The sequence below is a fragment of the Actinomyces respiraculi genome, from assembly GCF_014595995.2.
In the GTDB taxonomy this organism is placed as follows: domain Bacteria; phylum Actinomycetota; class Actinomycetes; order Actinomycetales; family Actinomycetaceae; genus Actinomyces; species Actinomyces respiraculi.
In genome coordinates this window covers 690,544-748,214 of sequence record NZ_CP063989.1, presented here as the reverse complement: position 1 = coordinate 748,214, position 57,671 = coordinate 690,544, and the positions used below count along the sequence as shown (strand labels likewise).

45 protein-coding genes, 2 pseudogenes and 1 CRISPR repeat array (1 of these 48 running past the window's edge) are annotated in these 57,671 nt (G+C 69.6%); of the genes and pseudogenes, 27 read left to right on the top strand and 20 right to left on the bottom strand.

Translation table 11 applies throughout. The features are described 5' to 3' along the window. The 4 genes from ID810_RS03075 to ID810_RS03060 all read right to left on the bottom strand — a co-directional run. Positions 1–2,590 carry the 5' portion of an ATP-dependent helicase gene (locus ID810_RS03075; protein ID WP_166855208.1) on the bottom strand. Its footprint begins 341 nt before the window's first position, so the window shows 2,590 of its 2,931 coding nt (coding positions 1–2,590); its start codon is at positions 2,588–2,590; its stop codon lies beyond the left edge, outside the window. A 299-nt stretch (positions 2,591–2,889) separates the two neighbouring features. Further along, the gene (locus ID810_RS03070) at positions 2,890–3,195 is read right to left on the bottom strand and encodes a nucleotidyltransferase family protein (RefSeq protein ID WP_166855209.1); all 306 of its coding nucleotides are present in this window, start codon (positions 3,193–3,195) and stop codon (positions 2,890–2,892) included. Between the two features lie 684 nt (positions 3,196–3,879). After that, positions 3,880–4,590: a DNA alkylation repair protein gene (locus tag ID810_RS03065; protein WP_166855210.1), complete on the bottom strand. Its 711-nt coding sequence runs from the start codon at positions 4,588–4,590 to the stop codon at positions 3,880–3,882. Positions 4,591–4,665: 75 nt separating this feature from the next. Beyond that, entirely contained in the window at positions 4,666–5,079 is a 414-nt protein-coding gene (locus tag ID810_RS03060) for a TfoX/Sxy family protein (protein ID WP_166855211.1), read from the bottom strand. A 136-nt stretch (positions 5,080–5,215) separates the two neighbouring features. On the opposite strand from ID810_RS03060, the gene ID810_RS03055 reads away from it, so the two are divergent. Then, positions 5,216–5,857: a DUF6597 domain-containing transcriptional factor gene (locus tag ID810_RS03055; RefSeq protein ID WP_195858799.1), complete on the top strand. Its 642-nt coding sequence runs from the start codon at positions 5,216–5,218 to the stop codon at positions 5,855–5,857. Positions 5,858–5,864: 7 nt separating this feature from the next. Here ID810_RS03055 and ID810_RS03050 read toward each other — a convergent pair whose 3' ends face one another. Further along, a complete protein-coding gene (locus tag ID810_RS03050; protein WP_235931575.1) occupies positions 5,865–6,113 on the bottom strand; it encodes a VOC family protein in 249 nt (82 codons plus the stop codon). 87 nt (positions 6,114–6,200) lie between these two features. Continuing rightward, positions 6,201–6,887, bottom strand: a complete 687-nt coding sequence (locus tag ID810_RS03045; protein ID WP_166855213.1) for a GntR family transcriptional regulator — start codon at positions 6,885–6,887, stop codon at positions 6,201–6,203. A 193-nt stretch (positions 6,888–7,080) separates the two neighbouring features. Here ID810_RS03045 and ID810_RS03040 point away from each other — a divergent pair, with 193 nt between their 5' ends. From ID810_RS03040 to ID810_RS03010, 7 genes are all read left to right on the top strand, one after another. After that, a complete protein-coding gene (locus ID810_RS03040; protein ID WP_166855214.1) occupies positions 7,081–8,085 on the top strand; it encodes an ROK family protein in 1,005 nt (334 codons plus the stop codon). After that, on the top strand, positions 8,082–9,437 hold the full coding sequence (locus ID810_RS03035) for a sugar porter family MFS transporter (protein ID WP_166855215.1): 1,356 nt from the start codon (positions 8,082–8,084) through the stop codon (positions 9,435–9,437). The genes ID810_RS03040 and ID810_RS03035 overlap by 4 nt, the downstream gene beginning before the upstream one ends. Beyond that, complete coding sequence (locus tag ID810_RS03030) at positions 9,434–10,234, top strand: alpha/beta fold hydrolase (RefSeq protein ID WP_166855216.1); 801 nt, start codon at positions 9,434–9,436, stop codon at positions 10,232–10,234. Before ID810_RS03035 ends, ID810_RS03030 begins: the two co-directional genes overlap by 4 nt. Then, on the top strand, positions 10,231–11,145 hold the full coding sequence (locus tag ID810_RS03025) for an alpha/beta hydrolase (RefSeq protein WP_166855217.1): 915 nt from the start codon (positions 10,231–10,233) through the stop codon (positions 11,143–11,145). The genes ID810_RS03030 and ID810_RS03025 overlap by 4 nt, the downstream gene beginning before the upstream one ends. 1,872 nt (positions 11,146–13,017) lie before the next feature. Continuing rightward, complete coding sequence (locus ID810_RS03020) at positions 13,018–13,251, top strand: ribbon-helix-helix domain-containing protein (protein WP_166855218.1); 234 nt, start codon at positions 13,018–13,020, stop codon at positions 13,249–13,251. A 4-nt stretch (positions 13,252–13,255) separates the two neighbouring features. Beyond that, positions 13,256–13,576 carry a type II toxin-antitoxin system PemK/MazF family toxin gene (locus tag ID810_RS03015; protein ID WP_166855219.1) on the top strand — a complete coding sequence of 107 codons (321 nt, stop codon included), beginning with the start codon at positions 13,256–13,258 and terminating at the stop codon, positions 13,574–13,576. Positions 13,577–13,657: 81 nt separating this feature from the next. Further along, positions 13,658–14,608: a fructosamine kinase family protein gene (locus ID810_RS03010; RefSeq protein ID WP_166855220.1), complete on the top strand. Its 951-nt coding sequence runs from the start codon at positions 13,658–13,660 to the stop codon at positions 14,606–14,608. A 291-nt stretch (positions 14,609–14,899) separates the two neighbouring features. On the opposite strand, the gene ID810_RS03005 is transcribed toward ID810_RS03010, so the two are convergent. Beyond that, positions 14,900–15,652 carry an NAD(P)H-binding protein gene (locus tag ID810_RS03005; protein ID WP_166855221.1) on the bottom strand — a complete coding sequence of 251 codons (753 nt, stop codon included), beginning with the start codon at positions 15,650–15,652 and terminating at the stop codon, positions 14,900–14,902. A 461-nt stretch (positions 15,653–16,113) separates the two neighbouring features. Here ID810_RS03005 and ID810_RS03000 point away from each other — a divergent pair, with 461 nt between their 5' ends. From ID810_RS03000 to ID810_RS02990, 4 genes and pseudogenes are all read left to right on the top strand, one after another. After that, entirely contained in the window at positions 16,114–16,398 is a 285-nt protein-coding gene (locus ID810_RS03000; protein WP_166855222.1) for an AbrB/MazE/SpoVT family DNA-binding domain-containing protein, read from the top strand. After that, positions 16,395–16,694: pseudogene (locus ID810_RS12370) on the top strand (ATP-binding cassette domain-containing protein); the annotation flags it as partial. The gene ID810_RS03000 and the pseudogene ID810_RS12370, both read left to right, overlap by 4 nt. A 148-nt stretch (positions 16,695–16,842) precedes the next feature. Further along, positions 16,843–17,391, top strand: a complete 549-nt coding sequence (locus tag ID810_RS12365) for a DrrA family ABC transporter ATP-binding protein (RefSeq protein ID WP_244960924.1) — start codon at positions 16,843–16,845, stop codon at positions 17,389–17,391. 1 nt (position 17,392) lies between these two features. Next, complete coding sequence (locus ID810_RS02990) at positions 17,393–18,139, top strand: ABC transporter permease (protein WP_166855223.1); 747 nt, start codon at positions 17,393–17,395, stop codon at positions 18,137–18,139. A gap of 77 nt (positions 18,140–18,216) precedes the next feature. Here the strand turns inward: ID810_RS02990 and ID810_RS02985 are convergent, their stop codons facing one another. Then, positions 18,217–18,516 (bottom strand): HepT-like ribonuclease domain-containing protein, encoded by a 300-nt coding sequence (locus ID810_RS02985; RefSeq protein ID WP_196781517.1) that lies wholly within the window; start codon positions 18,514–18,516, stop codon positions 18,217–18,219. Next, positions 18,513–18,830: a nucleotidyltransferase family protein gene (locus tag ID810_RS02980; RefSeq protein WP_166855224.1), complete on the bottom strand. Its 318-nt coding sequence runs from the start codon at positions 18,828–18,830 to the stop codon at positions 18,513–18,515. The genes ID810_RS02985 and ID810_RS02980 overlap by 4 nt, the downstream gene beginning before the upstream one ends. Before the next feature lie 204 nt (positions 18,831–19,034). Here ID810_RS02980 and ID810_RS02975 point away from each other — a divergent pair. Then, a pseudogene (locus ID810_RS02975) lies at positions 19,035–19,751 on the top strand (formylglycine-generating enzyme family protein). Here the strand turns inward: ID810_RS02975 and ID810_RS12775 are convergent. The 9 genes from ID810_RS12775 to ID810_RS02930 all read right to left on the bottom strand — a co-directional run bounded on the left by ID810_RS12775 (position 19,696) and on the right by ID810_RS02930 (position 28,974). After that, positions 19,696–19,881 carry a nucleotidyltransferase domain-containing protein gene (locus tag ID810_RS12775; RefSeq protein WP_166855366.1) on the bottom strand — a complete coding sequence of 62 codons (186 nt, stop codon included), beginning with the start codon at positions 19,879–19,881 and terminating at the stop codon, positions 19,696–19,698. The pseudogene ID810_RS02975 and the gene ID810_RS12775 overlap by 56 nt on opposite strands. A gap of 30 nt (positions 19,882–19,911) precedes the next feature. Continuing rightward, positions 19,912–20,796, bottom strand: coding sequence for a peptide chain release factor N(5)-glutamine methyltransferase (gene prmC / locus ID810_RS02965; protein ID WP_166855225.1), 885 nt, complete (start codon positions 20,794–20,796; stop codon positions 19,912–19,914). A gap of 6 nt (positions 20,797–20,802) precedes the next feature. Next, complete coding sequence (gene prfA / locus ID810_RS02960; RefSeq protein ID WP_166855226.1) at positions 20,803–21,891, bottom strand: peptide chain release factor 1; 1,089 nt, start codon at positions 21,889–21,891, stop codon at positions 20,803–20,805. Positions 21,892–22,085: 194 nt separating this feature from the next. Continuing rightward, on the bottom strand, positions 22,086–22,298 hold the full coding sequence (gene rpmE, locus ID810_RS02955; RefSeq protein ID WP_166855227.1) for a 50S ribosomal protein L31: 213 nt from the start codon (positions 22,296–22,298) through the stop codon (positions 22,086–22,088). A gap of 172 nt (positions 22,299–22,470) precedes the next feature. Continuing rightward, a complete protein-coding gene (gene rho / locus ID810_RS02950) occupies positions 22,471–24,465 on the bottom strand; it encodes a transcription termination factor Rho (RefSeq protein ID WP_166855228.1) in 1,995 nt (664 codons plus the stop codon). A gap of 243 nt (positions 24,466–24,708) precedes the next feature. Then, positions 24,709–25,443, bottom strand: a complete 735-nt coding sequence (locus ID810_RS02945; protein ID WP_166855229.1) for a CE1759 family FMN reductase — start codon at positions 25,441–25,443, stop codon at positions 24,709–24,711. Next, positions 25,440–26,624 carry a CE1758 family FMN-dependent luciferase-like monooxygenase gene (locus tag ID810_RS02940; RefSeq protein WP_235931576.1) on the bottom strand — a complete coding sequence of 395 codons (1,185 nt, stop codon included), beginning with the start codon at positions 26,622–26,624 and terminating at the stop codon, positions 25,440–25,442. Before ID810_RS02940 ends, ID810_RS02945 begins: the two co-directional genes overlap by 4 nt. A gap of 107 nt (positions 26,625–26,731) precedes the next feature. Further along, a complete protein-coding gene (gene thrB, locus ID810_RS02935; RefSeq protein WP_166855230.1) occupies positions 26,732–27,637 on the bottom strand; it encodes a homoserine kinase in 906 nt (301 codons plus the stop codon). Next, positions 27,634–28,974, bottom strand: a complete 1,341-nt coding sequence (locus ID810_RS02930) for a homoserine dehydrogenase (protein WP_166855231.1) — start codon at positions 28,972–28,974, stop codon at positions 27,634–27,636. The genes thrB and ID810_RS02930 overlap by 4 nt, the downstream gene beginning before the upstream one ends. A gap of 219 nt (positions 28,975–29,193) precedes the next feature. Between ID810_RS02930 and ID810_RS02925 the strand changes: the two genes are divergently transcribed. The 5 genes from ID810_RS02925 to ID810_RS02905 are packed head-to-tail and all read left to right on the top strand — an operon-like array spanning position 29,194 to position 36,095. Then, entirely contained in the window at positions 29,194–29,790 is a 597-nt protein-coding gene (locus ID810_RS02925) for an ECF transporter S component (protein WP_166855232.1), read from the top strand. Beyond that, the gene (locus ID810_RS02920; RefSeq protein WP_166855233.1) at positions 29,787–31,580 is read left to right on the top strand and encodes an ABC transporter ATP-binding protein; all 1,794 of its coding nucleotides are present in this window, start codon (positions 29,787–29,789) and stop codon (positions 31,578–31,580) included. The genes ID810_RS02925 and ID810_RS02920 overlap by 4 nt, the downstream gene beginning before the upstream one ends. Beyond that, positions 31,577–32,350 (top strand): energy-coupling factor transporter transmembrane component T, encoded by a 774-nt coding sequence (locus tag ID810_RS02915; protein ID WP_166855234.1) that lies wholly within the window; start codon positions 31,577–31,579, stop codon positions 32,348–32,350. Before ID810_RS02920 ends, ID810_RS02915 begins: the two co-directional genes overlap by 4 nt. Positions 32,351–32,391: 41 nt before the next feature. After that, positions 32,392–34,233 (top strand): ABC transporter ATP-binding protein, encoded by a 1,842-nt coding sequence (locus tag ID810_RS02910; protein WP_166855235.1) that lies wholly within the window; start codon positions 32,392–32,394, stop codon positions 34,231–34,233. Continuing rightward, complete coding sequence (locus ID810_RS02905; protein ID WP_235931578.1) at positions 34,230–36,095, top strand: ABC transporter ATP-binding protein; 1,866 nt, start codon at positions 34,230–34,232, stop codon at positions 36,093–36,095. The genes ID810_RS02910 and ID810_RS02905 overlap by 4 nt, the downstream gene beginning before the upstream one ends. 463 nt (positions 36,096–36,558) lie before the next feature. Here the strand turns inward: ID810_RS02905 and lysA are convergent, their stop codons facing one another. Next, the gene (lysA, locus tag ID810_RS02900; RefSeq protein WP_166855236.1) at positions 36,559–38,049 is read right to left on the bottom strand and encodes a diaminopimelate decarboxylase; all 1,491 of its coding nucleotides are present in this window, start codon (positions 38,047–38,049) and stop codon (positions 36,559–36,561) included. Next, positions 38,046–39,722: an arginine--tRNA ligase gene (gene argS / locus ID810_RS02895; protein WP_166855237.1), complete on the bottom strand. Its 1,677-nt coding sequence runs from the start codon at positions 39,720–39,722 to the stop codon at positions 38,046–38,048. The genes lysA and argS overlap by 4 nt, the downstream gene beginning before the upstream one ends. Before the next feature lie 627 nt (positions 39,723–40,349). Here argS and cas3 point away from each other — a divergent pair. The 9 genes from cas3 to ID810_RS12770 all read left to right on the top strand — a co-directional run bounded on the left by cas3 (position 40,350) and on the right by ID810_RS12770 (position 57,535). Then, positions 40,350–43,316, top strand: a complete 2,967-nt coding sequence (gene cas3 / locus ID810_RS02890; RefSeq protein ID WP_166855238.1) for a CRISPR-associated helicase Cas3' — start codon at positions 40,350–40,352, stop codon at positions 43,314–43,316. Continuing rightward, on the top strand, positions 43,313–44,977 hold the full coding sequence (gene casA / locus ID810_RS02885; RefSeq protein WP_166855239.1) for a type I-E CRISPR-associated protein Cse1/CasA: 1,665 nt from the start codon (positions 43,313–43,315) through the stop codon (positions 44,975–44,977). The genes cas3 and casA overlap by 4 nt, the downstream gene beginning before the upstream one ends. After that, a complete protein-coding gene (gene casB / locus ID810_RS02880; RefSeq protein WP_166855240.1) occupies positions 44,974–45,666 on the top strand; it encodes a type I-E CRISPR-associated protein Cse2/CasB in 693 nt (230 codons plus the stop codon). Before casA ends, casB begins: the two co-directional genes overlap by 4 nt. Before the next feature lie 2 nt (positions 45,667–45,668). Further along, entirely contained in the window at positions 45,669–46,799 is a 1,131-nt protein-coding gene (gene cas7e, locus ID810_RS02875) for a type I-E CRISPR-associated protein Cas7/Cse4/CasC (RefSeq protein WP_166855241.1), read from the top strand. Continuing rightward, on the top strand, positions 46,796–47,515 hold the full coding sequence (cas5e, locus tag ID810_RS02870; RefSeq protein ID WP_166855242.1) for a type I-E CRISPR-associated protein Cas5/CasD: 720 nt from the start codon (positions 46,796–46,798) through the stop codon (positions 47,513–47,515). The genes cas7e and cas5e overlap by 4 nt, the downstream gene beginning before the upstream one ends. Continuing rightward, entirely contained in the window at positions 47,506–48,186 is a 681-nt protein-coding gene (gene cas6e / locus ID810_RS02865; protein ID WP_166855243.1) for a type I-E CRISPR-associated protein Cas6/Cse3/CasE, read from the top strand. Before cas5e ends, cas6e begins: the two co-directional genes overlap by 10 nt. Positions 48,187–48,192: 6 nt before the next feature. Next, the gene (gene cas1e, locus ID810_RS02860; protein WP_166855244.1) at positions 48,193–49,128 is read left to right on the top strand and encodes a type I-E CRISPR-associated endonuclease Cas1e; all 936 of its coding nucleotides are present in this window, start codon (positions 48,193–48,195) and stop codon (positions 49,126–49,128) included. Continuing rightward, entirely contained in the window at positions 49,122–49,514 is a 393-nt protein-coding gene (cas2e, locus tag ID810_RS02855) for a type I-E CRISPR-associated endoribonuclease Cas2e (RefSeq protein ID WP_166855245.1), read from the top strand. The genes cas1e and cas2e overlap by 7 nt, the downstream gene beginning before the upstream one ends. Positions 49,515–49,570: 56 nt before the next feature. Further along, positions 49,571–56,084: a CRISPR direct-repeat array (repeat unit 28 nt; unit sequence GTGCCCCCCGCGTGAGCGGGGATGATCC). A 281-nt stretch (positions 56,085–56,365) separates the two neighbouring features. Next, on the top strand, positions 56,366–57,535 hold the full coding sequence (locus ID810_RS12770) for an IS110 family transposase (RefSeq protein ID WP_188232573.1): 1,170 nt from the start codon (positions 56,366–56,368) through the stop codon (positions 57,533–57,535). The last annotated feature ends 136 nt before the right edge of the window (positions 57,536–57,671 follow it).

Below are 57,671 nucleotides of genomic sequence, written 5' to 3'. Positions count from 1 at the left end.
CGGCGGGGGCGAAGTCGTCGTCGGAGTAGTCCGCCGAGGCGCTGCCCCGGCGGTAGGAGCCCAGCCCGGAGCCGAAGCCCCCCTCGTCCCATGAGGCGCCCCAACCGGTCCCGCCCCCGCGCAACGCGTCCATGGAGGAGGCCAGCCGCTTCCAGTCCATGACCTCGGAGGGGATCTCGGACAGGAACCTCGACTCCGGCATCGCCTGGGCGGCACCCCACGCGGAGCGCACCGCCGCCCGTGTGACATACAGGCGTCGGCGGGCGCGGGTGAGGGCCACGTAGGCCAGGCGCCGCTCCTCGGCGAGCTCGGTCTCCTCCACCAGGGAGCGCGCGTGCGGGAGGGTGCCGTCCTCCATACCGGTGACGAAGACGACCGGGAACTCCAGGCCCTTGGCGGTATGGACGGTCATGAGGGTCACCTGCCCCTGCTCGGCGGCCTGGCGGGCCTCATCGTCGGCCAGGTCCGCGGCGTCGGGCAGCTGGTCGGCGTCCGCCACGAGGCTGACCCGCTCGAGGAAGTCCGCCAGTGCGCCGTCGGGGTTGGCGGCTTGGAAGTCGGTGGCGACGGCGTGCAGCTCGGCCAGGTTCTCGATGCGGCTGGCGTCCTGCGGGTCATCGGAGGCACGCAGCTCGGCGAGGTAGCCGGAGGCGTCGAGGGCGGAGTCGAGCAGGTCGGCCACACCGTCGCCCGCGGCGAGCTGGTGGCGCAGGCCCGCGAGCAGCTCGTGGAAGCGGGTCACCTGCGTGCGCGCCCGGGTGGTCAGGCCCTCGACGGCGGGCGGCTCGGTGCCGGGGGCGTCAAGGTCTCCGGCACCGGCCCCGGACTCGGCCGGACGCGGCGCCCCGGCGGCGTCGGCCACCGCCCGCCCGAAGGAGACGCCGTGGCGGGCGGCGTGCTCGGCCAGGGCGGCCTCCGCCTTGTCCCCCAGGCCCCGCTTGGGGACGTTGAGGACACGGCGCACGCTCACGTCGTCGTCGGGATTGTCCACCGCACGCAGGTAGGCGATGGCGTCCTTGACCTCACGGCGGTCGTAGAAGCGGGTGCCGCCGACCACCTTGTAGGGCTGCCCGGAGCGCAGGAAGGCCTCCTCCAGGGCGCGCGACTGCGCGTTGGTGCGGTAGAAGACGGCGACGTCGCGGGGCCGCACGCCTTCCTCGTCGGCGAGGCGGTCGATCTCCTGGCTGATCCAGCGGGCCTCGTCGTGCTCGGAGTCGGCGACGTAGCCGGTGACGGGGGCTCCCGCGCCCAAGTCGGTGAACAGCTCCTTCTTGCGGCGGCCAGTGTTGTGGCTGATGACGGCGTTGGCGGCGTCGAGGATGTTCTGGGTCGAGCGGTAGTTCTGCTGGAGCAGGATCGTGCGGGCGCTGGGGTAGTCCTGCTCGAACTCCTCGATGTTGCGGATGGTGGCGCCGCGGAAGGCGTAGATCGACTGGTCGGAGTCGCCCACGACCGTCAGCTCGCCCTGGGCGAGCGGCGAGGAGGCGCCCGAAGTGCCGGGCCCGCCGATGAGCTCGCGCACGAGCACGTACTGGGCGTGGTTGGTGTCCTGGTACTCGTCGACCAGGACGTGGCGGAAGCGACGTCGGTACATCTCGGCGATGGCGGGCCGGGTCTGCAAGAGCTGGACCGTGCGCATGATGAGGTCGTCGAAGTCCAGGGCGTTGGCGGCGGCCAGGCGCGCCTGGTAGGTGCGGTAGACCTCCACGAGGTGGCGCTCGAGCGGGTTGGAGGTGACGGCGCGCTCGGCGAAGGCGGCGGGGGTGACGAGCTCGTTCTTGAGGTCGGAGATCCGGTGGGCGAAGGTCTTGGGGGTGAAGCGCTTGGAGTCGATGCCGAGTTCGCGCACGACGAGCGTGATGAGGCGCTGGGAGTCGGCGGCGTCGTAGATGGAGAAGGTGGAGCGCAGTCCCAGGGCGTCGTGCTCGCGGCGCAGGATGCGCACGCAGGCGGAGTGGAAGGTTGAGACCCACATGCGCTCGGCGGCCGGGCCGATGAGGGAGGCGACGCGTTCGCGCATCTCGGCGGCGGCCTTGTTGGTGAAGGTGATGGCCAGGATCTCGCCCGGGCGCGCACGGCCGGTGGCGAGTAGGTAGGCGATGCGGTGGGTGAGGACCCGCGTCTTGCCACTTCCAGCCCCGGCGAGGATGAGCAGGGGGGTTCCGGCGTGGGTGACGGCCGCGGCCTGGGGTCCGTTGAGGCCGCGGGTGAGGGCGGCGGGATCGCCGACGGCGAGGCCCCGCCCCCGGCCGAAGCCGCCTCCCGCAGGACCTGGGTCCGGCGCTCCTGCCTGGGCGCGCGCGGCGGCAGCCCTGGCCTGGGCGCGGGCGACGAGGGCGGCGGTCTCGGCCTGGCGCTCCTCCCAGGTGTCGGCAACGGAGTCGTGCTCCTCGGCGGAGGGGGGCTCGGCGTCGGACTCGTAACTGGGCTCAGCAGGGGCCTCGGTGTCAAGCAGGGAGTCGGCCCAGCCGTCGTCGGCGTCGAAGGAGACCGGGGCGAGGGCCGGCAGGGCGGCCTCGGCCGGGGGCGTGGCGCCGCCCTTCTGGCCGGGCATGGGCAGGGAGCCGAAGAGGGAGTCCATCGCGTTCATACTGCGTCCAGCCTACTGGCGCCCACCGACGCGTTTCACGGGCGGGTCTCGACGACGGTGCGCGCCCGATCGCCGTCGGCCCCGTCGCCGTCGGGACCAGCCGATCTGTCTGCCAGACCTTCGCCCCATCTGCCTAGTAGAACCTCGCCCGGTCCGCCGTCGCACCGCAGAAACCGCGAAATTCCACGAAACCACCCACATGGGAAACGTTCTCACTAGGGGTGCGTGACACGCACCCCGCTCGTAGCCCCACTCTCACCGGCTCAGTGCCTAGCGCCGACACCACAAGGTGTCGGGAGTCAGGCAGCATACAGCTCCTCTGCCGTCGCAAGAGCAGCCAAGTACGGGTTCCGCATCGATTCCGCGATCACCACGTCGACGGGTTTCCCCGTCAAGCGGGCAAGGCCGCCCAGGAATCCCAGGTCATCAGCGAGCCGGTCAGCGCGCCCCGGGAGGAAGTCAACGAGGAAGTCCAGATCGCTGCTCGCAGGATCGAAACGATCCGTCGTGGCCGAGCCGAACAGGTGCAACCGCGCAGCGCCATGCTCCTGGCAGGCTCGCGCGAGAAGCGGCGCGCTTGGAAGAGGCGTCTCAGGACTCAGCATGGCGTGAGTGTCTCATCTGCCTCCCGGCCCTAAGACACCACCGCGACACCACTCCCAGGTGTCAACGACGGTCGCAAGGGGGACCGCTTCTGGCGGCTGAAAAGGAAGTGTCTGGTGTGCCTGCTCGAGGTGGGTGGTCGGCCGGTGCGCGGCCGCAGAACCCCGCGAGTTCAAGCCCGTAGCCCTCGAACTCCGCGCTGGCGGGGGCGGGCCGGGGCGAGTGCTGGGCGGACATGTGCGAGGTGCCGGTGGTTTCCGCTGCGTGGGCACCCGCTCGCCCGTCCCCGGCTCCGCCCCGCTCGGCCTCCACCAAGAGGGGGCTTGCACGCTCATGTGACTGGTGTGATTCGACGAATTCGGACTTTTCGTTGCTATTCCGCCATTTGAGCCGTTTCGCCGAAAACGGCCTTTTTGGCTCCCATGTGCGTGGAGGTTGCCCATGCACATGGGAGCCGAAGCACTCGAAAACGCCACTCGAAAAAACCGCGGGATCCTGCGGATTGCGACAGATGTCGAAAAGCGTGAGCGTGCAAGCCCTACCGCACAGGCCCCCGTGGCAACCACCACCACGCTACGGGACACACCCGCGAGGACGCCGAGGTCCCGATCATGTCCGCCGCATGGACACCCGCCCCGCCGTCGGCCCTGCGACCACCCAGGACGAGATACGGTCGGCCGCCGATCTCACAGGTGCTTGACAGCCTCGCGGCGGCTGAGGGCGGACAGGCCCGGGTGGGTCTCGACGAAGGCGCGCACCCAGTTCCCGTCGGTGCGGGCGTAGTCGCGCAGCGCCCAGCCGATGGCCTTGCGGATGAAGAACTCCGGATCCTCCTGGTTGGCCTCGATGACGTCAGTCAGGAGGCCCAGGTCGGTGTGCCCCTTGTGCTGGAGCTGGCAGATAATCGCGCTACGTCGCACCCACAGGTCGGGGTCGGCGGCCCAGGCGCGCATACGGGCGGCCGCCGCAGGGTGGGCGCGCACCACAAGACCCACAGCGTGGGAGGTCTCGTCGACGAGGTCCCACCACTGCCCCGTGCGCAGCAGGTGCTCATAGAGCACGAGGGACTCCATGCGGGCGGCGTACGCGGCCGAGTGCTTGGAGCGGATGATCGCCAGGACGGCGAAGCGCTCCTCGCGGTGGGTGGCGTCGTCCCACAGGCGGCGCAGCGCGGCCTCCCAGGTGGCGGCCTCGCGCCAGAGATCCGCGTGGGCGGCGGCGGTCGTCGTCGCAAGCCTGCGGGTGGCGGGGACGCCGACGCCGTACATGTCCATCTCGGACTTGAGGTAGGCGCGCTGCTGTTCGGCGCGGGCCGGGTCCCCCGCGGCGGCCAAGGCCTCGCGGAGGTCACGAACGAGGGCCCTCATCGCTTCCTCGGCCTCACCTGTGGGAGTCATAGCGCAAGTGTCTCAGATCCGGCGGAACCTGGGAGCGCTCCATCCCGCCCGCCGCGTTCCGCGTCAGGCCAGAAGCTATGGCCGCTTGCGCTCGGAGCGCGAGGGAAGGGCAGCGGCGACGGCGGCGAGGAGGTCGCGCACGTCGTCAGGGCGCTCGCGCAGGAGCACCGGATCCAACAGCCAATGGTCCTTGGCCTCGGGATACGGTGGTGCCAGGCGGGCGGTTCCGTCGAAGCGGCCGTCAGCGCCCGACCTTTTGATGTAGATGCCGCCGTCCCCGACCATCCCCAGGGGCTTGTTATCGATGTAGACCATCCAGGCGCCGAACATGGCGCGCGCCCGAGCATCCAGGGGCTGGAGGGCCTCGAGGAGCTCCTCGACCAGGGCCTTATCAGCCGCTTTGGCGGCAGCCTTGGCCACGGCGTCGGACAGGACACGGCCATCGGCACGCGCAGCCCCGCCTGCACCTCGCTCCTGCGTGGCTGCCATGCTGGTTCCTCCTCTGAGCGGCTACCATTCAACGAAACCACGGTAGACGCACAGAGTCACGGCGGGCTTGGATGAAACGGACAGGTCCGCGCCCGGCGCCCCGCATGCGTGGACTGGCCTGTGCCACCATGGTGGCGTGCTCACCGAGACTTCCCTGGGGCCCGGGGCGGTCGTGTGGCGGTCCCAGAACGGAGCCCCCACGAAGGTCCCCGCCGATGGCTGTGTCGACCTCATCGCCGACAGCGGGGCCGTATGGATATGCGGTCCGCAGACCCGCTGGTTGCGCTCCTCGGCGACCGGCGATCAGGGGATGCTCGGCTTGAGGCTGTCCGCGGGCACGGCCCTGCGGCTCCTGCCGGACTGCCTGCCGGAATTGCGGGACCAGTCCCTCAGCTTGGACTCGGTCGTCAGCGGGCCTCCGAACCTGCGCGACCTCATGCTGAGGGCGTGGGGGTCGGCGGCACCGCACGCAGAGCTCGCTCCCCTACGACCAGCATTGGACGCCCCTGAGCCGTGGTCCCTCCTGGTATCGAGGGCAGCAGCTGCGGGACTGCGGGCCTCGGAGGCGGCGCGTCGCCTGGGCTGCTCCGACAGGACGCTGCGCCGTCGGATGCTGAGCACCTTCGGCTACGGCTATGCGACGCTGCTGCGTATCCGGCGAGCCGAGCGCGCCCGGGCGCTCATCACCGTCGGCACTGACCTGGCACGGGCGCGGCCGAGGCGGGCTATGCCGATCAGGCCCATATGTGCCGGGACTTCACGAGCCTGGTGGGCGTGAGCCCGCGTCAGTGGGAGGGCAGGACGGCGAAAAGGTCAACGGCGTTGCCGTCGGGGGTCAGCGCGGTGGCGTAGCGCTGTCCCCAGAAGGCGTCCCAGGGTTCAACAACTCCCTCGTAGCCGACGGCGGTGAGCCTGGAGTAGAGGTCATCGACCGCCTCAGGGCTCTCCTGGCGAAAGGCCAGGGCGATGCGGTGCCCACCCGTGGGTAGGGCGTAGTCGGGGTGGAAGGAGCGGATGACGTGAGCGGAAGGCACTGCTCGCGCTGACGAAGGCGTTGAGACCATGCGGGGGCATCTGCCACACGGTGGCCGGAGTGAATCGCACTCGTCCCGAATACGGGCTCAGATAGCAAGCTCATACATGTCGCCGCGATAGAGCGCCACTGTACGCTCAAGGTTGTGCCCGCCTGAGACCTGGGCGGTGACAACCGTCTGCAGACACGGCTCAGTGGGCTCCACCTCAAGCAGTTTCGCCTCGAACTCGTCTGGGAGCCGGGAGGACACGACGACGCCGGTGCGCTCAATCTCGAGCCGGTACTGCCGCTCAATCAACTCGTACAACGACCCAGTGAGGTCATATCCGAGAATCTGGGGCACAATAGCCGCATTGAGGACAGCAGACTCGAACCCGATGGGAATCCCGTCCCCCAGGCGCACGCGCCGCACCTCGACGACGAATCCCCCCTCACCGACGGCAAAGAAGTCGCCCTCAGCCTCATCAATAGGCGGCCGCAACGTTGCCGAGACGAGCCGACTACTTGCTCGACGCCCCGAGGCCTGCAGCGCCTCGGTGAACGAGGCGGACACGCGAGCCACCTTGGTCACGCGAGAACGCGCTACGAAGGTACCCCTCCCGGGCACCCCACGAAGCACGCCGCTCTCCGTGAGCATCTGCAGCGCGCGACGCACCGTCATCGTTGAGGCGTTGAAGCGTCGAGCCATCTCCTTCTCGGTGGGCAGACGAGCCCCGGGTCCAGCCTCGGCCGCCATCGCCGCGATGGCCTCACGAATAAGCTCGTACTTATGCACAACGCCCCCCCCCCCCGCACGTGATCGAGCCGTTCCCCTCCGCCCGTCATGGGTGTACCATACGCATCAATCACCCTATGGTTGGAGACTATACCATAGGGTGATCCGCACGGCCGCGGTGACAGGCCTGCCATACGGGAGATCTCGATCCCCCGACCTCGCTCGAAACTAGCTCAAAGGAGAGTGAAATTTCATGCAGTCCCCACCACATCGGGACGACGTCGCCACCCCGCACAACGTCGCGGCACTGGATATCGGCGGTACCAAGATCAACGCCGCACTGGTGCGCATCAGTGGTACCGACGCTGAGATCATTGAGTCAGCAACAACTCCAACTGTCACCTCCGACGGTAGCGACGGCGTTCTAGCTGCGGCCATCCAGGTGACCAAGGAGGTACTCGCGAGCCATCCGGACATCACGATTGAGGCCATTGGCATGTCGGCGGGTGGTGTCATCGATTCCGCCCGCGGCGTCGTCACTCACGCCACCGACACCATCCCGGGATGGAAAGGAGCCGACCTCGCTGCGGCTTTCGCTGCCGAGTTCTCCGTCCCCTTCCGCGCCCTGAACGACGCGCACGCGCACGGCTTGGGGGAGGCTCTCTTCGGGGCAGGCCGCGATTACCACTCAATGATGATGGTGGCCGTCGGCACCGGAATCGGCGGCAGTATCGTGACCAACGGGAGCCTCCTCCAGGGCTCTCATGGAGCCGCCGGCCATCTTGGACACATCGGCGTCAGCGAGGCAGAGGGTCTGGAGTGCACCTGCGGGCGCACCGGCCACATCGAGGCCTTGGCCTCCGGACCGGGGATTCTACGCCTTGCCAAGAAGCTGAACGCCAGCGATGCGGTCACGAAGGATGGCAGATGCCTGGCCCGAGCCGCAGGTGAGGGTGACGCTGCCGCTCAGGAAGCATACCGAACCGCCGGATTCGCGACAGGCAGAGTCATTGGCAGCCTACTCAACACGATCGACGTCGACCTTGTCACTCTTGCCGGCGGCGTCACCGAGGCATACAGCGGATGGCTTGACGCAGTCAAGCAAGGCGTGGCCCATGACGCCATGGATGTCGTCGCCAGCACCCCCATCGCCACCGCCACCCGAGGCTCACAGGCAGCGCTGCTCGGCGCTGCAGCTTTCGCCCTGAGCTCTCCCATGTCTGACATCATCACGGAAGTGAAGGACGTCCGACCATGACATCGTCTGGAACTCGCAACGGCCACGTCATCTGGGCCGCGTCCATTATCGCCCTGGGCGGTCTGCTCTTCGGCTACGACACCGGCGTCATCTCCGGAGCGCTTCCTGCCATGAGCGACTACTTCGGGCTAACACCCTTCACGTCCGGCGTCGTCGTCTCCTCTCTCACTGTAGGAGCCGCACTGGGGGCGATGTCCTCCGGTCGTCTGTCCGACAAGTTCGGTCGCCGTCCTGTCCTGCTGGCAGCCTCGGCCGTGTTCGTCATCGGTTCACTCATGGCCGCCTTCGCAGTATCAGTACCGATCATGGTTGTCTCTCGAGTCATCCTCGGGTTGGCGGTCGGATGCGCCTCCAACATCGTCCCCGTTTTCATCTCCGAGCTCGCCCCCGCACATCTACGAGGCGGACTGGTCGGCCTCAACCAGCTGATGATCGTTTCCGGTATCATGCTCGCCTTCCTGTCGAACTATGCTCTGACCGGTATCAATCAGGACTGGCGCTGGATGATCGGTCTGGCGGTCGTCCCCTCCGTCCTCCTGGGTATCGGAGTCCTCAGCCTGGCGGAGTCGCCGCGCTGGCTCGCCGTCAACGGCCGTAGTGACGAGGCCCGGCGGGTGCTGGAGAAGTACCGCACGCCGGAGGAGGTTAAGACAGAGCTGGACGATATTCGATCCACAGACGAGCCCACCCAGTCCGATGGGTGGACGGCACTGCTCGACCCCCGGCTGCGTCGCGTTCTCATCGCAGGAGTCGGGCTGCAGATCCTGGGCCAGCTCACCGGCGTCAACGCCGTGGTCTACTACGCCCCGTCGATCTTTGAGAGTGCTGGGCTCGGTTCCTCGTCAGCACTTCTCGCCACGGTCGGAATTGGGGTCATCAACATCATCTTCACCGTTATCGGCATGGGACTGGTCGACAAGGTCGGCCGCACCAAGCTGCTCGCGGCGGGTGCCGCAGGACAAGCGATCTGCCTGGCCGTCTTCGCCTTCCTGCTCATGGGTGGGACCACGTCCGGCACAACCTCCTTCATTGGCGTCGCCTGCATCTTCCTCTACATCGCTGCCGTCGCCGTCGGGTTGGATATCGTTGTCTTCATCATTCCGTCCGAGCTGTATCCGCTGCGGATCCGCGCCACGGCGATGAGTTTGACCACCGGAGTGAACTGGACACTGAGCTTCATCGTCTCGCTGACCTTCCTCAGCCTCTTCGACGCGTTCGGCGGAGCGGGCACGTTCGGGATCTATGCCGTGGCGACCGCGCTGCTGGCCGTCTTCGCCCTCAAGGTCATCCCTGAGACACGCGGTAAGACACTGGAGGACATCGAGCGCGAGTATGTAAGGAGCGAAGCATGAGGGAAGCAACTGGGATCGCTTGTATCCGCACTATGAGAGCCGGAGCGCCTCAACTGTTCCTCAGTCACGGCGTCACCGACAACGCGGCATCACTCGCAGCCGCGCACCGGCACTGGCGGAGCGACTACGATGTCACATCGATTGATGCACGTGGACACGGCGTCTCCTCCCACTTCAGCCCCGCAGAGCTGAGTGATCCGATCGAGGTCATGGTCGAGGATCTCATCACCATCCTTGAGGGCCGCCAGCACGATACTGCACTGATTCTCATCGGCCACTCGATGGGTGGTGCGGTTTCCGCTGCCGCCGCCGCTCGCCGTCCGGATCTCGTCGACGCACTCGTGCTGGAGGATCCTGCCTGGCTCTCCGAGAGTCAGAGGACCGCTTACAGCAACGATGCGCCAGCACTGGCCACTCGCATGGCATGGATCTCAGATCACCCTGGCGAGGCGCTGACCGAGAACCGGAAGAACTACCCGGCGTGGGACGTTGAGGAGTCCTGCGCATGGTTGCAAGGCAAGATCCAAGTGGATCGAGACTTCGTGAGCACCGGCATCGTCTCCCCCAGCACCTCCTGGGCGGAGACGGCATCGGCCCTGGCCACGCCTACACTTCTCGTCACGTCCGACGGCGACGACGTCCTCATCGGGCCTTCCGGGCTGGAGAAGGTTGAGGCGCTCGGCAACACCAAGATTCGTACGGCCGTGGTTCCTGGCGCGTCGCACTGCGTACGCCGCGACCAGTCCGAGGGCTTCTATGCGGTCTGTGACTCGTTCCTGAAGGAGGTGGCGTCGTGACTCTCGACCCTACCCGACTTATTGATCCTGAAGTGTCTACAGCGGCCGCGGACGTTCCGCCGCAGACCACCTGGGATCCACTGGCGATGCGTGCAGCCGGGGCAGCGATCCTCGATCACGAGACCCCGGTCCCTGATGGGCTTACCCGCACGATTGTCACTGTACCGAGCGACGGCGAGGAGCTCGAACTGAGGGTTCACGCCCCACAGCACGGCGCAAACGCCGTCATCCTGTCTATTCATGGTGGTGGTTTCGTCGCCGGCCAGGCCAAGTATGACGACGCATGGAACGCGACTCTGGCTTTGCGTACCGGCGCAACAGTCGTGAGCCCGAACTATCGACTCGCTCCGGAGTCTTCTTTTCCAACTCCTCTCGAGGACTGCGTTGCAGCCTGGACATGGGTCATCACGCAGTATCCTGAAGCGACGTGGATCGCTTACGGCGACTCAGCCGGAGGAAACCTGACCGCGGGACTAACTCTTCGTTGCCGAGACACGGACGCCTCTATGCCGGACCATGTGTTCCTCATTGAGCCGGTTCTCGACGACCGTCTCAATACGGCTTCGATGCGGAACGCCACCAGCACGGCCGTATGGGACCTGCCGAACGCAACGGCTTCATGGTCAGCATATCTTGGCGATCATGAGCCGACGTCTCATGCGGCTCCCGCCAGGGAGGCCGATCTCTCAGGGTTTCCGCCGACGTTCCTTCTCGCGAACCAGTGCGATCCCCTCATGGATGAGGATCTCGCTTTTGCCAGGGCTTTGACTGAGGCGAATGTCCCAACCGAGGCAGTTCTGCTTCCCGGGACCTGCCATGGAATCCTTGGTCTCAACGGACCAGGGGTTGCCGAGCGGGCACGGGAGCTGGTTCTCGGACGACTGGCTGATCTCATTGACGCCAGGACATGAGTGACATCATCTAAGCGCTCCACGGAGGTCCCATCGTCTCCTGCCAGGCGGCACAGGCCTTCCAGCGCGGAGCCCTGGCTGTCACTGCCGGTACGTCAATCACGCTCCCGAGGTCAATCACCGGATGGTTCTGCAACGGGACCGCGGGCCCCACCGGAACGGTGGGAACAGGTGATAGTCGAGGGCGTTGATACACCCTCACCTCGGCGACCCGGTGGGCCCGCCAACACTGTTGGCGGGCCCACCTTCCACCATCTGTCCACGCCAGTTCAATCTGGCTCCTTGTTGTGCCTCGGGTTTGGTGGGGGCAGTGAACGCACGGAAGGATCGCTGTTGTGCGTGGTACCTGGGAGGTAGCCCGAGGGGCTGCGTGGGCGGGCTGGCCGGATGGCCGTTCAGGCTCGTCGGGATCCTGAGCGGGCCAAGGGGGGGGGCGGTCAGAAGGATCGGCGAGGAGCTGGGCGTGCACCCCGGGGGGCGCTGCGCGCCTGGGCCTGGAGGGCCGGGATCGACGCAGGCTCCAGGGGCGGGGACCACCAGCGCGCGCGCCGAGCGGATCAGACAGCTGGAGGCTGAGAACCGTGGGCTGCGGCGGGCCAACGCCATCTTGAGCAGCGCGTCGGCTTCTTTCGCGGCGCAGCCAGGCCGCCCATCGCGCTGATGTGCAAGCACATCGACTCCCACAGGTCAGTTCGGGGTCGAGCCGATCTGCCAGGCGCCCACCAGCGCCGGCGTCAAGATCGCCCCGAGCACCTACTACGCGGCCAGGTCCCGCCCACCCATCAGCAAGGGAGCAGACGCGACCAGACCCTCAAGGCCGGGGATCACAAGGGTCCACGCCGAGAGCTACGCGGCCCTGGGCGCGCGCAAGACGCACGCTGTGGCGGGCCGGCCCCCCCGGGGTCGCCGCGCGCCACGGGGCGGGTCTCAGGGGCGACGCCGACGATGGCGATAGGCCAGGGGTGTCGCCGCGCGCCACGGGGCCGGTCACGTGGCCCGCTGCACCATCGAGCCGCCGTGCGCGCCATGGGCCTGCACTCCACCCGCCGCGCCAAGGTCGCCCACCACGACCCGCTCCGCGCCCAAGGAGCAGTGCCCCGCGGACCTGGTGGACCGCCGCTTCAGCGCGTCCAGACCCAACGAGCTGTGAGTGGCCGACACCACCTGTGCGCGCACCATGGACGGGTGGGTGGTGCGCCTGCCCTCGTCACCGACGTCTGCCCGCGCCGGATCATCGGCTGGCAGACCACCCGCCAGCCCGCAAGACCGACCTGGCCCTTAACGCCCAGAGGACAACCATCTAGCAGCGCCAGCGCGAGAGGGGCCGGCCGGACGGGCCTGGTCCACCACTTGCGGCCGCGCGGCGCAGCACCGCGCCCACCGGCTACGGCCAGGCCCTGAGCCAGGCCGACGCCGTGGCCCCGGTCGGCCCCAAAAGGGGCGACTCCTTACGCAGGCGCCCTGGCCCATGCCCTGAACCCACTGTCGCAAGGGCCGAGCCCATCCGCAACCGCGCCCCCCACCAACCAACCCCAACCGGCAACCGCCAGCGCCAGACAAACCAGCCCCCACCAAACCCGGAGCTTGACAACGCGGTGGCGTAGCGCTGTCCCCAGAAGGCGTCCCAGGGTTCAACAACTCCCTCGTAGTCGGCGGTGGTGAGCCTGGAGTAGAGGCCGTCGACCGCCTCAGGGCTCTCCTGGCGGAAGGCCAGGGCGATGCGGCCATCTCACGGGTGACGATCCCGATGAATCCCAGTGTCAGTGCCAGGGGCAGAACGCTACATGGGCGGGGCAGAGCTCATCTTGGATGGAACGGCCTGACGCGGGCAACTGCATCCCACCTTGGGATTCAGTCGGATAGACTCATGTCATGAGCACTCAGATTGCTGTCCGACTGCCTGAGGACCTCGTCGCATTCCTCGATGAGGTTGTCGCCCAGGGTGAGGCGCCGAGTCGAGCCGCCGCCGTCGCCCGGGCGCTCGAGCGCGAGCGCCGGGAGCGAGCCGCGGCCGAGGACGCGCGCATCCTCGCGGAGCTCGGCCCACAGGATGACCTGGACGACCTCGTCGAGTGGAACGCCAGAGCCACCCGTTTCGAGGACTGACCCCATGCGGGAGATCGTGCTGGCGCACCTTGATAAGACACGCCCGGTGCTGGTTCTCACCCGTGATCGCGCGCGCGACGCCATGACGAAGGTGTCCGTCGCCCCCATCACCAGCACCGTCAAGGGCCTCAGCAGCGAGCTGCCCCTCGGCGCGCGCAACGGGCTCGACCACGAGTGCGTCGCCTCAATGGACAACATCACGACGCTGCCGTCACGGTGCCTCGGGCGCACCATCGGTTTCCTCACCGTCGATCAGGAACCGGCGCTTGCCCGGGCCCTCATCCTCGCTTTCGATCTCGATATTCCCCTCACGGGCCGCACCTAACCTCAGGCCACGCCTGACCTGCGCGGGCAACCCGACGGACGTACCCACACCCGCACCCACACCCGTGCGAGGCTTGACCCCATGAGCAGCCGGTCCGACGCCGTCGTCCGCAAGCCCGACTCCTTCGCCGGGGCCACCCGCCTGGAGGCGCAGGGTCTGGAGTGGCTGGCCGAGGCCATGCCCGACGGCGGCGCGCACGTCGTGCCGGTGAGAGTCGGCGAGGGCTGGATCGAGGAGCCCCGTCTGAGCGCCGGGCGGGTGACACCCGGCGCGGCTCGGGCCTTCGGGCGGGCGCTGGCGGTCACGCACGCCGCCGGGGCGCCTGCCTTCGGGGCGGCCCCTCCCGGTTGGGACGGGCGCACCCGCATGGGGCGCTCCGACATTCGCCTGCGCCCGCACGCCCCCGAGGCACCGCGGGACGAGCCCCGCCCCTGGGGCGTGTTCTACGCCGAGGACCGCATCGCGCCCTACATCGGCCCGGGTCGGGACGACGGTTCACTCACCCGCAGCGAGGCCGGGCTCATCGAGCGGGTCTGTGCTCGTCTGGCCGACGGCGACTTCGATGCCCCGCAGCCCGCGCTCACCCGCCGCCGGGCCGAGCAGCGTGGGCAGCACATCGCCGTCGCCCGCACCCACGGGGACCTGTGGACCGGCAACGTCCTGTGGGTGCCGGCCGCCGAGGTGGCCTCCTGGGCGCCCGCCTCAGCGGGTCGTGGCCCGCAGGGCGAGCACGGCGCCGATGAACAGCCGGGTGCCCCCACAGGGCCGTGGACCGACGTCGACGTCGTCGGCGTGCTCATCGACCCGATGGCGCACGGCGCCCACGCCGAGACGGACCTGGCGGCGCTGGGGGTCTTCGGCCAGCGGCACCTGGAGCAGGTCTACGCCGGTTACGACGAGGTCTCCGCCCTGGCCGACGGCTGGCAGGAGAGGGTGGGGTTGCACCAGCTGCACATGCTCATGATCCACGTCTTCCTCTTCGGAGGCGGCTACGGCCCCCAAGCGGCCGCAATCGCACGCCGCTACGCCTGACGTCCAGTGCTGAGTGCCGGCGCCAGCGCTCAGCGCACGGCCCGCAGGTAGCGGTCCCGGACGGTGAGGTCGCGTCCCGTGGCGACCTCGCTGAAGCCGACGGCCAGCGCCGCCTCGCGCAGTGCCGGGTCGGGGGGGGGGACGGGTCTGGTTGATGTCGAACATGAGCTCCCGGCAACGTGCGTATTCGACCCGCACGATGTCGGTGTACTCCTGCTCGAACAGGTCTACATCGTCGCCGTCACGCAGACGGTCCCAGATGTCCTTATGCGGCATACGAGTGTTCCGCCGTCACTTGCCACGTCGGGCGAGGTCGTCCTGGACGCGCTGCGGCTCCTGGGCCAGCGGCACGTTGTTGGTGTCGAGCACGCCGTCGAGGCCGCCGACCTCGTCCGCGCGCGTCGCGGCGAACAGGGCCTCGAAGTCGGTGACGGGGGCTCCGGCCCTGCTGAAGATCTCCACGGTGCGGCGGGCGCCGGAGGGGTTGAGCGCTCCCTCCAGGAGCACCTGGGCGATGTGGCGCCGGTCGACTCCGGGCTGCCCGGTGACCAGGTCGCCCTGCCGCAGGTCGATCTGGTGGTCGGCGGGACCCTGGTAGTCGAACCAGCCGGGGCGCACGATTGTGTAGGGGTGGCCGGAGGCGCGCACGAGCCGCTCGGCGCGGCGCTTCCACTCCACGAACTCGTAGTTGCTGGCGCTGGCGCCGGCGGAGTGGCTTGTGTTCATCGCCGTCATGAGGCTGATGTGGGTGTCGCAGTCCCCGAGCGCCTCCAGCAGCGCCGGGATGACGGCGTAGAAGTTGTTCTCGCCGTCACTGTCGCCGCCGTGGGTGAGGATGACGGCGTCCACGTCCGCGACGAGCGGACGCAGCGCGTCGGCCTCGGCGGGCGCCGCCTCGACGATCTCGACGCCGTCAGGCAGGGATCGGCGCGCCCGCTGGGCGTTGCGGGTCTGGGCCTTGACGGTGTGGCCGCGTTGGAGGGCCTCGTCGACGACGACGCGTCCGACTTTTCCGGTTGATCCGATCACCAGGACAGTGGTCATGTGGCAGCTCCGTTCAGAAGGGTTCGGCTGGGTAGCGACGGCGGTACTGATCGATCACGCGGGTCAGCCGTCGTCCGCTGCGCAAGAAGTCTGCCCGGTGGCCGCGGAGTCAGCCAGGGCCCGCCGGTACCCCGATGCCAGGGCCGGTCGACGCGTCACCGTCTGAATGCGCTGGGGCAGTGGCCGGTACCCCGATGCCAGGGCCGGTCTGCTTCGGCGTGGCGACTCGGGCGAGGACGTGGAACTGACGTGCACTCCTGGTCGCCTGCTGGCACAGGACTGCGATCCCCCTGTCGGGCTGGGTACCAGGGCACTGCGCCAGGACGGGCGAGCACCCACCGGCGCCGTCGCCCACTCCTCACACCGCACTCGCTCGCACCTTCCCACATCCCGGCTTGTCACACCATATCCTCTTACGAATCCCACTAGTCTAACTTTTCTTACTCGCGTAACCTGTGGTCATGAGCACACCATCAGGACCACGGCCCGGTAAGTTCGCCGCCACCATCACACTCGGCCCCAAGGGCCAGATCGTCATCCCCAAGGCAGCCAGGGAACTGTGCGGGATCAAGCCCGGGGACAGCGTCCTCCTCCTGGCGGACGCCGAGCAGGGCATCGGCATCGTCCGTCAGGAGCTCTTCACGGAGTTCATCGCCACCGTTCTGAGCGGCGCCGCGCAGCCTCCGACAGCACCCACCAGTGCCCAGCCGTCAACCGCCTCGCACACCCCCGAGGATCAGCCATGAGCGCCGTCGTCTGCAAGGACGTCACCCAGCACTTCGGCGACCTGACCGCCCTGGACTCGGTCAGCCTGGAGGTCCGCACCGGAGAGATCCTTGGGATCATCGGACCCAACGGCGCCGGGAAGACCACCCTTCTCAGCCGGATCGAGGGACTGGCCAAGCCGACGTCGGGCAGCATTGAGGTCCTGGGCCTGAACCCAATCGCGGATGCCCACGCCCTGTCCCTGCGCACCGGTGTGCAGCTGCAGCAGGCCGCCCTGCCACCGCGGCTCAAGGTCGGGGAGGCGCTGGAGCTCTTCTCATCCTTCTACCCCCGCACCCAGCCGTGGCGTCCTCTACTGCAACGCCTGGGCATCGCCACCAAGGCGGCCTCAGTGGGCCTCGATGGGGGCGGCCGGGGCCTCGATACTGCAACGCCTGGGCATCGCCACCAAGGCGGCCTCCTACGTGGACAGGCTGTCCGGTGGGGAGCGCCAGCGGGTCTTCATCGCTCTGGCCCTGCTTCACGAGCCCGAGCTGGTGTTCCTCTACGAGCTGACCACGGCCCTGGACCCGCAGGCTCGCCTGGCCATGTGGGACGTCGTGCGCGACATCCGCGACGACAGCACCACGGTGGTCCTGACCACCCACTACATGGAGGAGGCTGAGGCACTGTGCGACCGTGTGGGCATTATCGACCACGGCCGTCTCATCGCCCTGGACACCGTCCCCGCCCTCATCTCCGCCCACGGCGGCCCCACCACCCTTCAGCTCGAACTGGCCCAGGAGGCGCCGGAGTCCCTGTCCGAGCTCGAGGGCGTGACCGAGGTCGAGCGGGGACACAGCGCCACCGGCGCACCCACCGCGACCGCGCGCGGGACCGGGGCCTTTGCCCAGAGGGCCCTGGAGCACCTGAGCAGCTGCGGCGTGACCGAGCACGCCATGTCCACCACCGCCCCGTCCCTGGAGGACGTCTTTCTGAACCTCACCGGCCGTACGATGCGAGAGGACCACTGAGATGCGCGCCTACAAGACCCTGACGGTCATGCTCATACGCTCGTCCCTGCGCGATCCGATCGGCCTGTTCTTCTCCATTGTCTTCGCACCCCTGCTGGTGGCGATCCTGGGTGCGGTCTTCGGCAACGACCCGATGCCGCAGTTCGGCAACCGGGGCTTCGTCGATGCGATCCTGCCGGCCTGCGTCGCCATGGTCATGGGCATGACCGGCTTCATACTGCTGCCGGTCAATCAGCTGCAGGCTCGTGAGTCCGGGGCCCTGGGCCGCCTGCGCGCCACGCCCCTGAGCCCGCAGACTCTTGTGGCCGCGGACCTGACCGTCAACGCGGTCATCTCTCTGGTCGGCGTCATCCTGGCCCTGCTGGTCGGCTCGCTCGGATTCGGCGCCACGCCGAGCGGCAGCGCGGTAGGCGTGCTGGGCGCTGTTGTCCTGGGACTGACCGCGTTCCTGACCCTGGGCTACGCGCTGGCCGCGATCTACCCCGGTCCCAAGGCGGCCAACGGAATCGGCAACGGCCTGTTCCTTACGTCGATCCTGACCTCCGGGGCCTTCATCCCCACGGCCGACGTTCCCGCGAGCCTGGAGCGGATCCAGAAGGCCTCGCCCTCCTATTACCTCTCTGAGCTGCTGCGCGGACAGTGGACCGGGCAGCCCTGGTCCCAGTACACGACGGCGGTCGCGGTGCTGATGGTCATGACCGTGGTCTGCGCTGCCCTGGGGGCACGCTTGTTCAAGTGGGGCGTGTAGCAGCGTGGAACGGCGGATGCCGACCGTTGACAGCAGCTCTACTCGTTGTCCAATTCGCAGGTAAGAATCCTGGCGAGCTATCGCAAATCTGTGTCCAGGACGTCGGCAAGCGTCGCTGCCTCCACGCGGAAATACTCGTGGACGACTATGTTGCGCATTCCCACGATCGCCGCCCAGTCGATCTCCGGATGACGTCCTGCGAGGTCAGCGGGCAGATGGTTGACCGCCTCTCCAATGACACCGATATTGCGCAGCACAGCATCCTGCGCCATGCCGGCGAGCGCGGCGTCGGTCGATAGCATCGACTCCTGGTAAGCCAGGCACCGGTCGATCGCGTCGAGAATGTCGCGCAGCCTGTCCGAGACTGACCTGCTCACAGCGCCACCGCCTCCGCCAGTGCTTCACGCGAGACCGCATCGCGGAGCACTACCGGGGCGAGGACATCGACCGGGCGCCCGAGCACGCGGCGCATTCCCTCGGTAAGACCAGCAATCCGCATAAGTGTGCGCCGATGAGGGTCCTCAAGGTCAACGAGGATGTCGATGTCCGACTGTGGACCGGCGTCGCCCCGCGCTACCGAGCCGAACAGCCGCGGGTTGGAGGCTCCGTAGCGGACGAGTAGTGCGTCTAGCTCATCGCGGTGGGCCGCCAGCATCTCACGCGCCTGAAGGCTCTCGGTCGTTGGAGTCATGGCCTTAGTGTCCCAAAGGAGCGACTGCTTGCCCATCACGAGTCATCAACTCTGTGTCGCAGTCCCACCGCGACTGACACCCATGCCTACCGCCGCCGCGCCGGACACTACTCGTCGGCGCCCCACATCGGCAGGGCACCGATATCGGGATCACTTCCAGGAGGCGAGCAGTAGGCTCCAATCGTGGGATACACGATAGGTGAGATGCGGCGCCTTCCCCAGGGAGCCGTTGAGCTCCACGATGCGCGTCGCGGCACCCGCCGCACTGTCACTCTGGAGTCCTTCGCCATCTCCTGCTCCGCACTTGTTTCAGACGGGGTTGACCGGCCAGTCAACAGCGTGACCTGGCTGGAAGCCATTCGACTGTGCAACCGATTGTCCGCCGCCCGTGGTCTGCGACCCGCATACGCCATCAACGATCAACAGGTGCACTGGAATGTGCGGGCGAACGGGTTCAGGCTACCGACCGAGGCCGAGTGGGAGTACGCATGCCGCGCAGGAACGATCGGCGTTCATTACGGAGACCTGCGGAAGATCGCGTGAACCTCGCTCGATAACGTCGACGAGCCGCAACCCGTGAGGCAGAAGCAACCCAACGCCTCCGGCATGTACGACATGCTCGGCAATGTGTGGGAGTGGTGCTGGGACTATCTTGACCCCGGCCGCTATGGCGACTACAGGGTTTTCCGCGGCGAAAGCTGGGCGGACCCTCCGTGGAGCGTCAGGGCTTCAGCGCGCCGGGGCAGTGCACCCGACGCCGTCGCCGACGGTACGGGGCTGAGGCTCGCGCAAGGCCCTGTCGGCACGAGTGGTGCGGATGAAGCGCAGGGATGGTCAGCGGACCAGGATCGTGCCAGGGCCTCCATCAGCGGTCCGTTACCCGCGGGTTGGACGCCGCTGCGCGCGCTGGCGGCCAGATGATTGACAGGACCAACGGCGGGAAGTGGATCTGACTATGTTCCGGCTGCCGGACATGAGCACTCTCAAGGTCAACGAGGATGTCGATGGCCGACTGTTGACCGGCATCGCCCCGCGCGACCGAGCCGAACAGCCGCGGGGTCGGAGGCGCCGAAGGGACGGTTCAAGCCCGTGAGGCTCGCTCGGTGACGGCCCGTAGGTAGCGGTCGCGACCGGCGAGGTCCTGGCCGGTGACCGCCTCGGTGAAGCCGGCACCGAGGGCGGCCGCCCGCAGCGCGGCCCCCTGCCCGGGGTCGTGTTCCATGACCAGCACGGCGCCGGGGCGCAGCAGGGCAGCGGCCCGCTCGACGACGGCGAGCGGCAGGCGCAAGCCGTCCGCTCCCCCGCCGTACAGGGCCAGGTCCGGGTCGTGCCCGGCCGTCTCGACGTCCTCCACCTCCCCGGCGGGCACGTACGGCGGGTTGGAGACGACCACATCAACTCGCCCGTCCAATTCGGCGAGCACGGCCGGGTCGGTGACGTCGCCGCGGATGATCTCCACCCGTCCCGGCGCCAGGTGCTCGCAGTTCTCCCGTGCCAGGGCGACCGCGGTGGTATCCGCCTCTACGGCCCACACGCGAGCGCCCGGCACCTCCAGGGCGACCGCGGCGGCGATGGCGCCCGAGCCGACGCACAGGTCCACGACCACGGGGGCACGCTCCTCCTCCGACGCCACCGCCCGGGCGGCCTCGATGGCGGCCCCGGCGACCACCTCGGTCTCGGGGCGGACGATGAACACTCCGGGCCTGCAGGCCAGCTCCAGTCCCCGGAACCACATCACGCCCAGGATGTGCTGCAGCGGCTCGCGGGCGGCACGACGCTCCACCAATTCCGCGTATGCGGCGGCAAAGCCCTCCGCGGCGCCGTCGGCGAGCAGGATCGGGCCGCCCAGCAGGTGCTCGGCCAGTAGCCGGGCGTCGACATCCGGCGAGGCGATCCCGGCGCGGGAAAGTCTTTTTGCCGCCTCACGCACCGTCCGCCGCAGCGCGTAGCGGTCCAACTCGGTCACAGTGGCTCACTGCTCGCCGGCGGCGGCCAGGCGCTCGGCCTCATCCATGGCGATCGCCGAGTCGATGACCGGGCCCAGGTCGCCGTCGAGCACGGCGTCGAGGTTGTAGGCCTTGTAGCCGGTGCGGTGGTCGGCGATGCGGTTCTCGGGGAAGTTGTAGGTGCGGATGCGCTCGGAGCGGTCGACCGTGCGCACCTGGGAGCGGCGCGTGGCCGCGGCCTCGGCCGCCTGGGCGGCAGCGCGTTCGGCAAGCAGCCGCGCCCGCAGCACGCGCATGGCCGCCTCCTTGTTCTGCAGCTGGGACTTCTCGTTCTGCATGGACACGACGATCCCGGTGGGCAGGTGGGTGATGCGCACGGCGGAGTCGGTGGTGTTCACGCTCTGACCGCCGGGCCCGGAGGAGCGGAACACGTCGATGCGCAGGTCGGCGGGGTCGATCTCCAGCTCGCCGGGGTCGTCGACCTCCGGCATCACCAGCACGCCGGCGGCGGAGGTGTGGATGCGGCCCTGGCTCTCGGTGACGGGGACGCGCTGGACGCGGTGGACACCGCCCTCGTACTTCAGGTGCGCCCACACGCCGTCCTGGGGCTCGACGGCGGTGCGCGTCTTGACGGCCAGGCGCACGTCCTTGTACCCGCCCAGGTCGGAGTCGGTGGCGCCCAGGACCTCGACCGCCCAACCCATGCGCTCGGCGTAGCGGGTGTACATGCGGGCCAGGTCGGCGGCGAACAGGGCGGACTCCTCGCCGCCCTCCCCGGCTTTGACCTCGATGATGACGTCGCGGGCGTCGTCGAGGTCGCGGGGGACGAGGACGTCGCGCAGGTGGTCGGCGGCCTCCGTCTCCGCGGCCTCGATGCCGGGCAGCTCGGCGGCGAAGTCGGGGTCCTCGGCGGCGAGTTCGGTGGCGTCGTCGAGGTCGGCGGCGGCCTGCTGCCAGGTGCGGTAGGCGGCAACGACGCGCCCGAGCTCGGCGTAGCGGCGGCTGAGCCGGCGCATGGTCCCGGGGTCGGAGGCGACGGCGGGGTTGGCCATCTCGGTCTCGATGCGGGCGTGCTCCTCGGTCATCGAGACAGCGGCGGAGAAGTCGTCGCTCATCGTTCTCCTGAAGGTTCGTCGTCACGTCGTGGGTCGAGACCCACCCAGTCTCGTCGGCGATAACACCAGTTCTCGCGGGGGATAACACCAGTTCTCGCGGGGGATAACACCAGTTCTCGCGGGAGGGGTGGGGACGCGACGACGCCGACGGCGGCTCCTCTCAGGGTGCCTTCCGTCGGCGTCGTGCGGGCTGCCTACTTCGCGCGCTTGCCGTAGCGGGCCTCGAAGCGGGCCACGCGGCCACCGGTGTCGAGAATCTTCTGCTTGCCCGTGTAGAACGGGTGGCAGGCGGAGCAGACGTCGACGCGGATCTCACCGGAGGTGACGGTGGAGCGGGTCTCGAAGGTGTTGCCGCAGGTGCACGTGACCGTGGTGGGCACGTAGTCGGGGTGAATCCCCTGCTTCATGGGTGTCTCCTAGCATTCAGAGGGCCCCGGGTCCCACGCCGGCGGGCGAGGGTGAACCGGAAACCAATCGGAGATTATGCCTGCGCGCCCGCCACTGCCACAACGGGCAGCGGCGGGCGCGAGCGTGAGACGCGACTCAGCTACCTGGCCGGGTTCTCCGAAGGAGAGAGGCTCATGCCAACTTGGCGTCGTCGTCGGCGTCGGCCAGGGAGGTGCCTTGCGGCGTCGTCTTGGAGATGACCATGAGGAACTCGGCGTTGGAGCTCGTTTCCTTGAGCTTGCCGATGACGAGCTCGAGGGCCGACTGCTGCTCGAGCCCGGCGAACAGGCGGCGCAGGCGCCACATGATCTTGAGCTGGGCGGGGTCGATGAGCAGCTCCTCGCGGCGGGTGGAGGAGGCGGCGACGTCGACGGCCGGGAAGATGCGCTTCTCGGCGAGCTGGCGCGACAGGCGCAGCTCCATGTTGCCGGTGCCCTTGAACTCCTCGAAGATGACCTCGTCCATCTTCGAGCCGGTCTCCACCAGGGCGGTGGCGAGGATGGTGAGCGACCCGCCGTTCTCGATGTTGCGGGCGGCACCGAAGAAGCGCTTGGGCGGGTAGAGGGCGCTGGCGTCCACACCACCGGAGAGGATGCGTCCCGACGCCGGCGCGGCCACGTTGTAGGCGCGGCCCAGGCGGGTGATGGAGTCGAGCAGGATGACGACGTCCTGGCCGAGCTCGACCAGGCGCTTGGCACGCTCGATGGCGAGCTCGGCGACGGTCGTGTGGTCGGAGGCCGGGCGGTCGAAAGTCGAGGCGATGACCTCGCCCTTGACGGTGCGCTGCATGTCCGTGACCTCCTCGGGGCGCTCGTCGACGAGCACGACCATGAGGTGGGCCTCGGGGTTGTTGACGCTGATGGCGTTGGCGATCTGCTGCAGCACGATCGTCTTGCCCGCCTTGGGCGGGGAGACGATGAGGCCGCGCTGGCCCTTGCCGATGGGGGCGACGAGGTCGATGACCCGGGGGGTCAGCGCCTTGGGGGTGGTCTCCAGGCGCAGCTGCTCCTGCGGGTAGAGCGGAACGAGCTTGGCGAACTCCGGTCGGCGCTTGGCTCGCTCGGGGTCCATGCCGTTGACGGCCTCGACGCTCACCAGCGGGTTGTACTTCTGACGGTTGGCGCGGTTCTGCCGGCGGCCGTTGCGTCCGCCCTGGCCGGAGCCGCCGGACTGGGAGGTCTCGCCGCCCTCACGGACCCAGCCGGTGACCGCGTCGCCCGCGCGCAGCCCGTTGTCCTTCATCTGCTGGCCGGAGACGTAGACGTCCTTGGCGCCGGGCAGGTAGCCGGAGGTGCGCAGGTAGGCGTGCTGGGCGTCGGCGACGTCGAGGATGCCGGCGACGGGGATGAGGACCTCCTCCTCGCGCGGGGCGCGCTGCTGGCCCTGCTGGCCGGCGGACTGACCCTCGCCCTGGAAGTCGCGGTCGCGTCCGCGGCGCTTGCGGCCACGACGGCGTCCGCTGCGGCCCTCATCGTCCCAGGAGTCGGAGTCGTCACGGCGCTGCTTGCGCTCGGCGGGCTCGACGGCCGGAGTGCCGGTGACGTCGGCGAGGTCGCGCATGAGCGCGGCCTTGGCGTCGATGTGGTCCTCGCTCAGCGCGGGGCGGTCGGCGCGCTCGTCGGGGGCGCCGGCGAGCGCCTGGACGCGACGACGGCGGGACAGGCGGTCCTGCGGGGCGCCGCGGTCCTCACGGGGGTCGCGCTCGTCGCGTCGCTGGTGTCGGCGCTCGCCCTGCTGGGCGGCGTCGCCGCCACGGCTGGAATCAGCAGTGCGACGGGCGCGCGCGCCCTGGGGGAAGTCGAGGTCAAGCTCGGCAGTGTGGGCGGGGGCACCAGCCGCGGCGGTGACGCGACGGCGGCGCGGGCGGGCCTCGCCGTCGGAGGCGGGCTGCTCGCTGCGCTCAGGGCGCTCAGCACGCTCAGGGCGCTCAGCACGCTCAGGGTGCTCAGCACGCTCTGCGCGCTCAGGGCGCTCGGCCGCCGGGGCGGATGCGCCGGCGTCGCGGATGGCGGTGATGAGCTCGCTCTTGCGCAGGCGGGAGGTGCCCTTAAGCCCCATGGAGGCGGCGAGCTTCTGCAGCTCGGCCAGACGCATCGTTGAGAGGGAGGCGTGGGAGGTCTCGGTCACGAGTGTCCTTCTATGTGCTGCCGGGAAGCGTCAGCGGACGCCGACGCAGTCCGGGATGCCGTCCGGTGACGGCATCGACGTGATGGGAAGGGACTCCCCGGAGGCATTCACGGGGGTCAGTCATGCAGCCCGTTCGGCTGCAGGCGGCGGTGCGGTGCGATCCGCAGGGCCGTTGGTGTCACTGTAGCAGCCAGTGGCACCCTGCTGGCACCCCAGGGCGGCGCCGACGGCGCGACAGCGCTGTCAGCGGCGGCGGCCCAGGAGGGAGTCCATGGGGGTGAAGTCGCTCATGGCGTCCACCGGCGCCTGGCGCGGGAAGCGGTCGATGTAGCCGGCCAGCTCCTCCCCCGCCCGGGCGATGCGCTCGGCCAGAGGCACGGTGCCGTCGCGGCCCGCACCACCCTCGCTCCAGGCGGCACCGAAGTCCTCACTGGCGGTGAAGACGGCGAGCGTCGTCGGCACGGCCTTGAGGTGGGCGAAGAGCGGGCGCATGGCGCTCTCGGTGACGAGCGAGTGGCGGGCGGTGCCCGCAGTGGCACCCATGAGGACGGGCGCTCCACGTAGGGTCCCGTCGGGCAGGATGTCGAAGAAGGACTTGAACAGGCCGGAGTAGGAGGCCTGGAAGACGGGGCTGACGGCGATGACGCCGTCGGCCTCTCCGAGCGCGTCGACGGCCTCGCGCAGGGCCCCGCTCATGGGCCCGCCAACGCTGGCCAGGGCGATGTCGGCGGCAAGCGGCCTGAGGGCAATGGGGGTGACCGTGGCCAGACGCGAGGCGCCCTCGAGGGCGGTGCGCGTGGCGGCGGCCAGGCGCTCGGCGAGCATCTGCGAGGTCGAGGGGGTCGACACGCCCGCGTGGAGAGTCACGAGGTGGGCGAAGCGCCCCATCTGGGTGTGGTCGTAGGCGTCGGCGCCGTCGGCGTAGGCGGGGGCGCTGACAGGCCCCGCGCTCGCCTCGGTCCGCGTGGTCTCGGTCATGCGTGGGCCTTCCGTCCGGTGAGCGGGTCGTAGGTGGCGGCGAGAGCAAAGGGCTCCTCGGCGGGCTGGGGCTCGCCGGTGAGGATGGCGCGGTGGCGCGGGTGGAGGGGCGCGTCGGGGACGACGGCGGGGCGCGCGGGGCCCTCGAGCTCGGCGCGCAGGGCGGGGACGACCTCGCTGCCCAGCAGCGCGATCTGGTTCAGGACCTCCTCGTGGGGCACGCCTCCCATGTCGAGGACGAAGGCCTGGCGCTGGTAGGGACCGACGATCTCGGTGTACCGCAAGTACTTCTCGACCACCTGCTCCGGGGTGCCGACGGCGAGGGGGGTGTGGGTGGTCATCTCCTCCAGGGAGGCCCCCTGGTAGACGTAGGTGTTGTGGAAGTAGGGCGCGTAGCGCTCGAGGGCCTCCTTCTCGGTGGAGGCCATGAAGAGCTGGCCGCCGAGGCCGACATAGGCCTGCTCGGCGGCGCCGTGCCCGTAGTGCTCGAAGCGCCGGCGGTAGAGCTCGACCATCTGCCTCACGTGGTCGGCGGGCCAGAAGATGTTGTTGTGGAAGAAGCCGTCGCCGTAGTAGGCGGCCTGCTCGGCGATCTGGGGGCTGCGGATGGAGCCGTGCCAGACGAAGGGCGCGGTGCCGTCCAGGGGCCTGGGCATGGAGGTGAAGTCGGTGAGCGGGGTGCGGAACTCGCCCTCCCAGTCGACGTTGGTGCGCTCCCACAGGGTGCGCAGCAGGTCGTAGTTCTCGACGGCGAGCTCGATGCCCTTGCGGATGTCCTTGCCGAACCAGGGGTAGACGGGGCCGGTGTTGCCGCGGCCCATCATGAGGTCGAGGCGCCCGTCGGCCAGGTGCTGGACGTAGGCGTACTCCTCGGCGAGGCCGACGGGGTCGTTGGTGGTGATGAGGGTGGTGGCCGTCGACAGCAGCAGGGTGGTGGTGCGGGCGGCGATGTGGCCGAGCAGGGCGGCGGGGCTGGAGGGGACGAAGGGCGGGTTGTGGTGCTCTCCGGTGGCGAAGAAGTCGAGGCCCGCCCGCTCAGCAGCCACGGCCATCTCGACCGTGCGGTGGATGCGCTCGTGCTCGCTCGGCGCGCGGCCGGTGGCGGGGTCGGGGGTGATGTCGCCGACGGTGAAGATGCCGAAGTGCATCTTGTGCGGGGTGGTGCGCTGCGCGGTATTCATCAGTCGCCTCTCTTTGCGGTGAGGCGACTATAGGCCAGTTCGATTGAAATGTGAACTACTTTGGTGTGAGGCCAGTCCTATGCCCAGCCCCCGCACAAGCCCGCCTCTTAGACGAGCACAGCCCCCTCCAGGTCAATGCCCGGGCGCAGCACGGTCCACCCGTGGCGCTGGAGGGTGAAGCGCGTCTCCTGCGACAGGTCGGCGAGCACGAGCACCGTCGGCCCCGCCCCCGAGATCACCGCCGGGTAGCCCTGCTCGCGCAGGGAGTCCATGACCGCCATCGAGTCCGGCAGGACGGAGCGCCGGTACTCCTGGTGCAGGCGGTCCTGCGTGCCCGCCATGAGCAGGTCGGGACGGCCCGCCAGGGCGAGCATGAGCACCGCCGCCCGCGAGGTGTTGAACAGCGCGTCCGCGCGTGGCACCGAATCCGGCAGGACCTTGCGGGCCTCCTCCGTGGACAGCCGCGTCCTCGACGGCGGCACGAGCAGGCTCACCGGCAAGGTGGCATCCACCGGCATCGGGGCGACGCGGGCCCTGCCGTCCTCCTCCGTCCAGGCGACGGTGGCGCCGCCGTAGACCGCGGGCGCCACATTGTCCGGGTGCCCCTCGAAGCCGGTGGCGAGCTGGAGGATGAGGTCGTCGTCCAGCAGCTCGGGATCGTTGATCAGTCCTCGGGCCAACATGAGCCCGGCGACGGCGGCGCACGCGGAGGAGCCCATTCCACCACCGTGGGGGATGCGGTTAACGCAGTGCACCTCGAAGCCCGCCTGGGGGGCTCCGACGGCGTCCAGCCCGGCACGCAGGGCCCGGACCACAAGGTTGGAGTCATCCGTAGGAACGACGCCGACGCCCACACCTTCGACGGTCACCACCGTCGGGCCGGTGACCGGCCGGACGCTGACCTCGTCGTAGTAGCGGAAGGCCATCCCGAAGGAGTCGAAGCCGGGCCCCATGTTCGCGGTGGTGGCGGGCACCCGCACCGCGGCGGACTCGTGCGACAGGCGGACGCTCACTCCCCCTCCACACGCTGGATCGAGACGACGGCGAGGACGCGCTCCTGGGAGCGCAGGGCCTCAACAGCGGCGTTGAGGCGCTTGACGGCAGCCGGGTGGGTGACGATGGTGACAACCGCCTGGTCCCCGCCGACGTAGGCGCTCTGGCGCACCGAGTCGATGGAGACGGCATTGGCGGCGAAGGCGGTGGCCACCGCGGCCAGCGAGCCCGGCTGGTCGTCCACGCGCAGCTGGATCTGGTAACGGGTGATGGCGGCCTCGGGGCCGAGCACCGGCAGGTCGGCGTAGGAGGACTCGCGCGGCGCCTGGCCTCCGTTGACGCGGTGCGCGGCAGCGGCCACGACGTCGGACAGGACGGCGGAGGCGGTGGGGGCACCACCGGCCCCCTTGCCGTAGAACATGAGCCGGCCGGCGGACTCGGCCTCGACGAGGACGGCGTTGAAGGCGCCGTGGACGCTGGCCAGCGGGTGGTCGGCGGGCACGAGCGCCGGGTGGACGCGCACGCTCACGCCCTCGGCCGCGTCGTCCAGGGCCACGCGCTGGGCGATGGCCAGCAGCTTGAGCTCGCAGCCTGAGGCGTGTGCCTCGCGGATGTCCTCGGCGGTGATGGAGCGGATGCCCTCGACGAGGACGTCGTCGATGCCGACGCGGGTGTGGAAGGCGAGGGAGGCGATAATGGCGGCCTTGGCGGCGGCGTCGAGGCCGTCGACGTCGGCGGTGGGGTCGGCCTCGGCGTAGCCGAGCTCCTGGGCGGTGGCCAGGGCATCCTCGAAGCTCAGCCCCTTCGTGCTCATCTCATCGAGGATGTAGTTGGTGGTGCCGTTGACGATGCCGAGAACGCTGGTGACGCGGTCGCCCGCCATGGACTCGCGCAGCGCGTAGACGACGGGGATGGCGCCGGCAACGGCCGCCTCGTAGTAGAAGTCGACGTCGGCGGCGGCAGCGGCGGCGTAGAGCTCGGGTCCGTGGGCGGCGATGAGGGCCTTGTTGCCGGTGATGACCGAGGCGCCGGCCCTGAAGGCCGCGAGGATGAGGGTGCGGGCGGGCTCGATTCCGCCGATGAGCTCGATGACGATGTCGTTGCTGGTGGCGACGGCGGTGGCGTCGTCGGTCAGCAGCTCGCGCGGCACAGCCGGGTCGCGGGGGGCCGCGAGGTCGCGCACGGCGATGCCGGTGACCTCCAGGCGGGCGCCGCTGCGGGCGGCGAACTCCTCCGCCTGCTCGCCCAGCAGGCGCACGACCTGCGTACCAACAGTTCCGGAGCCGAGGACGCCGACCTTGAGGACGGGACGTGAGGACGGGGAGGCGGGGGCTGCGGGCGGAGCCTGCTGGGTCATGGGACCACCTTGTTCTCGTGCGGCGGGCGGGGCGGGGTCAGCATAGACGGGGCCGCACGGGTGCCGCGCGGGCGTCCCGGCGCCACGGCGGGCCCTGTGGGGACAGCGCTTGACCACTACTGAGAACCGCTCTTATCTTAGGTGCGCCTATCCTGCGTCACGGGTGTCTCGACGTCGTTCATGCCACCCCGACCGACAACCCACCTACCCGAGGTCCCTATGAGCACCACTCCCGAAGCCCCGACCACCATCCGCACCTCCGCCCGCTCCGGGCTGCGCGACTCCGTCCTGGGCACCCGCAACCTCATGACGGTGGCCGCCCTCGGCGTCGTCGGCTCCCTGCTGGTCGTGCCCCTGACGTACCTGTCCATCATCGTCGCCGTCAACCCTCGCGGCATCCTCATCATGAGCGCCCTCATGGGCGCCTGGATGGTGCCGTACCTGCTGCCCGGCGTCCTGGTCAACAAGCCCGGGGCCTTCGTCATCTCCGGACTCGTCATGGGCATCATCTCGGCCTTCCTCACCCCGCAGGGCCCCGCCGCCATCCTCGGCAACATCATCGGCTCCCTCCTCGTCGGGATCCCCGTCGCCCTCTTCCTCTACCGGCGCTGGACCTGGTGGGTCTACCTGCTCTCCGGCGTCGTCTTCGGCGGCTTCAACGCCTCGATGTACTCGGCGGGCTTCCACATCGCCCTGACCACCCAGGAGACCATCATCGGCATCATCCTGGCGATCCTGTCCTGCTGGGCCGCCGTGGGCGTGTGCCTGCTGCTGCGCCGGGCCCTGGAGCGCACAGGGCTGGCCGTCTCCCGATGAGCGCCGCCGCCGTCGCCACCCTCCAGGACGCCGCCGTCCAGTACGCCCGCACCACCAGCTGGGTCCCCCAGGGCGCCACCCTCACCCTGCACCCGGGCACGACGACTCTTCTTCTGGGCCCCTCCGGCTGCGGCAAGTCCACCCTCGCCCGGCTCCTGCCCGGGCTCGTGCCCCACTGCCTGCCCTCGGCCTACCGCGGCTCGGTGCGGGTGGGCGGGCAGGAGGTCGCCGACGCCGAGGTCTCCCACCTGGCCGGCACCGTCGCCATCGTCATGCAGGACCCCGACGCCCAGGTCGTGACCACTCGCGTCCTGGACGAGGTGTGCTACGCCCTGGAGAACCTGTGCGTACCCGCCGCGGAGATCGAGCCGCGGGCCCTGCGCGCCCTGGCCGACGTCGGCCTGTCCGGCTTGGAGGCGACGAGTCCCTGGGAGCTGTCCGGCGGGCAGCGCCAGCGACTCGTGCTCGCCTGCGCGCTGGCCCAGGCACCGGCCCTGCTCATCCTGGACGAGCCCACCGCCAACCTCGACCCGGCCGCCACCACCGCCTTCTACCGGCTCCTGCCCCGCATCCAGGCCCACGGAGCGGCCGTCCTCGTCGTCGAGCACGACCTCGACGACGTCATCGAGCACGTCACCCACGTCATCGCCCTGGGTCCCAACGGCGACACCCTCGCGTACGGCCCCACCCGCCAGGTCCTCGCCCAGCACGGGCGCGCGGTCGCCCGCACCGGGGTGCGCCTGCCGTCGGCCACCCGCCTGGGCCACCGGCTCGAGGACGCCGGGCTCACCGCGCCCGTCGGCCCGGCTGGGGAGGACGGTGTTGACGGCGCCACCGTCCCGCTCACGCTGGCCGACGGCGCCCGCCTGCTGGCCTCGGCCCACCTGCCCCAGCCCCCACCGCGCCCGGCCGTCTCCGCGAGCTCGGCCACACCCCCCGGCCAACCCACCCCCTCAGACACGACCGGCCAAACCGGCCCGCCCACCCCCACTCCCCCGGCCCTGGAGGTCCGCGACCTCGACGTCCCACGCGGACGGCGGCGACGCCGTCGGACAGTCCTGAGCGGTATCAACCTCACTCTCGAACCCGGCCGGATCCTCGCCGTCACCGGGGCCAACGGCTCGGGCAAGACCACCCTCATGCGCGCCCTGGCCGGACTCGAGCCCTGGACCCGCGGCAGCGTCACGGTCGCCGGCCGCGAGCGCCGCCCGGGCGTGAGCGCAGAGGAGGTCACCCTCGTCACCCAGAACCCCGAGCACCAGCTCCTCGAGCGCACCGTGGCCGACGAGCTCGCCCACGGCCTGCGCCTGGCGGGCGCCGACGAGCAGGAGGTGCAGCGCTCGGTCAGCGAGCGCCTGGAGCGCTTCGGCCTGACCGACCACGCCGAGATCAGCCCCTTCCTGCTCTCCGGCGGCCAACAGAGGCGCCTGTCAGTGGCCTCGGTCCTGGGCCGGCGTCGGGACCTCATCTGCCTCGACGAGCCCACCTTCGGGCAGGACCACCACAGCTGCGACGCCCTCATGGCACTGCTGCGCTCCATCGCCGACGAGGGTACCGCCGTCGTGCTCACTACTCATGACATGGGACTCGTCGCCGAGCACGCCGACAGCGTTCTCGTCCTGTCCGACGGCAAGGTCCTGGCCCAGGGCGACCCCGAGGAGATCCTGGGTGAGGCCGACCTGCTTGAGCGCGCCGGCCTCACGCCCCCGCCACTGGCGCGCATGCGAGCGCTCGCCCTCGCGACGGGCGCATCCCTGCCCCCACTGACCCGGTGGGAGGACCTGCCGTGAACCCACACCCCACCGGCTTCGACCCGCTGTCGCCCTTCGCCGCCCTGGTGCCCCTCATGGTGGTCACCGCCCTCACGGCCACACCCCAGCTGCCGGTTCTCGTCCTGGCGGTGGGCACGCTCCTGCTCATCGTGGCGGACCTGCGCCGCGGCAGCCTCGCCGCGCTCATCGTCCTCACGATCGCGCTGCTCATCGGATCGTCCTTGGCGGCCAGCGCCCCCATTGAGCGGGTGGGCGCCTCCGAGACCGTGCTCGCCCTGGGGACCTTCGAGTTGCAGCGCAACCAGCTGCTCGCCGGTGTGCGCCTGGGCGCCAAGCTCGGCTCGGTCATGTCCCTGTGCGTGCTCACGGGCCTGCTCTCGCGCCCCGAGGACCTGCTACGCGCCCTGACCACCCACCTGCGCGTGCCCTACCGCGTCGCCTATGCGGGTGTCGCCGCCATCAGCTTCCGCCAGCGCCTGGCCGCCGAGTACCGGGCCGTCAAGGAGGCGCACGCCCTGCGCGGCACCCGCGCGCCCCTGCCGGTGCTGCGGCCCCTCGTGCGGGCGGTCACCGCCGGGCCGGCCGTGACCGCGGGGGCCGTGCGCCACGCCGAGCGGGTGGCGGCCTCCATGGATGCGCGCGGCTTCGGCGCCTACCGCGTGCGTACCGAGCGCCACCCGCCGCGCTGGCGCCGGCGCGACACCGTCCTCGTCCTGGCCGGCTGGGCCCTGGCCACCTGGCTGGCTCTGACCTTCGCCGACGGCGGCCTCGTGCTTCACGACATCTAGGACATCTAGCAGCCACCCGAACCCTGAACCCGGGAGACACCATGACCACCACCCGCGTCGACGACGTCACGCGCGCGCCCTCAGCCGAACCCCGTCCGCAGACACCGGGCGGTGGTGAGCCCGGTGAGCCCACCGCGCCGCCCATCACCCTGAGACGGGTCCTGGCCCCCGTCAGCGGCAAGATCGCCCTGACGGCACTGGCCGGCGTCATCGCCGCCGGCTTCTCCCTCCTGCCCGCCATCGCGGTCACCGCGCTGGCCGAGGGGGCCGTCGCCGGCACGCTCACACCGCGTGCCGCCTGGTTGTGGCTGGGCGCCGTCGTCGTCGGCCTGACCCTGGGGCATCTCATCGGGATGTCCTCCACCAGCTGGGCGCACATCGTCGAGAGTGCCTTCCGCACCGAGCTGCGCCTGACAATCGCCCGGCACCTGTCACGCCTGCCCCTGGGCTGGCACACCAATGAGTCCTCGGGGCGCACCAAGGTGCTCATCACCGAGGACACCACCGCCATCCACTCGCTCATCGCCCACTTCGGCACTGACCTGGGTGCGGCCGTGGGCGGGATCGTCCTGGGCTTCGCCTACCTGTTCACCCGTTCGTGGCAGCTGGCCACCGTCCTGCTGGTGTGGGTGGTTCTGCTCCTGGTCTTCACGGCGGCGGCGATGGCCCTGGCCCAGGGGACCGTCAACGAGGACTACCTCGAGGGGATGAAGAGGGTCGGCTCCTCCACGGTGGAGATGGTGGATGGCATCGCCACCGTCAAGGCTTTCGGCTTGGCCGGGACCGTCTTCCGCCGCTTCGACGACGCCCTTGACCAGTACACGGACGCCGCCTACCGCTACATGAAGGGACCCGGCAGGCCGATTGCCCTGCTCGGGGCCCTCGTCTCCCCCGCCGGGATGCTCGTGCCGGTCCTGCTCGCCGGGACGTGGCTGGCCGGGCTCGGGGTGCTGCGTCCCGTGGACCTCCTGCCCTTCCTCCTGGTGGGTCTCGGCCTGCCCAGCGGACTGCTCAACCTCCTCATGCTGGCCAACCAGGTGACGCTCGGTGTCGAGGCCGCCGGCCGGCTCGGCGCCCTCCTGTCTGAGCCGGTCCTGGCTGAGCCCGAGCAGCCCGCCCCGATCCGCCGGGACGCCGACGGCGGTGTGAGCGTCGAGCTGGATCACGTGTCCTTCCGCTACGGAGCTCGCGACGGTGAGGACCCCCTGCCCTTGGCCGTGGAGGACGTGAGCCTGCGCCTGGAGCCGGGCACCGTCACCGCCGTCGTTGGCCCCTCGGGCTCGGGCAAGAGCACCCTCGTGCGGCTCATCGCCCGGTTCTGGGACGTCGAGTCCGGCAGCGTGCGCATCGGCGGCACGGACGTGCGCGAGATCTCCAGCGCCGAGCTGCTGTCCCACCTGGGTCTGGTCCTTCAGGAGGGCGGGACCCTGGCGGACACCGTGCGCGCCAACATCGCCCTGGGACGCCCCGGCGCCACCGACGCCGAGGTGGAGGCCGCCGCCCGCGTCGCCCGGATCCATGAGCGGGTCCTGGCGCTGCCCGACGGCTACGACACGGTCCTGGGCTCCGAGGGCGCGCACCTGTCCGGCGGGGAGCGTCAGCGCATCGCCCTGGCCCGCGTGTTCCTCGCCGACACCCCCGTCCTCCTGCTGGACGAGGCCACCGCCCAGGCGGACGCCCACTCCGAGCGCGAGATCCAGCAGGCGCTGGCGAGGCTCGCGGCCGGGCGCACCGTCCTGGTCATCGCGCACCGCCTGTCCACGATCGTGGACGCCGACCAGGTCCTCGTCATGGACCACGGCCGCCTCGTTGAGCGCGGCACGCACACCGGGCTGCTCGCACAGGGCGGCCTCTATGCCAAGATGTGGAGGGCACAGCAGTGATCCGTCGTCTTCAGCGGTGCCTGGGCACCAGCAGCAACCTCGTGCCTCTTATGGTGGCCCACGTCATCGCGGGTGTGTGTCAGGGCGTGAGCCTCGTGCTCCTCGTGCCCTTCCTGCGCGCCTTCCTGGCGGGTGAGCCCAGCGGCGGGTGGCTGGCCGCCGTCGTCATCACCGCCCTGCTCGGGCTCACCATCTCCGGCGTGGCCACGGTGCGCTCCTACGCCGTCGCCTGTTACGACGTGTGTGGCAGCCTCGTGCGTACCCTGGGCCACCGGGTCCAGCAACTGCCCCTGGGGTGGTTCACCTCCGCCACCACCGGACAGGTCGCCACCGCCGTCTCACGCGACACGGCCAACTTGTCTCACCTGCCGTCCATCGCCTTGCCCCAGATCGCCTCCATGAGCGGCAGTGCGGCGGTCATCGGCGTCAGCGCCCTGTTCATGGAGTGGCGGATGGGGATTGCGCTCCTGCTGGCCCTGCCCGGCACCCTGCTCTGCCTGCGTTGGCTCAGGCGGGCGGTGCGCGGCGAGTTCGCCATCTCTCAGGCCGCCGCCGAGACGCTGGGGGCCCGCCTGCTGGAGTTCAGCCGGCTCCAGGCGGTCCTGCGCGCCACGGGCGCGGTCAGCAGCGGCGTCAGTGCGAAGGTGGCCGACGGCGTTGGCAGTAGTTCCAGCGTCGGCGGCAGTGAGGTGGCCGACGGCGCCAGCACGGGCGGCGGCGTCGGCAGTACTGGCGGCACGTGGGCGCCGCTGGAGGCGGCCCTGCGGGAGGACCACGTGGCGTCGGGCCGGGCCCAGAGCGCCAAGGGGCCGGCGGGGCAGGCCTTCCACACCTGGGTGGAGACCGGCATCGTCGCCAGCCTGACGGTGGGCCTGTACCTGCTGCTGGGAGGGGCCCTCGACCCGGCCGTCTTCATCACCCTGGCCCTCATGGTCATCCGCTTCGCCGAGCCGGTGGGCATGCTCGCCTTCTACGTCGACCCCCTGCACCAGTCCGACGTCGCCCTGGAGCGGATCGAGTCGATCCTTGACGCTCCCGCCCTGCCCGAGCCCGCGCAGGAGCGGGTGGCCTCACCCCGGCCAAGCGCAGACGGTGGGCTGGAGGTGAGCCTGGATCACGTGACCTTTGGCTACGTTCCGGGCCGTGACGTCATCCACGACGTCACCCTCACCTTCCCGGCCCGCTCGGTCACCGCCCTCGTGGGCCCCTCCGGCTCCGGCAAGTCGACGCTCACCCGGCTCGTGGCCCGCTTCTGGGACGTCTCGAGCGGGACGGTGCGCGTGGGCGGCGAGGACGTGCGCGACCTGCGTACGCAGGACCTCATGGAGCAGGTCTCGATGGTCTTCCAAGACGTCTACCTCTTCGACACCACCATTGAGGAGAACGTGCGCATCGGGCGCGCGGACGCCACCGACGAGGAGGTGCGGGCCGCGGCCGAGCGGGCGGGCCTGAGCGAGGTGGTTGAGCGTCTGCCGCACGGGTGGGCGACCCAGGTCGGCGAGGGCGGCTCCTCCCTGTCTGGCGGTGAGCGCCAGCGCGTGGCCATCGCCCGGGCCTTCCTCAAGGACGCGCCCGTGCTGCTGCTCGACGAGGTCACGAGCGCCCTGGACGGGGTGAGCGAGGCCGGGGTGACCCGGGCGATGGAGGAGCTGAGCCAGGGGCGCACGGTGCTCGTCATCGCGCACCGGCTGTCAACGATCCGCCGTGCGGACCGGATCGTCGTGCTCGTGGACGGGGCTGTTGAGGCCGTGGGCACGCACGACGAGCTCTACGAGGCGGGCGGCACGTACCGCAGCTTCTGGGACGACCAGAGCGCGGTGGACCGCTGGAGGCTCGTAGGCTCCGGGACGCCGGAGGCCTGACGGTCACGTCTTGCGGCGTGGTGTCGGTTCCCGCGGGGACTGCGCTGTCGGTGCTGCACGCTCACGCTCGGCGGTGCCCGGCGGAATCCGCGGAATCCTGCGGTTTTCAGGTTTGGTGTTCTCGAGTGCTTCGGCTCCCATGTGCGTGAGCAGGGCCCATGCACATGGGAGCCTCAGAGGCGGTTTTCGACTTCAGGGCAGAATCACCGAAATACCAACGAAAAGTCCGAGTCCACCAGATCACACCAGTCACATGAGCGTGCAACACCCACACTCATGGGTACTAGTACGCCCCCGGTACTACTGCCGATCTCGTGTCACTCATCCCTAGTTGTACTGACCGGGGCGCTGGGGCACCGTAGAAACCGCAGGATTCCGCGGAACCGCGAAAACGAGAAACGCTCTGACTAGGAGTGCGTGACACGCACCCCGCCGGTGTCCATGCGACCGGGCGGTGGAGGGGCTACTCGCCCTCGAGGGCGATGAGGTCCTCCACCGTCTCAGGGCGCAGGACCCAGCCCTGGCGCCCGTCACGCACCCAGGCAACACCGGGGCGGGTGAACATGTTGTAGTTGCTGGCCATGGAGCGCCCGTAGGCGCCCACCGCGGGCACCGCCAGCACGTCGCCGACCGCCAGGTCCCCGGGCAGGTCCACGTCGCGCACGACGACGTCGCCGCTCTCGCAGTGCTTGCCAACGACACGCGCCCGGGTGACGCCCACGGCGGGGTCCGGGCGGCGGTTGGCGACGAGCGCCGTGTAGGCGGCCTCGTACAGGGCGGGGCGGATGTTGTCACTCATGCCACCGTCGACGCTCACGTACAGGCGCGAGGCACCGGCGTCGAGGGCGACGCGCTTGAGCCCGGTGACCGTGTAGAGCATGACCGTGGACGGACCGGCGACGCTGCGGCCGGGCTCGATGGACACGTGCGGGATAGGGTCGCCGAGCTCGGTGCACAGCTCCCGTACAGTCTCGGCAAGGGTCTGGGCGACCGTGGCCGGGCTGGGGGCGACCGGGTCCGCCCCGGTGTAGGCGATGCCGTAGCCGCCACCCAGGTCCAGCTCATGGGCGAGGACGCCCATGTCGGCGGCAACCTCGTGGCGCAGGCGCAGGACGATGCGGGCGGCCTCCCGGAAGCCGGCCAGGTCCATGATCTGGGAGCCGATGTGGGAGTGCAGGCCGTGCAGCTCGAGCTCGGGTGCGGCGATGACCGCGTCGATCGCCTGCCGGGCGGTGCCGGTGTGGACGGACAGACCGAACTTCTGGTCCTCGTGGGCGGTGGCAATGAACTCGTGGCCACCGGCGTGCACGCCCGTGGTCAGGCGCACCATGACCCGCCCCCGCTCCTCGGGGCCGTAGACACCGCTGTTGCGCAGGTCGCGCACGGCCCGGGCGGCGAGGCCGACCTCCTCGAGGGAGTCCAGGACGAGGTGGCCGAGGCGGTGGATGAGGGCGACGGCGATCTCCGCCTGTGTCTTGCCGTTGCCGTGCAGGCCCAGACGGGTGGCGTGCGCGGTGGCGGCCTCGCCGTCGACGTCCTGAAGGGCGGCGAGGGAGACGGCGAGCTCGCCGCGGCTGGCGGTGTCGATGCCCATGCCCTCCTCAAGGACCCACCGGGCGATGGAGGTGGTGAGGAAGGCCTTGCCGGCGTAGAAGGCCTGGCCTCCGGCCATGCCGTAGCCGGGCCAGAACTCCTCGTGCATGGCGGCGGACCAGGAGGCGGCGCGCCCGCGCAGGTCCGCCTCGTCGAGGACGAAGACGGGGGTGGGGGCGTCGTTGAGCACCTGGGTGAGGTGGCGTCCGCCGAAGGTGAGGGCGCCGTCGGGGGCGCGCCGGACGGTGAAGGGCCACAGGTCGGGGCGCTCGTCGGGCTCGGGGGCGACGAGGCTGCCGAGAGGAGCCTCCCCGGACGGGACTGCGGGCTCGCCGTCGGGAGCCTGACCGGGGGCGCTCACATGCGCTCCGGAGCGCTCACGCCCAGCAGGGCCAGACCGTTGGCGAGCACCTGGGAGACGGCGTCGTTGAGCCACAGGCGGGCGACGTGACCGGCGTCGACGGGGTCGTCGCCACGCGGGGTCACGCGGGTGGCGGCGTACCAGGTGTGGTAGGCGCCGGCCAGCTCCTCGAGGTAGCGGGCGACCCGGTGCTGCTCGCGCATGCTCGCCGCCTGGGCGACGATGGCGGGGAACCGGGCGAGGGCGGCCAGCAGCGCGGAGTCGGCGGGGGTGTCGAGGGCGGCGGGCTCGAAGCCGGCCTCGCGGCTCACAGCGTGCTCGGCGGCGTTGCGGGCGACGTTGCGGGTGCGGGCGTGTGCGTACTGGACGTAGTAGACGGGGTTCTCGTTGGAGGCCGAGGACAGCAGGTCGAGGTCGATGTCGATCATCGAGTCCATGGAGGCGCGGGCGAGCGAGTAGCGGGCGGCGTCGACGCCGACGGCGCCCACCAGGTCCTCCAGGGTGACGATGGTGCCGGCGCGCTTGGACATGCGCACGGGCTCGCCGTCCTTGACGAGATTGACGAGCTGGCCGATGAGGATCTGCATGTTGACGCCGGGCTCGTCGCCGAAGGCGGCGCACATGGCCATCATGCGGCCGATGTAGCCGTGGTGGTCCGCGCCCAGCAGGTAGATGGCGCAGTCGGCGCCGCGCGAGCGCTTGTCCAGGTAGTAGGCGACGTCGGCGGCGAAGTAGGCGGCATTGCCGTCGGACTTGATGAGGACGCGGTCCTTGTCGTCGCCGAAGTCGGTGGTGCGCAGCCAGGTGGCGCCGTCACGCTCCTCGATCATGCCGCGTTCGCGCAGGCGCTCGATGGCGCGGGAGACGGCGCCCGAGGTGTGCAGGGAGTCCTCGTGGAAGAAGGTGTCGAAGTCGGAGCGGAAGGCGTGCAGCTCGGCCTTGACGGCGTCGAACATGAGGTCGACGCCGCGGGCGCGGAAGACCTCGGTGGCCTCGTCGTCGGGCAGCCCGGCCGGGGCGGGGCGGGAGGCCGCGAGCTCGTCGGCGGTGACGGTGGCGGCGATCTCGGCGATGTAGGAGCCGCCGTAGCCGTCCTCGGGGGTGTCCTCGCCGCGGGCGGCGGCGAGCAGGGACCGGGCGAAGCGGTCGATCTGGGTGCCGTGGTCGTTGAAGTAGTACTCGCGGGTGACCCGGGCGCCGCAGGCGGTGAGGATGCGGGCCAGGGAATCGCCGACGGCGGCCCAGCGGGCGCCGCCGAGGTGGACCGGGCCGGTGGGGTTGGCGGAGACGTACTCGAGGTTGACGCTCTGGCCCGCGAGGGAGTCGTTGCGCCCGTAGGCCTCGCCGGCCTGGACGATGGTGCGGGCCAGCTCGCCGGCGCTGGCGGCGTCGAGGCGGATGTTGAGGAAGCCGGGACCTGCGACCTCGACGGAGGCGACGCCGTCGAGAGCGGCCAGGCGGGGGTGCAGGAGCTCGGCCAGGGCGCGCGGGTTGGTGCCCGCCTTCTTGGCGAGCCGCATGGCCACGTTCGTGGCCCAGTCGCCGTGCTCGCGCGAGCGCGGGCGCTCGACCTTGGGCAGGGGCACCTCCTCGACGGGGAGGTTGAGGGTGCCGTCGCCGACGGCGGCGAGAAGGACGGTGCGGATCGCGTTGGCGAGCTCTTCGGGGGTCACGGGGCCAGGGTAGCGGAGGGGTGCGACACGTATTGGAGGCGTCCGGGGAGGGATGGTTGCAACGCAGGCCGGCACGCCTGCCGGTGAGGGGGCGCTTGTGCACCCCCTCACCGTCTTCTTCCCCGCTCGCGCGGGGTAGACGCGACACCGCGACAGCACACAGGGTCATCCCCGCTGACGCGAGGGGGTGCCGTACCAATCGGATCCCTTGAAGTCTATTGCGTGCGCCGCACCATCACCGTTACGATCATGCGCAGTTCAACGCTATCGACACCATGACATCACACGTTTCAATATCTCGTGCACTCCACACTGACTAGTAATCGAGGACAAGGAAGGAGGAGACATGCAACTTACCGAGATGATCCTGCAGCTCATCCAAACGCTCGTGGCACTGGCGACGCTTGCGATGAGCATCCTGAAGTCTTGAACCCTTATCGGCCATCTGGGGCTTGACAGCACATGCAGTCACTTCCAGGCCATCCGGCCGAAGCGCCTCCTGCACCCACTCTGAGTTCCAGACGAGTCACAACACCGTTCAAGACGACGAGACTGGTGCAACCGCCCGCACAGGTTCCCCCTCCCACGACATAATCGCCTCACCCACACCTCCAATGAAGGAGTCCCATGTCCATGTCCGGACGGGCAGTGTCAGTCTGGGCGAAGTCCGGCTACGACCCGGAACGGCGACGGTGGTTGCCACTGTGGCTGCACCTGCTCGACGCCGCGGCGGTCGCCGACCACCTCGCCCGCACCTGGTTGGCACCCACCATCAGCGACCTCATCGAGCGCGAGCTCGACGGCTCCAAGTCGGGTCTGTCCCCCACGGAAGAGTTCTGCCTCCTCGCGTCCTGGCTCGCAGGCGTCCACGACATCGGCAAGTGCACCCCGGCCTTCTCGGTGCAGGTACCCGGCCTCGATGACCAGATGAAGAAGGCCGGCCTCTCTCACGCGACAATCGACCCCAAGGAACGGTTGAAGGCCCCGCACGCCCTGGCGGGGCAGCAGGTCCTGCAGGACTGGCTCCTCGACTGCCACGGCTGGGGGATGGAGCCCGCCAAGGCGCTGGCTTCCGTCGTCGGCGCTCACCACGGCATCCCGCCGACGACCGGAGCACTCAAGGACCTCTACGGCCGTGAGCACCTGCTCGGTGAGGGCGTCTGGGAGGAGACCCGCGGCGAGCTGCTCGACCTCGTGACCGAGCGGACCGGTGCCGAGCCCCTCCTGCCCCACTGGTCTCGGCGGCGCTGGTCGCAGCCCTTCCTCGTCGAGCTGTCCGGCCTCGTCATCGTCGCCGACTGGATCGCCTCCTGCGAGGACTACTTCCACCTGCTTCCCCTCGACGACGACGGTCTCGCACTCCTCCCCGCGCCGGCCCACGCTGACCGGTGCGCGCAGGCCATCACCCGCCTGGAGATCCCGACGCCGTGGCGGCCCCGTGACGACGGCGACGACGCCGATGACCTGCTCACCTCACGCTTCGCCCTGCCCGAGGGCTCCCGCGCCACCGAGGTCCAAAGGCGCGCCGTCGAGGCCGCCCGCACAATGGACCTGCCGGGGCTGCTCATCGTCGAAGACTCCACAGGTGGGGGCAAGACCGAGGCTGCCAAGCTCGCTACTGAGATCCTCGCCGCCAGGACCGGTCGCTCGGGCGTGCTCTTCGCCCTGCCGACCCAGGCGACGACCGACGCGATGTTCCGCCGCAGCCTCAACTGGCTCGGGAGGATCGAGGACACCTACGCCTCCGACGGCGCCCCCTCGGCCTTCGCCGTCAACCTCCAGCACGGCCGTGCCCGTCTCAACGCCGAGGCGGGGCGGCTGCGCCGCAGGGGCTGGGAGATCCATGACCGGCTCCTCGGCGCCCTGGGCGGGGAGGACGGCGGGGACGTGGAGGGCCCGGGACTGCCGCGCCCGAGCGACGTCGGCCGGGACGAGGACGCGGCCCGCCTCCGCCGCACGACTACCGAGGAGGCCTCCCACCGTGCCGACGTGGCGATCCTCGCCTGGTTCAGCGGCCGGAAGAAGTCCATGCTCTCCGACTTCGTGGTGACGACCGTTGACCACCTGCTGTTCGGGGCGATGCGCTCCCCGCACCTGGCCATGCGCCACCTGGGGCTGTCACGCAAGGTCGTCATCGTGGACGAGGTGCACTCCTACTCCACGTACATGAACGTCTACCTGGACCGGGCGCTGACCTGGCTCGCCGCCTACGGTGTGCCCGTCGTCCTGCTGTCGGCGACGCTGTCCGAGGCACGCTGCTCAGCGATGGTGGATGCCTACCACAGGGGGCTGCGACTGGCCGCCGGAGAAAGCATCCCTACGACACCAGCCCCTCAGCCGGTTCACACACCCTTTCCCTGCCTCGTCACCACCGGCCGCGAACGCACCGAGGTCCTGCCCACGTCCTCGTCGGGACGCCGCTCCACGGTCCGGCTGGAGCGCCTGGGCAGGGATGACCTGCTGCGGTTGCTGCAGGAGCGGCTGGCCGACGGCGGTTGCGCGCTCATCGTGCGCAACACGGTGCGCCGGACCCAGGAGACCTACGAGCAGCTGCGCGAGGTATTCGGCGAGGAGGTAACCCTCAACCACGCGAGGTTCACCATCGCCGACCGCCAGGCCAAGGACGCGGATCTGCTGCGGCACTTCGGACCGCCCCGCTCCCGTCCTCAGCGGCCGCACCGGGCGGTCGTCGTCGCCACCCAGGTGGTCGAGCAGTCCCTCGACATCGACTTCGACCTGCTGGTCACGGACCTCGCCCCCATCGACCTTGTCATCCAGCGCCTGGGCCGCCTCCACCGTCACGAGCGTCCTCGGCCGGTGCGGTTGGAGGAGCCTGTCTGCTACGTGGACTGGCTGCCGTCGCGGCAGTCGACTCACCCGTCCCTGGAACCGGGCGCCAAGGCGATCTACGGGGAGGAGGACCTCCTGCGCAGCGCCGCTGCCCTCGACCAGGTGATCACGGGCAGCCGCACAGTGACCACGCCCGACGACGTCCGCGGGCTCATCGAGGCCGTGTACGGCAGCGAGGGAGTCATCCCGACGGTGTGGGAGGAGGCCCTCAACTCCGCCCATCGTGCCGCAGAGGAGAAGACGCGGGAGAAGCAGGACGCTGCACGGGGGTTCCTCCTCGAGGCGCCCCCACCGGCGGGCACCGAGACCTCTCTCGTGGGATGGCTGCACACGGCAGCCTCCGACAGCGAGGATAAGGGCCGGGCTCAGGTGCGCGACGGCGAGGACTCGTTGGAGGTCATCCTGCTTGAGCGCCGCCGCGTCGGCGGGCAGGAGGAACTGAGAACGCTTCCCAACGCCCCCGGGGCACCGGCTGTGATCGTTCCCCACGACCGGGTACCGGACCGAGAGGTTGTGCGAGCCATGGCGATGTCCGCCGTCCGTCTGCCTCCCCGGCTCAGCAACCCTCGTGTCATCGACAAGGTCATCACTCAGCTCGAGATTCATGTCGTACCCGCCTGGCAAACTGATCGCGAGCTCGCAGGCCAGCTCTTCCTCGTCCTCGAGGACGGCCGGGCCGAGCTCGCTGACGTCGTTCTCGAGTACTCCTCATCCACCGGCCTCAAGGAGGTTCCATCAGCATGAGTCGGCACTTCAATCTTCTCGACGAGCCGTGGATCAGGGTGACCCGTCTGGACGGTGAGGCCGACGAGGTCTCCCTCCTCTCCCTGTTCCGGGAGGCTGGGGACATCGAGGGAATCCACGGGGAGATCGCCAGTCAGGACGTCGCTATCCTTCGGCTTCTCCTCGCGATCTGCCATCGGACCATGGGTGGCCCAGAGGACCTGGCGACGTGGAGGGGGTACTGGGATGCTCCGGGTCGCCTGGGCTCGGACGCCTGCGACTATCTGGAGCGCTTCCGCGACCGCTTCGACCTGCGCGCCCCTGAGCGTCCTTTCTTCCAGGTGGCGGGGATCCACACCGCCTCAGGAAAGACCTCAGGCCTCGAGTCCCTGATCGCCGACGTCCCCAACGGCAGCCCCTTCTTCACCACTCGCATCGCCGACGGCCTGGCCTCCGTCAGCTGGGCCGAGGCTGCTCGGTGGCTTGTCCACGTCCACGCCTTCGACCCCTCCGGCATACGTTCCGGCGCCGTCGGCGCCCCACAGGTCCAGGGGGGCAAGGGTTACCCCATCGGCCCGGGCTGGACCGGCCAGATCGGGGTCATCACAGTGACGGGCAAGGACCTGGAGCGGACGCTCCTGCTCAACACCGTGGTCTGCTCCGTCACCCCTGGGCTCACCGAGGTCGACCCGATGGTGGACCTGGCCCCGTGGGAGCGGGAGCCGGACGGCCCCGCGGGGTCAGCCTCGGTACAACCGACCGGTCCGGTCTCCTGCTACACATGGCAGACCCGGCGGGTTCTCCTCCACGGCGACGACGCGGGTGTCACGTCGCTCTTCCTCGGCAACGGGGACAAGGCGACGCCGCAGAACAGGTACCTCGTCGAGCCGTGCACCGCCTGGCGCTACTCCGAGCCCCAGACGAAGAAGAAGCACGGGGCCACCGTGTACATGCCGCGCAAGCTGCCCACAGACCGCGCCTTCTGGCGTGGCCTGCCCACCCTGGTCGCGCAGCTGAGTCCTTCCGTACGGGTCAAGCACGCGGGCGAGGTAACGCGCTACCGCCCCCCTGGTGTCGTCACCTTCTACGAGAGTCTGATGGACCGTCGGCTGGTGCCTCGCTCAGGGCTGCTGCCGCTGCACGCGACGGGAATCGAGTACGGGAACAACGAGTCGACTGTTGCCGAGCTTGTTGACGACGTCCTGACCCTGCCGGTAGGCCTCCTCGACCCCGGCAGCAAGCGCCTCGTCACGGTGGTCAAAGACGCCATGGAGGAGACCGAGCAGGTCGCACGCGTCGTCCGCAGCCTAGCGGCGAACCTGGACCGTGCTCGTGGTGGCAGTAGCGAAAAACAACACCGGGACAAGGTCATGGAGCACGCCAGTGCCTCCTTCTACCAGGTCATCGATGAGAGGTTCCCCCGCTGGCTCGCCTCCCTCGACGAAGCGGATCCGGAGAGTGCCCGCAACGAGTGGCGCGTACTTCTACGCCAGGAGGCGTATAAGCAGTGTGACGCTCTGACCTCCCAGTCACCGGAGACTGCGTTCGCCGGTCGTGGTGAGGGAAGCGACCGGATGGATGTGAGCCGCGCACTGTTCTTCTTCACCCGGAAGCTCGCCGACATCCTGCCTCAGACTCACATCACGACCTCCGACCAGGACAGGGAAAGGACGTCCGCATGACCACATCGGACACCGAAGCAATGTCGCCGAACCACCAGGGAACCTCCGATCCGCCCGGGCGACGCACCCGCAGGCTAGGCAAGACCGGGCGCCTTATCGACTCGCGAATCGTGGGGCCACGCGGTCTGCAGACCCGCTACCTGCGTAATGAGTCCCAGGGCCGCGCTGACGTTGCCGCACTGCGCAAGGCGGCCAGCAAAGACCCCGGAGAGCTCCCCGAGGTCTGGTCACTCACTGGCGTCGACGTCCCGGACTCTGCGGGGGACGCACCGACGTGGGCAGAGATCGCCGCGCACACGGCGATGACGCTTTACGCAGTTCACCAGCAGTCTCGGACGGACCCCATGTTCCGCCCTGGCCAGGGGCTCGGGCAGGCTGCGCGGGACCTTATCGGTCCTCCAGACAGCGAGAACCCCTCGGCACGCGCCCGCTTCAACGCACTCGTAACCTCCACAACCATCACCGAGCTGCGTTACCACCTGCGGGGACTCGTCTCCCAGCTGCGGGCGCACGGCATTCCCCTGGACCACGCAATGCTCGCCGACGATCTCCTCGCTTTCCAGCACCCCGGCGGTGCCAAAGACATCCGCTTGCGGTGGTCGCGCCAGTACGCGTGGCTGCCCAACGTCGCAGACGCCACATCCGCCCCCGGCACCACCATCCCAACCCCTTCTACCCCGGAGAACTGACCATGAGCACCTTCGTCGACATCCACGTCATCCAGTCCGTCCCGCCCTCGTGCGTCAACCGTGATGACTCCGGCTCACCCAAGTCCGCCCTGTACGGCGGTGTACGGCGTCTGCGTGTGTCCAGCCAGTCCTGGAAGCGTGCGACCCGTCTGTACTTCAACGACCGGCTCGACGCCTCCGACGTCGGTGTGCGAACCAAGAGGGTCGTTGAGACTCTTGCTACCAGGATCGCTGAGCAGGCCCCGGATCTCTCAGGTTCCGCTGCGGGGCTAGCTGAAGAGGTCTTCAAGGCGGCAAAGATCAAGCTCTCCGCCCCGCGCAGCAGGAAGGACGCGCCGCTGGAGTCCGGTTACCTCCTGTTCCTGTCCACCAGTCAGGTCAGCCGCCTGGCCGGCCTTGCTATTGCCTCGTCCCGTGAGGGCAAGGCACTCGACGCGAAGGCGGTGAAGAAGGTCTTCAAGGAGACGAACTCCGTCGATATCGCCCTCTTCGGGCGGATGGTCGCTGATGACACGGACCTCAACGTTGACGCGGCCTGCCAGGTCGCGCATGCCATCTCCACCCACGCCGCGGATAACGAGTACGACTTCTTCACCGCCGTGGACGATGAGAAGAACCGCTCTGAGGAGGAGGATGCCGGCGCCGGTATGATGGGCACCATCGAGTTCTCCTCGGCGACCATGTACCGCTACGCCACGGTCAACATGGACATGCTGGTGGAGAACCTGGGCAGTGGTGAGGCAGCGTTGCACGCGCTGGAGGTCTTTGTTCAAGGTTTTTGCCTGTCCATGCCGACCGGCAAGCAGAACACCTTCGCCAACTACACCCTGCCGGAGGCCATCGTCATCTCAGTTCGTGACGACCAGCCGATCTCCCTCGTCGGAGCCTTCGAAAAGCCTGTGCACGCCAACGAGGACACTGGTTACCTCACCGCTTCTCTCGAGGCCCTGTCCGCTCACGCCAGGACCATTGAGGACAACTATGGTCTGCGTCCCCGTGCGGGCCTCGTCGTGTCTCTCCAGAACTCCGATGCTGTCGCGGCGCTGGGCGAGCGCGTCTCCTTCGCGGACCTGTCGGGACGGGTTCGCGACGCGGTGGCGCCTCTCGTCATCTCGGAGGAGCAGGGTTCATGACCGTCCTGCTGCTGCGACTTGCGGGGCCAATGCAGGCGTGGGGCGTCAGGTCGCGGTTCACTGAGAGGCGCACCGAGCTGGCGCCTTCGAAGAGCGGTGTCATCGGGATGCTGGCGGCCGCCGCCGGGCGTCGTCGGACGGACCCCATCGAGGACCTGCTGTCCCTCCGTTTCGGGGTCCGCAAGGACCAGCCGGGCACCGTCATCCGTGACTTCCACACGGCACGGACACTCGATGGGAAGGCCCCGATGCCGTTGTCGAGCCGTTACTACCTCGCCGACGCCGTCTTCCTCGCCGGAATCGAGGGCGACTGCGAGCTGCTGTCGGGACTCGATGAGGCCCTGCGCCATCCGGTCTTCCCCCTCTACCTGGGCAGACGTTCCTGCCCACCGCCTCACCCGCTCTCCCTCGGACTGCGTGAGGCGGATCTGCTCGACGCACTCCGCTCCGAGCCGTGGCAGGCATCGGAGTGGTTCCGCAGGCGCCAACGCTCCGAGCAACCCTTCATGGCTGAAGTCCTCGTTGACCAGGAGTCCGTCGCCGTTGAGGAGCGTGGGGACTCGTACGGTGTCCGGGACGTCCCCGTGTCCTACGACCCTCGCAGACGTGACTACGGCTTCCGGAACGTCGAGCGTCGCATGGTTCCTGTGGGACCGGCACAGGGGGACCCGCATGACCCGATGGCAGCGCTGAAGGAGGCGATACCGTGTTCCTGACGAAGATCGAACTGGATCCGAGCCGAAGGCTGGCACGCAAGTACCTCGGCTCACCGCAGGTCATGCACGCCGTCGTCCTCAAGGCAACAGGTGGCGACGAGAGTGATGGGCCTGGACGCGTCCTATGGCGTGTCGACCAGGGGCATGCGACGGCGTTGTACGTGCAGTCCCCTCAAGCCCCCAACTGTTCACAGATCCTCGAGGAGGCGGGCCGCCCCGGGGGCCAAATGCAGACTCTCGACTATGAGCCCTTCCTCGAGCGCCTGTCTGAGGGGCAGGTGTGGGGGTTCCGGCTCACGGCCAACCCGTCACGTGCGATCTCCCAGGGCCCGGGTATGCGGGGAAAGCGTAGTGGGCACGTCACCGTTGAGCAGCAGCGGCAGTGGCTCATCACTCGCGCTTCAAGCCTCGGTTTCAGCCTCGTTCCAACCGGCACCGACGACGACGCGGACTCGTTGCTTACCGTCGTCAGGCGTGGTCGTCCGGTCTTCGGTCGCGAAAACCCGCAACAAGGCAGGCGCGACAGAGTGACAATCAACCAGACGGTCTATGAAGGTGTCCTTCAAGTGAGGGACGCTGATGCACTTCGCCACTCGCTCGTCGCTGGGATTGGCCGGTCCAAGGCGTACGGATGCGGTCTCATGACCCTCGCGCGACACCGACAGGAGTGAATCGTCATGGCTCGGATGCCTCCGGTACCGGTGACAGCACTGCCCCGCGTGCAGGACCGGATGTCCTTTCTCTACCTCGAGCATTGTGTCGTGCACCGAGAGGATGGAGCCCTGACCGCCCGCAACGACCAGGGCATCATCCGAGTACCAGCAGCCTCACTGGTTGCCGTGTTCCTCGGTCCCGGCACCTCGGTAAGCCATCAAGCGATGTCCTTGCTCGGCGAGTGTGGAACGACGGCCGTGTGGGTGGGTGAGCGCGGGGTGCGTTACTACGCTCACGGACGTTCACTCGCGACCTCAACGCGGCTTCTTGTCGAACAGGCGGCACGCGTCTCGTCACCACAGAAACGGCTACGGGTAGCACGAGAGATGTACTGCATGCGATTCAGTGGTGAAGACGTTCACGGCCTGACCATGCAGCAGTTGCGTGGGCGTGAGGGTGCCCGCGTGCGGGAGACCTACCGGGAGAACTCTCGAAGAACGGGAGTCCCGTGGGCACGGCGCGACTACCGTCCCGACGACTTCGAAGCCTCGGACCCGATCAACCAAGCACTGTCCGCGGCTCACGCGGCTCTGTACGGGATCGTCCACGGCGTCATCGTCGCGTTGGGCTGCTCTCCAGGGCTCGGGTTCGTCCACACAGGACATGAGCGTTCTTTCGTTTATGACGTCGCCGACTTGTACAAGGCGGAGACAACCATCCCCATCGCCTTCGACGTCGTAGCCGAGAGCATGACGGACTTGACAGGGACGACACGTCGTCGGGTCCGCGACAAGGTCTTCGAGCTACGGATCATCGAGAGGGCGGTCAGGGACATCCACCAGCTCCTCGAGGTTGGAGAGGCGGATGACTTGAGCGTCAACGTGGTCTCACTGTGGGACTACCAGAGGCGGGCCGTCGCCGGTGGAGCGAACTACGCCGAGGAGGCGGGCGCATGGTAGTGCTCGTCCTCTCGGCCGCTCCTGCATCATTGCGCGGTGCGCTCACACGGTGGCTCATGGAGGTGTCCCCAGGGGTGTTCGTCGGTCACCTGTCCGCCCGGGTACGCGAGCAGCTATGGGAGCTCGTACGCGCATACATCGGGGACGGGCGCGCCCTGCTCATCTGGTCCACCCGTTCAGAGCAGCACTTCTCGGTGGCTTCGCTCGGTCATGATCGCGAGCCCGTTGATGTCGAGGGATGCCTTGTCATGCGGACGCCTTACCGCCAGATCGAAGGATCCACGGCGGTGCCCGGAGCGGTCAAAGCGCCTCGGGAGTCCTGGTCAATCGCGGCGCGCCGACGGCGCTATCGCAATTCTGCGGAGCGTGCGCTAGGTTCGCAGTGAAGGTGGATGGCCTCCCGCAGGTCACACCATCATTGGGATCTCAACGCTCTCTAAGCGTGCCCCCCGCGTGAGCGGGGATGATCCCACGGCCCACTCGCGCGAGTACGGCTTCCAGTCGTGCCCCCCGCGTGAGCGGGGATGATCCGCCGCACTTTGTTGTCAGACAGTATAGGATACTGTGCCCCCCGCGTGAGCGGGGATGATCCGACTCACGGGGTTAAACTGCGAGGTATTCTCAAGTGCCCCCCGCGTGAGCGGGGATGATCCCCAGGCACCCGGCCGTCCGCAGAGACCTGAGCGGTGCCCCCCGCGTGAGCGGGGATGATCCGCGCGAGCCACCCGGGCACCCCCTGACGACGGAGTGCCCCCCGCGTGAGCGGGGATGATCCCCGCTCGTCTGTCCCCGCTGGCGAGCGGGTCGCGTGCCCCCCGCGTGAGCGGGGATGATCCCATAGTGAGCGGATGCGCCATGATTGGTGGGGGGTGCCCCCCGCGTGAGCGGGGATGATCCGGTTGTCGAGGGCTCCCACTCCGACGAGCAGGGGTGCCCCCCGCGTGAGCGGGGATGATCCCCGATGTTGGCCATCGTCCGGGGGAAATTGTTGGTGCCCCCCGCGTGAGCGGGGATGATCCCGCGCACAGCGATGTGGTGGTGCGCGCGTCCGGGTGCCCCCCGCGTGAGCGGGGATGATCCCTTGGCGTGCACCCTCGTGGTGCGGATCGCTTCGTGCCCCCCGCGTGAGCGGGGATGATCCCCCTGGACCCGGGTGAGCCAGCGACCGCCGTCGGTGCCCCCCGCGTGAGCGGGGATGATCCGCCTCTAGCGCACCCACTCTGTTGGACAGGCTGGTGCCCCCCGCGTGAGCGGGGATGATCCCGCCTGGCCGATCTGCTCGGCCAGGCGCTTGCCGTGCCCCCCGCGTGAGCGGGGATGATCCCCGGAACGGGCTCATCCCGGGCGCCGTCGACGGGTGCCCCCCGCGTGAGCGGGGATGATCCGCCCCTCAGGCGGGAGACGTTGTCGGCGGCGGTGTGCCCCCCGCGTGAGCGGGGATGATCCGCGGGCGCGGGCCTCGTGGCGGCCGGACGGGGTGTGCCCCCCGCGTGAGCGGGGATGATCCCTCACCTAGCGCCACCTCCCAGCGGCGCCCGTTGTGCCCCCCGCGTGAGCGGGGATGATCCCGCCTTGACGGCGTCACGGCCCATCTGCTCCACGTGCCCCCCGCGTGAGCGGGGATGATCCGACGAGGGCGATGCGGTCGTGGGCGGCGGCCGGGTGCCCCCCGCGTGAGCGGGGATGATCCGCCCCTTCGCGGTCGCCACCAGCGCGTCCGTGGGTGCCCCCCGCGTGAGCGGGGATGATCCCGACGGTGACGACGGCCAGACCCACCTGACCGTGTGCCCCCCGCGTGAGCGGGGATGATCCGGTCGTCGAGGGCTCCCACTCCGACGAGCAGGGGTGCCCCCCGCGTGAGCGGGGATGATCCCGCGCTTCGCCATCTCGTGGACGTGCCAGTTCTGTGCCCCCCGCGTGAGCGGGGATGATCCCTACCTGTGCTCCCCCACCAACCATGGCGCGTCGTGCCCCCCGCGTGAGCGGGGATGATCCCCACCCCTCCTCGGTGAACAGGGCCGTGTAGTCGTGCCCCCCGCGTGAGCGGGGATGATCCCCAGGTGAGAGGGTTCAAGAACCTGGACAGGATGTGCCCCCCGCGTGAGCGGGGATGATCCCGAGGACGGCAAGGCCGACGCCACGAACGACACGTGCCCCCCGCGTGAGCGGGGATGATCCCACCGACAGCTCAAGGGCGAAGGACGTCGCGTCGTGCCCCCCGCGTGAGCGGGGATGATCCGGATAGAGAGGGTCTTCTTCCCCGCGCCACTGTGCCCCCCGCGTGAGCGGGGATGATCCGGGCGTCCTCGTGCCGGTACGCCTCCCTCAGGAGTGCCCCCCGCGTGAGCGGGGATGATCCGACCCTGAGGAGAGTCCCTCAAGATACACAAAGGTGCCCCCCGCGTGAGCGGGGATGATCCGTACAACTCAAGTATTTTTCTGTCAGTCACGGCGTGCCCCCCGCGTGAGCGGGGATGATCCTGGTTCAGGAAGCACGGCGGGAGGATGAGGACCGTGCCCCCCGCGTGAGCGGGGATGATCCCCTGGTCTCAGCCACGGGTGAAATACACGTACGGTGCCCCCCGCGTGAGCGGGGATGATCCCGTGGTGTCAATGAAGTACCGGTCCGCCGGGTTGTGCCCCCCGCGTGAGCGGGGATGATCCGCCCAGGTGCTCGTCATCGAGCACCTGGGCACCGTGCCCCCCGCGTGAGCGGGGATGATCCCAACCGCCTGACACCGCCGCTGGGGCAGATCTTGTGCCCCCCGCGTGAGCGGGGATGATCCTGTAGATGTGCGTGGGGCTCCCCGCGGGCCGCCGTGCCCCCCGCGTGAGCGGGGATGATCCGTACCTGACGGTCCTGTAGACACGCTCAATCTTGTGCCCCCCGCGTGAGCGGGGATGATCCCGCATCCCGCCGGGAAAGTCCTCGTCGACGCCGAGTGCCCCCCGCGTGAGCGGGGATGATCCGAGCAAGATGGCCGGGCTGAGCCCAGCCCTCATGTGCCCCCCGCGTGAGCGGGGATGATCCCCCGAAGCTGCGGGTCCTGCGCGTCCAGGACGGGTGCCCCCCGCGTGAGCGGGGATGATCCCCGGGCGCGGGCTTTCCGCGTCTCGGCGCCGACGTGCCCCCCGCGTGAGCGGGGATGATCCCCCGGCCGTGAGCCCAGGCAGCCGGGCGGCGAGGTGCCCCCCGCGTGAGCGGGGATGATCCGACTCGATCTCCCCCGTGACGCGCTGGAACGCCGTGCCCCCCGCGTGAGCGGGGATGATCCCGCCTGGAGCCGGGTCACGAACTTCGTCAGCGGGTGCCCCCCGCGTGAGCGGGGATGATCCGCGCACCACCGAGCGCCCCAGGCGCTGCCCGCCGTGCCCCCCGCGTGAGCGGGGATGATCCCTAGGTCACTCAGGGTCGAGCGCCCCGGGAGTGGTGCCCCCCGCGTGAGCGGGGATGATCCGGAGGAACCCCATGAGCGAGCTGATCAAGGTCGAGTGCCCCCCGCGTGAGCGGGGATGATCCCAGGGGGCCAGTCCCCGCGCTCACGGGGACTGGGTGCCCCCCGCGTGAGCGGGGATGATCCGGCCTCCCCGAAGGTGCGCGCACGGTGCTCGACGTGCCCCCCGCGTGAGCGGGGATGATCCGATCACGAAGGCCTTCACTCCCACCACCGTCCCGTGCCCCCCGCGTGAGCGGGGATGATCCCCATACGGCGATGATGTCCTACAACGGGTACCTGTGCCCCCCGCGTGAGCGGGGATGATCCTGTCGTGATCAACAGGATTATGACGAACCCACAGTGCCCCCCGCGTGAGCGGGGATGATCCGGTTCTCGAGGTGGCGCTTCCAGCGGATACGGTGTGCCCCCCGCGTGAGCGGGGATGATCCAGTCTGACATCAGGTACAACTCGGAAGGTTTGAGTGCCCCCCGCGTGAGCGGGGATGATCCCTGCACGGGCGCGACCGTCTGCGCCGTGTGAGAGTGCCCCCCGCGTGAGCGGGGATGATCCGGTTCTCGAGGTGGCGCTTCCAGCGGATACGGTGTGCCCCCCGCGTGAGCGGGGATGATCCAGTCTGACATCAGGTACAACTCGGAAGGTTTGAGTGCCCCCCGCGTGAGCGGGGATGATCCCTGCACGGGCGCGACCGTCTGCGCCGTGTGAGAGTGCCCCCCGCGTGAGCGGGGATGATCCGGCGCTGACCGAGGCGGCGAAGGCTGCCGCGCGGTGCCCCCCGCGTGAGCGGGGATGATCCGGGGCCCGAGTCCTACGACAGGCGGCTCCTCGTGTGCCCCCCGCGTGAGCGGGGATGATCCCGCTACGATCTTGCGCTCCGGCACGGGCGCACAGTGCCCCCCGCGTGAGCGGGGATGATCCGAGTCGGTTCGCCCCGACGTCGATGCCGTTCTGGGTGCCCCCCGCGTGAGCGGGGATGATCCCGACCCTGAGCGGGCCGACGAGATCGCCATGGTGTGCCCCCCGCGTGAGCGGGGATGATCCCCCTCTCGCTGGCCACCTCGACGGCCCGCTCGAGTGCCCCCCGCGTGAGCGGGGATGATCCGGAGCGGCGTTTGCTCGCCCCGGCTGAGGGGGTGTGCCCCCCGCGTGAGCGGGGATGATCCGATCTCGCGCTGGAGCTCGCTCATCGCGGCGATGTGCCCCCCGCGTGAGCGGGGATGATCCCTCGTAGACGTCCAGGGCGCGCAGCTCGTTGGCGTGCCCCCCGCGTGAGCGGGGATGATCCGGTGGGCACGGTGGCTCCTCAGGGGGTGGTGTCGTGCCCCCCGCGTGAGCGGGGATGATCCCGCGGCAGCGACCCACCTGGGCACGCCGAGCTCGTGCCCCCCGCGTGAGCGGGGATGATCCGTACGCCTGCCCCTTGCCCGTCACCTTCGGGGTGTGCCCCCCGCGTGAGCGGGGATGATCCCAGAGAGGAGGAGTAGACATGTTCACTGCCACGGTGCCCCCCGCGTGAGCGGGGATGATCCGAGTGTCCCCGCCCCACGCCTTCTGCGCGTCGGAGTGCCCCCCGCGTGAGCGGGGATGATCCCCGAGCACGGGCTTTCCGCGCCTCGGCGCCGACGTGCCCCCCGCGTGAGCGGGGATGATCCTGGTCATCGTCGCGGTGGTGCTGTCCACCTCACGTGCCCCCCGCGTGAGCGGGGATGATCCCGGCTGAACGCGCTCAGCGCGCGAGCGGACAAGGTGCCCCCCGCGTGAGCGGGGATGATCCGAACGTCCAGGTCGACGCGCATGGGTGCGCCGAGTGCCCCCCGCGTGAGCGGGGATGATCCGCGCTCGACCTCGCGGTCGTTGGCTGCGGCTGGGGTGCCCCCCGCGTGAGCGGGGATGATCCTGAGCGCCCGAACCAGCGGTAGTCGACGGGTAGGTGCCCCCCGCGTGAGCGGGGATGATCCGGACAGGACCGTCAGCCTGCCCGCCCTGGTCGGGTGCCCCCCGCGTGAGCGGGGATGATCCCGGTGATCTCGCGGTCGTGCAGGTTGTCCAGGCGTGCCCCCCGCGTGAGCGGGGATGATCCGACCCCAGCGTCCGCGGTGACGACGCGCGACCAGTGCCCCCCGCGTGAGCGGGGATGATCCTTGGAAACCCCCGTCGGCGACCTGGGCGCGGATGTGCCCCCCGCGTGAGCGGGGATGATCCGTCCAAGACGTCGCCGGGGGTGACCTCTAGAAGGTGCCCCCCGCGTGAGCGGGGATGATCCTGAGGTCGAGGTCGGTGAGGTGAACGGTCTCGTGTGCCCCCGCGTGAGCGGGGATGATCCGCCGCTCGGCGCCGTCTCCACGCGGGCGGAGACGTGCCCCCCGCGTGAGCGGGGATGATCCCGTCATCCGGCCTAACCTGTCCGCCCTGTGGGCGTGCCCCCCGCGTGAGCGGGGATGATCCTCGCGGACGCGTGGCCGGCCCGCCTGCGTGAGGGTGCCCCCCCCCGCGTGAGCGGGGATGATCCGGCCAACACCGCCGCCTTCTCCTTCACGCTGGTGTGCCCCCCGCGTGAGCGGGGATGATCCCTGTCCGGGGCGTGGTCCGTCCCTGTCACGGCCGTGCCCCCCGCGTGAGCGGGGATGATCCCTCGTAGACGTCCAGGGCGCGCAGTTCGTTGGCGTGCCCCCCGCGTGAGCGGGGATGATCCGAACACGTCAGTGTCCGTCCCCACACACGCCGCGTGCCCCCCGCGTGAGCGGGGATGATCCGGCGGAGTCCTGGGCGCCGTAGGCCGGACGCACGTGCCCCCCGCGTGAGCGGGGATGATCCGGTGACGAGGTCGCCCGCACGGTAGGGCACGCCGTGCCCCCCGCGTGAGCGGGGATGATCCCTACTCCTGGGCGGGCTCCCGCGGCCTCGCTGTGTGCCCCCCGCGTGAGCGGGGATGATCCGCCGCCACAGGCCTACGCGCATCACGCCCCCACGTGCCCCCCGCGTGAGCGGGGATGATCCTGCTCTCGCGCGACCACCCCCGCGCCTCACGCTGTGCCCCCCCCCGCGTGAGCGGGGATGATCCGCAGGGCCGCTTCCTCGGCTCCGGACTTTTCGGGTGCCCCCCGCGTGAGCGGGGATGATCCCCACACGTCGCCTTGGCGGATGTTACGCATGAGGGTGCCCCCCCCCCGCGTGAGCGGGGATGATCCCCGTCAGACGTCTCGCGCGCGGTCTCGGCCTCGGTGCCCCCCGCGTGAGCGGGGATGATCCCCGTCAGACGTCTCGCGCGCGGTCTCGGCCTCGGTGCCCCCCCCCGCGTGAGCGGGGATGATCCCGAGCGCACCGAGGTCGGACGTCAGGACAAGGCGTGCCCCCCGCGTGAGCGGGGATGATCCGCCATGCGGTAGCCGAGGATGGTGGCCACGTCGGTGCCCCCGCGTGAGCGGGGATGATCCCCTTTGATAGTCATGCTGGCCCCTCTCCTTCATGTGCCCCCCCCCCCGCGTGAGCGGGGATGATCCCGCCGCCCTCATCGGCGACAGCCGGCGGCTGCGGTGCCCCGTTACCTTGTTGGTGGTCGCCGGTGATGGGATACCGGTGGCTGGGCCAGCGGTGGTCGGCATGATGTCTTGCCCCTGTCTCACCGAATGATCCGGGGGGTGAGAGTCACCGGTCGTCGTGCGGCGTGCTGGTGGCCGCTGATCGGGGGAAGGGCCTGCCACTGGTGAGGTCTTGCGCAGGCGTGGGTGCGGGGCTGGTCGCCGAGAGCTGGCCCCGTAGACACCACGCAAGGGAGCCTGTCATGCAGGTTGATGACATCGGCGTCTTCGTCGGTACCGACGTCGGCAAGTGCGAGCACTGGGCCACGGCCCTGACCACGGACGGGAAGAGGCTCTTTGACAAGGCTCTGCCCAACGACGAGGCCAGGCTCCGCGCTCTGTACGAGACGCTGGCCTGTCACGGCCGGCTCCTGGTGGTGGTTGACCAGGTGCGCCACCACCAGGCGCCCTGGCACTCGCCCTCGCCCAGGACATGGGCATTCACCGTGGGCTACCTGCCCGGCCCGTCGATGCGCCGTATCGCCGACCGATGCCCGGGCAACGCCAAGACCCACGCGCGTGACGCCGCAGCCGTGACCGCCCAGGCGGCCCGCACCATGGCCCACACGCTCAGGTCCGTCAGCGCCTCGGACGAGGACGCTGCCGCATTGAGCATGCTCACCGGGTCCGGGCCTGGACCCGGCCCGCCAGGTCAACCAGACCACAAACCGCATCCAGGGGCCCGTGCGCACCCAGGCCCCGCCCCGCCCTGGCCAAGGTCCTGGGCCCCTGGCTCGAGCACGACGCCGTCCTTTCAGGTCATCGCCACATGGCCCACCCCCACCACCCTACGCAAGACCGACAGAGCCAGGATCGCCGCCAAGCCCCGAGACCCACGACGCCCAGACGCCACACCGCCTGGGCGAGGTCCATCACCGACGCCCCTTGCCAAGCCCACCGTGGTCGTGGCCGGCACCAGTGCCGCCGGCATCGGTCCCGCCTGGCCCGACAGCTGGCCACCCCGCACGCCCACAGACATGACATCGCCCGCCAGGTCGAGGCCCCGGCGGGTGGCCCACCCCCTCTTGCCCGGCCCCCACCACCCATGCCCGGGCCAGGGGCCCCGACCACCGCAGTCTTCATCTCCCAAACCCCCGGCAGAACCTTCCCCTTCCGGAACGCAGCTGGCCTCCCACACCCGGCCTGACCCCCGTCACCAGACGATCGGGCACCTCCATCAGAGGCGAGCACACCTCCCACGCCGGCAACAAGCGCCTCAAGCGTGCCATGTTCGGCTCCACCCTTCGCCTCACCACGCCCCAACCCCACCCCCAGGGCCTACTACAACCGCAAGACCACCCAAGGCCACAACGCCCTGGGCCAAGCCCTCACCACCCCGACCCACCAACGCACCCCCACCCCGCACACCATGACCCGCAACAAAGCCCTCCACAACACACCAGCACCACCCCACCAGCTACCCACCGCCGCTCGACACACCACACAGGGGCACCCCCCTTGGCTCCTGCGTCCGCTGTCCCTCCGGCCGCTGTCAGCCCCTCGCGCTGC

Coding starts and splice junctions, on each gene's coding strand:
- ID810_RS03070 (WP_166855209.1), bottom strand. CDS start 3,195: ATGCTGAGTCCTGAGACGCCTCTTCCAAGCGCGCCGCTTCTCGCGCGA.
- ID810_RS03065 (WP_166855210.1), bottom strand. CDS start 4,590: ATGACTCCCACAGGTGAGGCCGAGGAAGCGATGAGGGCCCTCGTTCGT.
- ID810_RS03060 (WP_166855211.1), bottom strand. CDS start 5,079: ATGGCAGCCACGCAGGAGCGAGGTGCAGGCGGGGCTGCGCGTGCCGAT.
- ID810_RS03040 (WP_166855214.1), top strand. CDS start 7,081: ATGCAGTCCCCACCACATCGGGACGACGTCGCCACCCCGCACAACGTC.
- ID810_RS03035 (WP_166855215.1), top strand. CDS start 8,082: ATGACATCGTCTGGAACTCGCAACGGCCACGTCATCTGGGCCGCGTCC.
- ID810_RS03030 (WP_166855216.1), top strand. CDS start 9,434: ATGAGGGAAGCAACTGGGATCGCTTGTATCCGCACTATGAGAGCCGGA.
- ID810_RS03020 (WP_166855218.1), top strand. CDS start 13,018: ATGAGCACTCAGATTGCTGTCCGACTGCCTGAGGACCTCGTCGCATTC.
- ID810_RS03015 (WP_166855219.1), top strand. CDS start 13,256: ATGCGGGAGATCGTGCTGGCGCACCTTGATAAGACACGCCCGGTGCTG.
- ID810_RS03010 (WP_166855220.1), top strand. CDS start 13,658: ATGAGCAGCCGGTCCGACGCCGTCGTCCGCAAGCCCGACTCCTTCGCC.
- ID810_RS03005 (WP_166855221.1), bottom strand. CDS start 15,652: ATGACCACTGTCCTGGTGATCGGATCAACCGGAAAAGTCGGACGCGTC.
- ID810_RS03000 (WP_166855222.1), top strand. CDS start 16,114: ATGAGCACACCATCAGGACCACGGCCCGGTAAGTTCGCCGCCACCATC.
- ID810_RS02990 (WP_166855223.1), top strand. CDS start 17,393: ATGCGCGCCTACAAGACCCTGACGGTCATGCTCATACGCTCGTCCCTG.
- ID810_RS02980 (WP_166855224.1), bottom strand. CDS start 18,830: ATGACTCCAACGACCGAGAGCCTTCAGGCGCGTGAGATGCTGGCGGCC.
- prfA (WP_166855226.1), bottom strand. CDS start 21,891: ATGAGCGACGACTTCTCCGCCGCTGTCTCGATGACCGAGGAGCACGCC.
- rpmE (WP_166855227.1), bottom strand. CDS start 22,298: ATGAAGCAGGGGATTCACCCCGACTACGTGCCCACCACGGTCACGTGC.
- ID810_RS02945 (WP_166855229.1), bottom strand. CDS start 25,443: ATGACCGAGACCACGCGGACCGAGGCGAGCGCGGGGCCTGTCAGCGCC.
- ID810_RS02940 (WP_235931576.1), bottom strand. CDS start 26,624: ATGAATACCGCGCAGCGCACCACCCCGCACAAGATGCACTTCGGCATC.
- ID810_RS02930 (WP_166855231.1), bottom strand. CDS start 28,974: ATGACCCAGCAGGCTCCGCCCGCAGCCCCCGCCTCCCCGTCCTCACGT.
- ID810_RS02925 (WP_166855232.1), top strand. CDS start 29,194: ATGAGCACCACTCCCGAAGCCCCGACCACCATCCGCACCTCCGCCCGC.
- ID810_RS02920 (WP_166855233.1), top strand. CDS start 29,787: ATGAGCGCCGCCGCCGTCGCCACCCTCCAGGACGCCGCCGTCCAGTAC.
- ID810_RS02910 (WP_166855235.1), top strand. CDS start 32,392: ATGACCACCACCCGCGTCGACGACGTCACGCGCGCGCCCTCAGCCGAA.
- cas3 (WP_166855238.1), top strand. CDS start 40,350: ATGTCCATGTCCGGACGGGCAGTGTCAGTCTGGGCGAAGTCCGGCTAC.
- casA (WP_166855239.1), top strand. CDS start 43,313: ATGAGTCGGCACTTCAATCTTCTCGACGAGCCGTGGATCAGGGTGACC.
- casB (WP_166855240.1), top strand. CDS start 44,974: ATGACCACATCGGACACCGAAGCAATGTCGCCGAACCACCAGGGAACC.
- cas7e (WP_166855241.1), top strand. CDS start 45,669: ATGAGCACCTTCGTCGACATCCACGTCATCCAGTCCGTCCCGCCCTCG.
- cas5e (WP_166855242.1), top strand. CDS start 46,796: ATGACCGTCCTGCTGCTGCGACTTGCGGGGCCAATGCAGGCGTGGGGC.
- cas1e (WP_166855244.1), top strand. CDS start 48,193: ATGGCTCGGATGCCTCCGGTACCGGTGACAGCACTGCCCCGCGTGCAG.
- cas2e (WP_166855245.1), top strand. CDS start 49,122: ATGGTAGTGCTCGTCCTCTCGGCCGCTCCTGCATCATTGCGCGGTGCG.
- ID810_RS12770 (WP_188232573.1), top strand. CDS start 56,366: ATGCAGGTTGATGACATCGGCGTCTTCGTCGGTACCGACGTCGGCAAG.